Origin of the sequence: Streptomyces sp. 8N114, assembly GCF_052245835.1 — a bacterium.
GTDB lineage: Bacteria > Actinomycetota > Actinomycetes > Streptomycetales > Streptomycetaceae > Streptomyces.
The window spans coordinates 113,404-165,191 of record NZ_JBQQBT010000015.1 but is presented as its reverse complement, the minus strand read 5'-3'; the positions used below and the strand labels follow the sequence as shown (position 1 = coordinate 165,191).

Here is a 51,788-nt window from a genome sequence, read left to right as displayed (position 1 = left end):
GCCGGAGTCCCCCAGCCTCCGGCCGGGAGGTGCCCCCACAGTCACAACGCCACCCGCAGTCCGCGGACGACGGGCAGGGGCACCCCCTCCCCGGCGCTAGAGGCCCAGATTCGCCTGCGTCAGCCGCGCGACGGCGTCCTTGTCGCCGTCCAGCTCCACATCCGCCTGCTCCTGCCGGCCGAAGGCGAACAGCAGCAGCTCCGAGGGGGCCCCGACGGCGGTGACGACAGGCGTGCCGCGGTTGGCGACGGCCGTCTGCCCGTTGGGCCGCCGCAGCACCAGGCCGACCGGCGACTTGCGGCCGTACATCCGGGCCGCGGTCTCCAGACGCCGCCACAGCGCGTCCTCGAAGACGGGGTCCAGCTCGCGCGGGGTCCAGTCGGGCTGCGCGCGGCGCACGTCCTCGGCGTGGACGAAGAACTCGACCGTGTTGGCCGCCTCGTCCACCTGTTTGAGCGCGAAGGGCGACATCCGCGGCGGTCCGGAACGGATGAGCTGGATGAGCTCTTCATACGGCTTGGCCGCGAACTCGCCCTGCACCCGCTCCAGCCGGGACGCCAGCTGCTTGATCAGCAGGCCGCCCGCCGCGTCGCTGCGGCGCTCCCGTACGACGAGGTGCGCGGCCAGGTCCCGGGCCTTCCACCCCTCGCACAGGGTGGGGGCCTCGGGGCCGTGCGTCTCCAAGAGATCGGCGAGCAACAGGCGTTCACGCTTCGCATGGGTCGACATGTCCGCAAGCGTACGGCGGGCACCACAAGAGCGGGGAGCTGTGGGTGCCCAGGCATGAGCGCGCCGTGCCCGGCGGGCCCGTACAGGCGTGCGGCGTCGCAGGGAGAGGCGCGACGGTGCGGGACAATGGAGCCATGTCCCAGGAGACCACTCTCGACCCTGCCGTCGCCGCCCGGCTCAAGCGCAATGCGGACGGGCTGGTGCCCGCCGTCGCCCAGCAGTACGACACCGGGGAGGTGCTGATGCTGGGGTGGATGGACGACGAGGCGCTGCGCCGCACGCTCACCTCCGGGCGGGCCACCTACTGGAGCCGGAGCCGCGGCGAGTACTGGGTCAAGGGCGACACCTCGGGGCATGTGCAGTTGGTCAAGTCCGTGGCGCTCGACTGCGACGCGGACACGGTGCTGGTGAAGGTCGACCAGATCGGCGCCGCCTGTCACACGGGCAGGCGGACCTGCTTCGACGCCGACGTGCTGCTGCCGGCGGACCAGTAGGGTGAGGGGCCATGACGGCGCCTGACCTCGCAACCTTCCGCACGCTCGCCAAGGACCGGCGGGTCATCCCGGTGACCCGCCGCCTGCTGGCGGACGGCGACACCCCCATCGCCCTGTACCGCAAGCTCGCCGCGGAACGCCCCGGCACCTTTCTGCTGGAGTCCGCGGAGAACGGCCGTACCTGGTCGCGGTACTCCTTCATCGGCGTACGCAGCGACGCCGCGCTGACCGTGCGCGACGGCCAGGCTCACTGGCAGGGCACCCCGCCCGTCGGCGTACCCACGGAAGGCGATCCGCTCGCCGCGCTCCGCGAGACGGTCGAAGCCCTGCATACCCCGCGCGACCTGCACCAGGGCAGCGATCTGCCGCCGTTCACCGGCGGCATGGTCGGCTACCTCGGGTACGACATCGTCCAGCGGCTGGAGAAGGTCGGCCACCACCCGGACACGGTGGACGACCTCGGGCTGCCGGAGCTGACGATGCTGCTCACCTCCGACCTCGCCGTCCTCGACCACCGCGACGGCACCGTGCTGCTCATCGCCAACGCGATCAACCACAACGACCTGGACACCGGCGTCGACGAGGCGCACGCCGACGCCGTACGGCGGCTGGACGCGATGGCCGCCGACCTCGCGCGCCCCGCGCCCGTCGAGCCGGTGGCGCTGCCGCCGTCCGAACTGCCCGTGTTCGAGGCCAGGTCGGGCGGCGCCACGTACCAGGACTGGGTCGAGGACATCAAGGAGCGGATCCGCGGCGGTGAGGCGTTCCAGGTGGTGCCCTCGCAGCGGTTCGAGGCCCGCTGCGAAGCGAGCGCGCTGGACGTCTACCGGGTGCTGCGGGCCACCAATCCCAGCCCGTACATGTATCTGCTGCGCTTCGAGGGCTTCGACATCGTCGGCTCCAGCCCCGAGGCGCTGGTCAAGGTGGAGGACGGCCGCGCGATGATGCACCCCATCGCCGGTACCCGGCCGCGCGGCGCCACTCCGGGCGAGGACACCGCGCTGGCGGAGGAGCTGCTGGCCGACCCCAAGGAGCGGGCCGAGCATCTGATGCTGGTGGACCTGGGCCGCAACGACCTGGGACGGGTCTGCGAGCCGGGCAGCGTCGAGGTCGTCGACTTCATGTCGATCGAGCGCTACAGCCATGTGATGCACATCGTCTCGACCGTCACGGGCCAACTGGCCGAGGGGCGTACGGCGTTCGACGCGCTCACCGCCTGTTTCCCGGCCGGCACCCTCTCCGGAGCGCCCAAGCCGCGCGCACTCCAGATCATCGAGGAGCTCGAGCCCACCAAGCGCGGGGTCTACGGCGGCTGTGTCGGATATCTCGACTTCGCGGGCGACTCCGACACCGCCATCGCGATCCGCACCGCGCTGCTGCGCGACGGGACCGCGTACGTCCAGGCCGGTGCCGGTGTCGTCGCCGACTCCGACCCGGCGGCCGAGGACACCGAGTGCGCCAACAAGGCCGCTGCGGTGCTGAGGGCGGTCCGTACCGCCGAACGGCTCGGGGGTAGCGTGGAGGGGTGACTTCTTCAGCCCCCGCTCGCACCTTGCTGGCGGTCGCACTGCTGAGCGGCGCCGTGGGTGCCGCCCTCGCGCTGGTCTCCGCAGGGCAGACGTGGAGCGAGTCCACGGCGAAGTTCGCCTCCGGCGAGGTGCCGGTCAGCGCCGAGGGCAGCGATGTCACCGGCCTGCCCAGCGCACTGGCGCTGGTCGGCCTCGCCGCACTCGTCGCCGTCTTCGCCGTACGCCGCACTGGACGCCGTGTCGTCGCGGGGCTGCTCACCCTGTGCGGCGCCGCCGTGCTGGCCTCCGCGCTGCTCGGGGCCGACGATACGGAGGCGCTTGCCGCTGAGGCTGCCAAGACCAGTGGCCTGTCGGGCAGTGGGCTCGGCGATGTCGTCACCGTCACCGCCTGGCCGTACGTCTCGGCAGCGGGCGGTGCGCTGCTCCTGGTCGCGGGGCTGTTGGCGCTCCGCTATGGGAGTGGGTGGCCGTCGATGTCCGGCAGCGCGCGTTATGAGCGCGCTCCGTTGCGGCAGCGGGCCGCGCAGCGCGCTGCGCGCGGGCCTCAGCGGGTTGATCCTGATCGCCCCGAGGATTTGTGGAAGGCCCTGGATCGGGGGGAGGACCCCACTCACGGCGCCGCCTGAGGCGTCTGCCGGTTTTCCGGGAAGGGGGTGCCCCTGGCTGTTGTCAGCGGGCTGCGGGTGCGTTGTGGTTGCTCGCGCAGTTCCCCGCGCCCCTTCGGGGCGCCACCCCCGCGGTGGCGGGTGGGGGCGGACGAGAGACAATGGGCGGCGAACGGGCCGGGTGGCCCCACCTCATGTTGTGACTCAAGGAGCATTCATGGCGCACAGCCACGGACACACCCCGGCCGCCTGGACCGGCTCGATCATCGCCTTCGTCGGTTTCTGCGTCGCCTCCGCCTTCACGGTGCTGGCGCAGCCCGTCGGCGTGATCGGAGGGCTGGTGGTCATCGGCGCCGGCGCTGTGATCGGCGGCATCATGCGGGCGGCGGGGCTCGGCCAGTCGAAGTCCAAGGGGATGACGGCCGAGCAGGCGCGGGCCCACAAGCTGGCGCACGAGCAGGGGCACCAGCAGAGCCGCGCCGAGGCGCACTCCTGAACCGACGGCAGAACGCCGCGACGGTGCGGCACCGCCTCCTCGGCGCGGTGCCGCGGCTGGCCGCGCCCCTCGGCACCCTCGCCGTGGCGGGCGCGGCTTTCGGCTATGTGGCCGCCGTCGACCCCAATCAGCCGGGCCACTATCCGGCCTGCCCCTTTCTTGCGGTCACCGGGCTGTACTGCCCCGGCTGTGGCGGGCTGCGCAGCGCGCACGCCGTCGCCCACGGGGACCTGGTCACGGCGCTGGGCGCCAACGCGCTCGCCGTTCTGCTCTTCGCCGGCTTCGTGCTGGGCTGGCTCCACTGGAGCGCCCGCGCGGTACGGGCCCGCGCGTACTCCTTCCCGGTACGCCTGCGGGCCTGGCACGGGTGGGCCGCAGGGGCGCTGCTGGTGCTTTTCACGGTTGTCCGGAATACGCCCCTCGGCAGCGGGCTGACTCCCTGACCGGCCCCGACCGAACGGCCACCGGGGCGGTGATTTGTCCGCTATATGGGACCGTGTTCAACCGGATGCGGGACCTCCGCGCTGCGGCGGATACCATCACAGTGCCCCACCCCAGCCAGCAAGGAGGCCGCTCGGTGAGTGTGCTCGACGAGATCATCGAAGGCGTGCGTGAGGACCTCGCCGAGCGGCAGGCGCGCGTCAGCCTCGAGGAGCTCAAGGAGCGCGCGGCCCAGGCGCCCCAGGTCAAGGACGGGCTCGCGGCGCTCAAGGGCGACAGCACGGCCGGAGTGCGGGTGATCTGCGAGGTCAAGCGCTCCAGCCCGTCCAAGGGCGCGCTGGCGGCCATCGCCGATCCGGCCGGGCTCGCCGCCGACTACGAGGCGGGCGGCGCTGCCGTGATCTCCGTCCTCACCGAACGCCGCCGCTTCGGCGGCTCGCTGGCCGACCTCGAAGCCGTACGCGCCCGCGTCGACATCCCCGTCCTGCGCAAGGACTTCATCTTCTCCTCCTACCAGCTGTGGGAGGCCCGTGCGCACGGCGCCGACCTCGTGCTGCTGATCGTCGCCGCGCTGGAGCAGGAGGCGCTCGTCTCCCTGATCGAGCGCGCCGAGTCCATCGGACTCACCCCGCTGGTCGAGGTGCACGACGAGGAGGAGGCCGAGCGGGCGCTGGAGGCCGGGGCGAAGATCGTCGGCGTCAACGCGCGGAACCTGAAGACCCTCGAGGTGGACCGGAGCAACTTCACCCGGATCGCCCCCGAGATCCCCGACCACGTCGTCAAGATCGCCGAGTCCGGCGTCCGGGGCCCGCACGATCTGATCGCGTACGCGAACGAGGGGGCCGACGCCGTCCTGGTGGGGGAGTCGCTGGTCACCGGCAAGGACCCGAAGACCGCGGTCTCCGACCTCGTCGCCGCGGGCGCCCACCCGGCGCTGCGGCACGGCGGGAGGGGCTGACGCCCCATGGCCGCCGTCGTCTCCCTGTGCTCCCTCGCGCTGGCGCGCGGGTGCCGGCCGCGCGGGTGCCGGGCGCCTGCGCGGCGCGTGCGGGGACGGTCGGTCCGGTATCACATCGGGTGCGAGCCGGGTGTGATCCGCGGCCGTCGATGGCGCTGACCTTCCCCTTCGCTGCCGTTCCCGGCTGAGGGCGCACCCTTTCCGAGGGAGCGTCCCTCACCAGGGCGGGCGGCGAGCCGGGGACAGTGCCATCACGTCAGCCCACTCGCAAGGAGCACCGTCGGTATGTCGTCCGACTACTTCATTCCTGACCCGGAGGGTCAAATCCCCAGCGCTGCCGGATATTTCGGCGCGTTCGGCGGCAAGTTCATCCCCGAGGCGCTGGTCGCCGCGGTCGACGAGGTGGCCGCCGAGTACGAGAAGGCGAAGGCCGACCCCGCCTTCGCCGCCGAGCTCGACGAGCTGCTCGTCAACTACACCGGCCGGCCCAGCGCCCTCACCGAGGTGACGCGGTTCGCCGAGCACGCGGGCGGCGCCCGCGTCTTCCTCAAGCGCGAGGACCTCAACCACACCGGCTCGCACAAGATCAACAACGTACTGGGCCAGGCCCTGCTCACCAAGCGCATGGGCAAGCCCCGCGTCATCGCCGAGACCGGCGCGGGCCAGCACGGCGTGGCCACCGCCACCGCGTGCGCCCTCTTCGGGCTCGAGTGCACCATCTACATGGGCGAGCTCGACACCGAGCGGCAGGCGCTGAACGTCGCCCGCATGCGGATGCTCGGCGCCGAGGTCGTCCCCGTCGCCTCGGGCAGCCGCACGCTCAAGGACGCCATCAACGAGGCGTTCCGCGACTGGGTCGCCAATGTCGAGACCACCCACTACCTGTTCGGCACGGTCGCCGGGCCGCATCCCTTCCCGCAGATCGTCCGCGACTTCCACCGCGTGATCGGCGTCGAGGCGCGGCGGCAGATCCTGCAGCGCACCGGGCGGCTGCCGGACGCCGTCGCCGCCTGCGTGGGCGGCGGCTCCAACGCGATCGGGCTCTTCCATGCCTTCCTGCCGGACACCGGCGTGCGGCTGGTCGGCTTCGAGGCGGCCGGGCACGGCGTGGAGTCCGGCGAGCACGCCGCCACGCTGACCGCGGGCGAGCCGGGCATCCTGCACGGCTCGCGCAGTTACGTCCTGCAGGACGACGAGGGCCAGATCACCGAGCCGTACTCGATCTCGGCCGGGCTGGACTACCCGGGAATCGGCCCCGAGCACGCCTTCCTCAAGGACAGCGGACGCGGCGAGTACCGCCCTGTCACCGACGACCAGGCGATGCGGGCGCTGCGGCTGCTCTCCCGGACCGAGGGCATCATCCCGGCCATCGAGAGCGCGCACGCGCTGGCGGGCGCCCTCGACCTGGGCAAGGAGCTGGGCGACGAGGGCATCGTGCTGGTGAACCTCTCGGGCCGCGGCGACAAGGACATGGACACGGCCGCGCGGTACTTCGGCCTGCTGGACGGAGACGAGAAGGCCGAGGGGGAGCACGCATGAGCGGCAACGGCGGAAACATCGCACTGCTTCAGGAGACCCTGGCGCGGGCCAAGGCCGAGAACCGGGCCGCGCTGGTCGGCTACCTCCCGGCCGGGTTCCCCACCGTCGAGGGCGGCATCGCCGCCTGCACGGCGCTGCTGGAGAGCGGCTGCGACGTGGTCGAGGTCGGGCTCCCGCACAGCGACCCCGTGATGGACGGGCCGATCATCCAGACGGCCGACACCATCGCGCTGGAGGGCGGGGTGCGGATCGCGGACGTACTGCGTACGGTCCGCGAGGCGCACGCCGCCACCGGAAAGCCGGTACTGGTCATGACGTACTGGAACCCCGTCGACCGGTACGGCGCCGAACGCTTCGCCGAGGAGCTGGCGGCGGCCGGCGGCGCCGGGTGCATCCTGCCCGACCTGCCGGTCGAGGAGTCGGACGGCTGGCGGAAGGCGGCCGAGCAGGCGGGGCTCGGCACGGTCTTCGTCGTCGCGCCCAGCAGCCAGGACGCACGGCTCGCCCGGATCACCGCAGCGGGTAGCGGCTTCGTGTACGCCGCCTCGCTGATGGGGGTCACCGGGACGCGGGAGTCGGTGGGCAACGAGGCCCGGGAACTGGTGGGCCGGGTGCGGTCCACCACCTCGCTGCCCGTGTGCGTCGGGCTCGGGGTGTCCAACCCCGCGCAGGCCGCGGAGGTCGCCGCCTTCGCGGACGGGGTGATCGTCGGCTCGGCGTTCGTCAAGCGGCTGCTCGACGCCGACAGCCTCGAGGCGGGCCTCGACGACGTACGGGAGCTCGCCACGGCGCTCGCGGAGGGCGTCCGCCGGTAGCGGTAACGGCCCCCCGGCGACGTTCGGGGGGCCATCCCTTTTGGGGGAAAAAGGGTGCTGTGAGCTCATCGAGACGGAGCCCTCTCGTTGGGTCGGACGTGATGAGCCAGAACAGCAAGGACGACGGCAAGCGCTCTGCCCGCGAGCGCCTGCGGGCCGAGCGGGAGCGGGACAAGGCGGCCGAGCGCAGGCGGCGCTCGCTCAAGGTGGGCGCGCTGGTCGTCGGCGTACTCGCCGCGGCCACCGGCATCGGTGCCACCGTGGCCAGCCAGGGCGGCGACGAGGAGGGCAGCCAGTCGGCGAAGCCGGTCACGGTGGGGCAGCGCAGCGCCCCGGCCAAGCTCACGGTCTACGAGGACTTCCGCTGCCCGGCGTGCGGCCAGTTCGAGAACGCATTCCGGAGCACGATCAAGAGCCTGCAGCGGGCGGGCAAGCTCAAGGCCGAGTACCACCTGGTGACACTCATCGACTCGAACATGGGCGGCCGGGGCTCCCACGAGGCGGCCAACGCGGCGGCGTGCGCCAGGGACAAGGGGAAGTTCGCCCAGTACCACGATGTGCTGTACCGCAACCAGCCCGGCGAGGAGGAGGACGCGTTCGCCAGTACCGGGCGGCTGATCGAACTGGCCGGGAAGGTGGACGGGTTGGCCGATCACGGGTTCAAGCAGTGCGTGACCAGCGGTCGGCACGACGACTGGGTGAAGCGCTCCGACGCGGAGTTTCGTAAGTCCGGGCATCAGGGGACGCCGACCGTTCTGCTGAACGGCAAGGACGTCTTCAGTGACCAGGCGAACCCGTTGACCCCGGCGCGGCTGCGGAAGTTGGTTGCGGCGAAGAGTTAGGGCTTGCCCGCGGATCTTGCGGCGCCCCTCCGTTGTTCCGGGTAAGGGGTGCCCCTTTCCGAAGCGCGCGGGCTGCCGGTGCGTCGTGGCTGGGCGCGCAGTTCCCCGCGCCCCTTCGGGGCGCGGCGTTATCCAGCCGTTGTGCGGGGTGATTGTCCGGCGTGGCGCCGGGCACGGTAGCGTCGGGTTCGCCATGGAGACCCTTGCCTTTATCCCCAGTCCATCGGCCGGTGAGATTCACCTCGGGCCGCTCCCGCTGCGCGGTTACGCGCTCTGCATCATCCTCGGCGTCTTCGCCGCGGTCTGGCTCGGCGGGCGCCGGTGGGTCGCGCGGGGCGGGCGGCCGGGTACGGTCGCCGACATCGCCGTGTGGGCCGTACCGTTCGGCCTCGTCGGCGGCCGGCTGTACCACGTCATCACCGACTATCAGCTCTACTTCGGCGAGGGCCGTAACCCCGTCGACGCCCTCCGTATCTGGGACGGCGGGCTGGGCATCTGGGGCGCCATCGCACTCGGTGCCCTCGGTGCCTGGATCGGCTGCCGCCGCCGTGGCATCGCGCTGCCCGCCTACGCGGACGCCGTGGCGCCGGGCATCGTGCTGGCGCAGGCGCTGGGCCGGTGGGGCAACTGGTTCAACCAGGAGCTGTACGGGCGGCCCACCGATCTGCCGTGGGCCCTCAAGATCGACCCGGAGCACCGGCCGGTCGACACCCCTGATCTGGCGACGTACCACCCGACCTTCCTGTACGAGTCGCTGTGGTGCATCGGTGTCGCGCTGCTGGTCATCTGGGCGGACCGGCGGTTCCGGCTCGGGCACGGACGGGCGTTCGCGGTCTATGTGGCCGGGTACACGGCGGGGCGCTTCTGGACCGAGTACCTGCGGGTGGACGACGCGCACCATGTGCTCGGCATGCGGCTGAACAACTGGACGGCGCTTCTCGTTTTCCTGGCAGCGGTGGTCTATTTCGTCCTCTCCGCGAAGAAGCGGCCCGGCCGCGAGGAGGTTGTCGAGCCGGACGTTGACGGTGCGGATTCCGCGTCCGCGGGGCCCTCATCGAAGGAGCCCGAGTCGTCCTCGGAGTCCGCGTCGTCTTCGGAGTCCGCCTCCCCCTAGTCTGCGTACCCGGCATGGGGGCTGCGCTTGCCGGCCCTGCTCCCCCAAGCTCTTCGAGCAGGGGGTACCCCCAGGGCGCAGACCTCCCAAGCGCAGCACAGCGCAGGGGAGACGCGCCCCGTCAGGGGCGCGGGGAACTGCGCGACAAGCCACGACGCGCCCGCAGGCTGCGGGTGACAGTCAGGGGCACCCCCTCGTCAGAACGCGAGCAGCCTGTCCGAATTGCATGGTTATGTATGCAATTCTCGGTGCGTGCTGTGGTTGATCGTCGCCCACTTCGCGGCAGCGTGCTGCGCCGGGCCACTGGTGCGGTGGCTCGGTCCGCGTGCGTTTGTGCTGCTCGCGGCGGTGCCGGCCGGCGCCGCCGGCTGGGTGGCGGCACACTACGCCCAGGTCGCGGACGGCGAAGCGCTCACCGAGCACACCGCCTGGATTCCTGCGCTCGGCGTCGGCATCGCGCTGCGATGTGACGCGCTCGCGCTGGTGATGGTGCTGATCGCCGGCGGTATCGGCGCACTGGTGATGATCTACTGCGCGGCCTACTTCGACCGTGACGCACCACGGCTGGGCGCTTTCGCCGGATCGCTGACCGCGTTCGCCGGGGCCATGCTCGGCCTGGTCCTGGCCGACGATCTGATCGTGCTGTACGTGCTGTGGGAACTGACCACGGTCTTCTCGTTCCTGCTCATCGGGCACAGCTCCGAACACCGGACCAACCGGCGGGCCGCGCTTCAGGCGCTGCTGGTCACCACGCTCGGCGGGCTGGTGATGCTCGTCGGCTTCCTGATGCTGGCGCAGGCCGCCCGCACCTTCCGGATCTCGCAGCTGCTCGCCGACCCGCCCGGCGGGGGAGCGCTGGTGTCGGGCGGCGTGGTGCTGGTGCTGGTCGGGGCGCTGTCCAAGTCCGCCGTATGGCCGTTCAGCTTCTGGCTGCCCGGGGCGATGGCCGCCGCGACCCCGGTCTCCGCGTATCTGCACGCCGCCGCCATGGTCAAGGCGGGGGTCTATCTGATCGCGCGGCTCGCGCCCGGCTTCGCCGACGTGGTGCCCTGGCAGGCGCTGGTCCTCGTGCTGGGCAGCGTGACGATGCTGCTGGGCGGCTGGCGGGCGCTGCGCGAGACGGACCTGAAGCTGCTGCTGGCCTTCGGTACGGTCAGCCAGCTCGGTTTCATCACCGTTCTGGCCGGTGACGGAACCAGGGACACCGCGCTGGCCGGGGCCGATGTGCTCCTGGCGCACGCGCTGTTCAAGGCGCCGCTCTTCCTCGTCGTCGGCGCCATCGACCGGCTGACCGGGACCCGCGACCTCGAACGGCTCTCCGGCGTCGGCCGGGCGCTGCCCGCACTGTGCGGTGTCGCCGTACTCGCCGGGCTGTCGATGGTGGGGTTGCCCCCACTGCTCGGGTTCGCCGGCAAGGAGGCGGCCGTCGCGGCGCTGCTGGGCGCCGGGACGGCGGAGGCGTGGACGCTGGCGGCCGTCGTCGCGGGGTCGGCACTCACCACGGCGTACACCCTGCGCTTCCTGTGGGGGGCCTTCGCCGCCAAAGGCGGCGCCCCGCCGCTGAACCCGGTGACCTGTCCGGAAGGTGCTCGGACCGGGGCGCTGCTGCTGGGACCGCCCCTGCTGTGTGCGCTGGCCGGGCTCGCGCTGGGCCCCGGCGTGGTGTGGCTGGACCCGCTGCTGGCCCGGTACGCCGACGCGTTCCCCACCCGGGGCGCCCCCTACCACCTGGCGTTGTGGCACGGCTGGGGTGTGGCGCTGGGGCTCGCGGCCCTCTCCTGGGTGCTGGGTGTCGCGCTCTTCCTCGCCGGACGGCCGCTCGCCGCGCTGGGCGAGCGGCTCTCGCAGTTCGACGGCGACCAGGTGTTCGCCCGCTCGCTGTGGGCGCTGGAGCGGCTTTCGCTCCAGGTCACCGGCGCCGTGCAGCGCGGCTCGCTGCCCGTATACCTGGGCACGGCCCTCGTCGTGCTGTTCGGCTTCCAGACAGCGCAGCTGGTGGCCGGTCACCCCTGGCCGGAGCTGGGCCCGGCACGCTGGTACGACTCGGTCCCACAGCTCGTCGTCGCGGCCGGGGTGGCGGGGGTCGGCGTGCTGTGTGTGGTGACACAGCAGCGGCTGAAGGCGGCCGTCCTCGCGGGTGTCACCGGATACGGCGCCGGGCTCCTCTACGTACTGCACGGCGCACCCGATCTGGCGCTGACGCAGTTCGCGGTGGAGACCGTCTCGCTGACCGTCTTCGTCCTCGTACTGCGCAGGCTCCCGGCGCGCTTTCCGGACGGCAGCCGGATGTGGCGGACGCGGCGGAGCGTGCAGCTCGTCTTCTCGGTCGCCGCCGGGGCGCTGATCGCCGGGCTCCTGTACGTCTCCCTCGCCGCCCGCACCGCCCCTCCATCCGGGCCCGAGCTGCTCTCCGCGACGGAACACGAAGGCGTCCGGAACGTGGTGGCCACCACCCTCGTGGACCTGCGCGCCTGGGACACCATGGGCGAGTCCGCGGTGCTCGCCGTTGCCGCTGTCGGCGTCACCAGCCTCGTCTATCTGCGCCGCCGGACCCGGGTGCCGGTCGCCCAGCCGGTACCGCGGGCGGAGGACCCCGGAGGCCCGCCCCCGACGGCGCCCGTCGCGGGGCCCGGGACACCGTCCGCCACCGCGCCGGGCTCGGCGAGCGTCGCCCTCGACCGCCCGGCCGAGCCCGCCGAAACCGGGGCGCACCGCCTTCCCGCGGGACGCAGGCATGCCTGGAAGCTGCCGGTCCGCCCGCCGCCGAGCGGCTCCGCTGTAGCGCCGCGCCGCACCTGGCTGGCCGCCAGCTCCACGCTCGCCCCCGAGGGGCGCTCGGTGATGTTCGAGGTGATGGCCCGGCTGGTCTTCCACCCGATCGTGGTGCTCTCCCTCTATCTGCTCTTCTCCGCCGAGAACCAGCCCGGCGGTGGGTTCACCGCGGGCCTGGTCGCCGGACTCGCGCTGGCCGTGCGCTATCTGGCGGGCGGTCGGCTGGAGCTGGCGGCGGCAGCGCCCGTGGACGCCGGCTTCCTGCTCGGCCTGGGCCTGCTGATCATCACCGGCACCGGACTCGGCGGGCTCTGGCTGGGCGGCAGTGTCCTGGCCGCCGGCAAGGTCACCGGCGACTTCTGGCTCGTCGGGCCGTTCCACGCGGCCAGCCCCGTGCTCTTCGACACCGGCGTCTATCTGCTCGTACTCGGCGTCGTCCTCGATGTGCTGCGCAGCCTCGGCTCGGAGATCGACCGGCGCCTGGAGCGCGAGCGTGCCCGCAGCGCGGATGCCTCAGGCGGTACGGGAGAGGGGGCCGCGTGACGGGAACCGTTGCCCTGGTGGCCTGCGGCGGAGTGCTGTTCGCCGCCGGTACGGCACTGCTGCTGGCCCGTCCGCTGACCCGCATCCTGCTGGGCGCCGTCCTGATCGGCAACGGCGTCAACATCCTGGTGCTCGCCACCTCCGGACCCGACGGCAACGCCGCGCTGCTCTACCCGGGCTCGGCGCGGAAGACGATGGCCGACCCGCTGCCGCAGGTGTTCATCCTCACCGCCATCGTCATCACCCTCGCGCTGACCGCGTTCCTGGCGACCATGGCCTACCGCTCCTGGCAGCACTCCGGCAACGACGACGTACCCGACGACATCGAGGACATCCGCGTCGTCCGCCGCGCCACCTACGCCGAGGAGCGCGAGCGGCTGCGCGCCGCCTACCGCAAGCGGCGTCTGGAGTACCGGGCCCTGGCACGCGACGAGGAGGAGCGTGAGGCCCGGGAGCTCACCGCCTACGAGCGGCTGGGCACGGCCCGCCACCGGTACCGCGAGCTGCGTCGGCGCGCTCGCGCCGACGCGCGGGCCTTCCGCGCCCGCCAGGCGCGCGCTGAGGAGAGCGCGGAGGAGATCGTAGGGGAGGACGACCCATGGCAGACCATCCTGGGCGCGGACCGATGAGGTGGGGAGGGCGGCGATGAGTGGGGCCTCGATGCTGGTGCCGTTGCCGGTGATCCTCCCCCTGTGTGCCGCGGGGTTGAAGCTGGCGATCGGCGCCAGACTCGAACGCGTGCAGCGCTTCATCAGTGCTGCCGTGCTGCTGGCCGTGCTCGTCGTCTCGCTGCTGCTGCTGATCGCAGCGGATCGGCACGGGCCGCAGGTGATGGATGCCGGGGGGTGGGCGCCTCCGGTGGGAATCGTGCTGGTCGCCGACAGACTCTCGGCGCTGATGCTGGTGATCTCCTCGTCCGTGACGCTGTGCGTGCTCGTCTACTCGGTGGGCCAGGGCATGGCGGACAACGACGAGACCACCCCGATGTCCGTCTTCCATCCCTCCTATCTGGTGCTGGTCGCCGGGGTCTCGGACACCTTCCTGGCGGGGGACCTGTTCAACCTCTACGTCGGCTTCGAGCTGATGCTGACGGCCAGCTATGTGCTGATGACCATCGGCGGCACCCTGGCGCGGATCCGGGCGGGAGCCACCTACGCGGTCGTCTCACTGCTGTCGTCCATGCTGTTCCTGGCCGCCGTCGCCATGGTGTACGCCGCGGCCGGCACCGTCACCATGGCTCAACTGCCCGCCCGGCTCGACGCGTTGCCGACCAGGGTCGCGATGGTCATCCAGATCGCGTTGCTCGGCGTCTTCGCCATCAAGGCGGCCGTCTTCCCGCTCGCCGCCTGGCTGCCCGACTCCTATCCCACGGCTCCGGCGCCGGTGACGGCCGTCTTCGCGGGGCTGCTGACCAAGGTCGGCATCTACGCCATGCTCCGTACGCAGACGCTGCTCTTCCCCGGGCCACGGATCGGCACCGTCCTGATGGTCCTGGCGCTGCTGTCGCTTCTCGTCGGCATCCTCGGTGCCGTCTCGCAGACCGACCTGAAGCGGCTGCTCTCCTTCACCCTCGTCAGTCACATGGGGTACATGATCTTCGGGATCGGACTGGGCAGCCCCGGCGGCATCTCCGGCGCGGTGTTCTACGTCGCCCACCACATCACCGTGCAGACGACCCTCTTCCTCGTCGCCGGGCTGATCGAGCGCCGCAGCGGGACGACCGACCTCCAGAGCCTCGGGGGCCTGGCGCGTCTCTCCCCGCTGCTGGCCGTGCTGTTCTTCGTCCCCGCCTTGAACCTCGCCGGCATCCCTCCGCTCTCCGGCTTCCTCGGCAAGCTCGGGCTGCTGCGGGCCGGGGTGGACGACGGCGGGGTACTCGCCTACGTACTGGTGGCGGGCGGCACGGTCACCAGCCTCCTCACCCTGTACGCGCTGTCCAAGGCGTGGAACGTGGCCTTCTGGCGCGCTCCCACGCCCGAGATGTGCGCGACGGGGACGGTGCTGGAATCGACGGAGGAGGAAGAGGAACCCTCCGGTGCCGCCCGGGCGACGCCGCCCGGCGGTGTCGGCGACTGGCCCGGGGGACTCAGAGTGCTGGTGCCACGGCGGGTGACGGCCACCTTCGGCGGCCAGGAGATCACCACCAGCAGCTCGCTCCCCGTCAGCATGGCCGGCGCCACCGCGGCCCTCGTGGTGTTCGGGCTGGCCTTCACCGTGCTCGCGGGCCCGCTGTTCGGACTGACCGACCGCGCGGCCGACGAACTGCTGGCGCGCAGCCCCTATGTGGAGGCGGTGCTGAAGAGATGACGGCCCCTCAACGGCTCCCCGGGACCAGCCGGTTGCGCGCCACCCAGTGGCCCATGGTGCTCGGCCTCACCCTGCTGTGGCTGCTGCTGTGGGGAACCCCCACTCCGGCCAACGTCGTGACCGGGGTACTGGTCGCGCTGCTGGTGGTGCTCGTCTTCCCGCTGCCGCCCATCGAGAAGCAGGCCCGCCTGCATCCGCTCGGCGTCCTGCGGTTCGTCGTGCGGTTCGCGCTGGACATGGTCGTCTCCAGCTGGCGGATCAACCGCTTCATCCTCGCGCCCACCCGCCCGCGCTGTGCCGTGCTCGCGGTGAAGATGCGCTGCCCCGGCGACCTGATGCTGACCGCCACCGCCGTTGCGGTCACCGCCGTGCCCGGCAGCACCGTCCTGGAGGTCGACCGCCGCTCGGGCACCCTCTATCTGCATGTGCTCGGCGGCGAACGGGAGGAGGAGCAGGCGCGCGCCCGGCGGGACGCGCTGCGCCTGGAGACCCGCGTCGTGGAGGCTTTCGGCACCGCCGCCGACGTCACGGCGATCCGTGCCTCCGAGGCGGCCGAGGAGGTGTTCGGGCGGTGGCGGTGACAGCGGCTCCCGGCTCGGCGGCCTTCGAGGTGACCTCGTCGGTGATCGCGGGGCTGCTGCTGGCCGCCGGGCTGATGGTCACCCTGCGGCTGGTGCGCGGGCCCTCGACGCTGGACCGCGCTGTCGCCCTCGACGCGCTGGTCGCCGTGGTGATGGCCGGTATCGGACTCCAGTCCGCGATCGCGGGAAACTCCTTCTACCTGCCCGTTCTCCTCGTCCTCTCCTTCCTCGGATTCACCGGCTCGGTCGGCGTCGCGCGCTTCATGGCGCTGCGCGACGAGGCCGGGACCGAGGACGTGGACGAGAGTGAGGGCACCGGCGAGGAACGGATCGGCGAGGAACGGATCGGCGAGGAGGACGAGGCCCCATGAGCTGGATCGTCGTGGCCGATGCGGCGGGCGCCTTGTGCATGCTGGCGGGCGCCGTGTTGTGTCTGCTGGCCGGGATCGGGCTGCTGCGGCTGCCGGACGTGCTGACCCGGATGCACGCCGCGACCAAGCCGCAGTCGTTCGGTCTGCTGCTCGTGCTGATCGGCGCCGGGCTGTGGCTGCGCAGCCCCATCGACCTGTGCACCCTGCTGCTGGTGGGCCTCTTCCAGCTGCTGACCGCACCGGTGGCCGCGCACATGGTGGGCCGCGCCGCCTACCGGACCGGCCGGCTGGACCGCGAGGACCTGGTCCATGACGAGCTGGAGGCGGCGATGCGTACGGCCACCGCCCGAGATCAGCAGGGCCCGGAGGAAAACCCCAGGTCAGGGGGGTAAGTTCGGCCTTCCTTGCTGGCAGCGGAAGGGACTTGGTGCCTACGATTCGAACAGCGGGTGCACACCTGCGCCTGCTGTTCGAAGTGAAGGAGCCGTACGGGCCATGTCCCAAGCCGGAGTCACCGACCCGACCCATGTCGCGCACCGCGACAACCACACCCACCGCGACGTCAACGGCGGCTGGCTGCGGCCCGCCGTCTTCGGTGCGATGGACGGGCTGGTCTCCAACCTCGGTCTGATGACCGGCGTGGCGGGCAGCGCCGCCTCCTCCCAGACCATCGTCATCGCCGGTCTCGCCGGGCTCGCGGCCGGCGCCTTCTCGATGGCCGCCGGTGAGTACACCTCCGTCGCCTCGCAGCGCGAACTCGTCCAGGCCGAGCTGGAGATCGAACGCCGCGAGCTGCGGCGCAGCCCGCGCGAGGAGGTCAGGGAACTGGCCGCCCTGTACGAGTCGCGCGGCGTCGACCCCGGCCTGGCCATGAAGGTCGCGCGGCAGCTGCACCGCGACCCGGAGCAGGCGCTGGAGATACACGCCAGGGAAGAGCTGGGCGTCGACCCCACCGACCTGCCCTCACCGACCGTCGCGGCCGTCTCCTCGTTCCTGTCCTTCGCGCTGGGCGCCGTACTGCCCGTGCTGCCGTACCTCTTCGGCACCACCGCGCTGTGGCCCGCCGTGCTGCTCGCGCTGCTGGGGCTGTTCGTCTGCGGGGCTGTCGTCGCGCGGGTGACGGCCCGGACGTGGTGGTTCAGCGGAGCGCGCCAGCTGGCTCTCGGCGCGGCGGCTGCGGCGGTCACCTACGGGCTGGGCGCCCTGTTCGGGGTCGCGGTCGGATAGCGGAGCCGCGGTCGCATTGCGGGACCGCGGTCGGATAGCGGACGGATCAGCGGCGGCGGGCCAGCTCCAGCGTGCGGCGGGCCCCCGCGACGACGGCCGCGTCGACGAAGCGGCCGTCCGCCAGCGCTAGCGCCCCCGCGTCGGTGCCGACGGCCGTCACGATCTCCTCCGCCGTCGCGATCTCCTCCGCACTGGGCCGGTACGCTGCCTCGATCACCGGGAGCTGCCGCGGATGGATGGCCGTCCGCCCGAGGAACCCGCGCGCCCGCCCCTCCGCGCAGTCCAGGGCCAGCCCCTCGACGTCCCGTACGTCGGGATACACCGACTGGGGCGGGGGTGCCAGCCCGGCGGCCCGCGCCGCGACCACCGCACGCCCCCGCGCGTACTCCAGACCGCCGCCGGCACCGGACGGCAATCCCAGGTCGGCGCGCAGGTCCGCCTCTCCCAGGGCGATGCCGCGTACGGCGTGATGTCCGGTCGCGATCTCGAAGGCGTGCTCGATCCCGAGCGCGGACTCCAACAGGGCGTACAGCGGCGGCACATCGTTCCCCCGCGGTACCCAGCCGGCGGCGCGCCGCAGCTCGCCCACACCCGGCACCTTCGGCAGCCGCAGCCCGGCGAGCCCCGGCAGCGGCGCGAGGGTACGGACGTCGTCCTCGGCGAGCGGACCGTCCAGGGCGTTGACCCGTACATGGACGGGCACCGGGCCGGGCGCGCCGTCGGACAGCAGCTCGGCCGTGGCGGCGCGGGCGTACGCCTTACGCTCGGGCGCGACGGCGTCCTCCAGGTCGACCAGCACCACATCGGTGCCCGAGTGCAGTGCCTTGGCGACCACATCGGGCCGGTCCCCGGGGGCGTAGAGCCAGGTCAGGCAGGGTTCGGCGGTGGCAGGGCCGGTTGTGTGCGGGGCCGGTGCCGCCGTTGAGGACCTCACCGCACCACACCTCCCTCCCGCAGCTTGCCGATCTGCTCTTCCGTCAGACCGAGGCCCGAGAGCACCTCGTCGGTGTCGGCGCCGTGCCGGCGGCCTGCCCAGCGGATGGAACCGGGGGTCTCGGAGAGCCGGAAGAGGACGTTCTGCATCTTCACCGTGCCGAGTTCGTCGTCCTCCACTTCGGTGATCGAACCGAGGGCGCGGTACTGCTCGTCGGCCAGCACGTCGCGGACGTCGTAGACCGGCGCGATGGCGGCCTGAGCCTCCTCGAAGGCGCGGAGCACCTCGTCGTGGTCGTGGCGGGATATCCAGCCGCCGACCGCCTCGTCCAGCTCCGCCGCGTGCGCGGCGCGGCCCGCGCCGGTCGCGAACCACGGCTCGGCCAGGAACTCGGGGTGCCCCACCAGCCGCAGTACGCGCTCGGCTATGGACTGCGCGGACGTGGAGACGGCCACCCAACGGCCGTCCGCCGTGCGGTAGGTGTTGCGGGGCGCGTTGTTGGCGGACCGGTTGCCGGTGCGCGGCTGGACGTAGCCGAGCTGGTCGTACCAGATGGGCTGCGGGCCCAGTACGGTCAGCATCGGCTCGATGATCGCCATGTCCACCACCTGGCCCCGCCCGGTGCCCTCGCGCCCGGCCAGTGCGGTCATGACGGCGTACGCCGTGGACAGCGCGGCGATCGAGTCCGCGAGGCCGAACGGCGGCAGGGTCGGGGGCCCGTCCGGTTCGCCGGTGAGCGCCGCGAAACCGCTCATCGCCTCGGCGAGAGTGCCGAACCCGGGGCGGCGCGCATACGGGCCGAGCTGGCCGAAGCCGGTCACCCGGGCCAGGACCAGCCGCGGGTTGGCCTCGGACAGCTCCTCCCAGCCCAGCCCCCACCGCTCCAGGGTGCCGGGGCGGAAGTTCTCCACGACGACATCGGCTCCCGCGGCGAGCTTCAGCAGGACGTCGCGGCCGTCGGGGGAGGAGAGGTCCAGGGTGATGGTCTTCTTGTTGCGGCCCAGCAGCTTCCACCACAGGCCGACCCCGTCCTTGCCGGGGCCGTGCCCCCTGGACGGGTCGGGCTTGCGCGGGTGTTCGACCTTGATGACCTCGGCGCCGAAGTCACCGAGCATGGTGGCCGCCAGCGGCCCCGCGAAGAGAGTGGCCAGGTCGAGGACGCGGAGATCTTTGAGAGGGGGTTCACTCATGGTGCGGGGCCTCCTGCGACGTCGAAGGATGGGGGCTGTCTGCCGCCAGGCGCGGCGGGGAGGGCCGATCCGGCCCGCGCGCTGCGACGGTGCTCAGCGCGAACGTCCGTGCCGCGAGCGCGTCGAAACCCGTACCGTTCAGGGCGCCCACGCTCGTCGCCAGCCGGTTCTTGAGCGGAGCCGTCCAGCGGGCGGGGAGAGCGGCGGGGGAGCCCGCCAGCAAGCCGGTGAGGGAACCGGCCGTCGCCCCGTTCGAGTCGGTGTCCCAGCCGCCCGACACCACCCGGCGGACGGCGCCGTCGAAGTCGCCGCGCGCATGGGTCAGGGCCGCGGCCACCAGCGCCGCGTTGGGCAGTACATGGACCCAGTGGTGGCTGCCGTACGCCGTGTGCAGCCTGTCGACCACGGGCTCGAATCCCGCCACGCTGCCGTCCCGGGCCGCACGCACTGCGGCGATGCCGGTGCGGACGGCAGCCGCGTACCGGGAAGCGGGCGGTACGACGGACAGCCCCGCCGCCAGGCATGCGTCCACATCGGCGTCCGCGCCCCCGCCCGCCGCACGGGCCAGTGCTGCCGCGACGAACATCGCGCCGTAGACGCCGTTCGCCGTATGGGTGAGCACCGCGTCCCGCCACGCGGCCTCGGCCGCGGCCGCCGGGTCGCCCGGGTGGGTCCAGCCGAAGATGTCGGCGCGGATCTGGGCGCCGATCCACTCGCGGAACGGGTTCCGGTACGTCCCCGTACGCGGCGGCTCCACTCCGGCCAGCAGGTTCCGGTAGGCCACGCGCTCCGCGGTGAACGTACGGCCGGCCGGCAGCTCGTCCAGCCACAGCCGTGCCACGTCGGCGGTGCCGAACCCGTGGCCGTACCGCTCCAGCAGCAGGATGCCGAGCAGCGGGTAGTTGAGGTCGTCGTCCTCGGGTGCCCCGTCGATGTTCTCGGCGAGCGAGTTCGCCGCGGAGCGGCGGTTCCAGGGGTGTGCGGCGGCGGTCTCCGGATCGAGGCCGCGTGCGGTGAACCAGGCGGTCAGCGGCCAGTTGCCGGTGGCACGGGCCAGCGCCCGGATGCCCTCCAGCGGCAGCTTCTCCACGGGCCTGCCCAGCACGCACCCGGCGGCCCGGCCCGACCAGGCGGCGTGCAGCCGCTCTTCGAGCCCGGGCCCCACCGGGTGGCGGGCGGTGGGCCAGTCCGGGCAGCAGGCGCGGATCGCCTCCAGACCGGTCGGCTCGTCCCCGGCCGAAGGCGCCGCCAGCTGGGCCAGTTCGTCCAGCAACTCCTCGGCGAGCGACCGCAGTCGGGGGTCGGCCGGGCCGCCCGAAGCACCGGCCCGCTCCGGCGCCGGCCGGCCCCCGGCGGCCAGCCATCGCCGCTCGATCGCCGAGGCGTCCCGCCCGTCCTCGGCAGCCTGCCGCAGCTCGTGCCCGACCAGGTCCTCGGGCTGCACCCAGGTGAGACGCAGGGCACTGGGAGGGCCGTCGCTCATCGCCGCCCTCCCAGCGCCTCGAAGGCCGCCTCGTGGGCTCGCCTGCGTGCCACGTCGCGGGCGAAGACCTCGCGGGCGACCGCGGCCAGCGACACCGCGGGGGCGTGCAGGTCCAGCTTGCTGGCGGCGGCGACCTGCCGGCTCCACTCGGCCGGGACGGCGGCCTCGCCGTGCAGGGCACCGGCGAGGGCTCCGCTCATGGAGGCGATGGAGTCGCAGTCCCGCCCGTAGTTGACGGAGCCGAGGACGGTGGCGCGGTAGTCGCCGCCACCGACCAGCAGCATGCCGAGGGCTATCGGCAGCTCCTCGATGGCGTGCAGCCGGGAGGGCCGGCGGGCACCCAGCGACGGGTTGCGGTAGTCGGGGCCCACGGTGTCGAAGGGCGCGACGGCCTCCCGCAGCGGGGCCAGCGCGGCCTCCCAGTCGTCGTACCGCGCGGCCGTCTCACAGACTTCCGTCATGGCGGCGCGGGTTCCGTCCTTGGCGAGCCGCAGCGCCTCCTCGACGACCGACCCGGGCGTGGCGCCCGGCCGGTGCGCCGCGGCCACGGAGGCGGCGAACACCCCGGCCGCCTCCCGCCCGTACGAGGACTGGTGGGCGCCCGCCACATCCAGCGCCTCCGCGTAGGCGGCGTCCGGGTTGCCCGCGTTGACGACTCCGACCGGCGCCATGTACATCGCGGCCCCGCAGTTGACGATGTTGCCGGTCCCCGCCTCGCGCGGGTCCACATGCCCGTAGTGCAGCCGGGCCACCAGCCACTTCTCGGCGAGGAAGATCCGCTGCAACAGCAGGGCCTCCGCCTCCAGTTCGGGGACCCAGCGGGGGGTGCCGATGAGGTCGGGCACCAGATGGTCGGCGACCGCGTACGCGTCCAGATGGTCGCGTACCGTCTCGTAGACGCGGATCAGGGCGTGTGTCATGAGGGTGTCGTCGGTGACGTGCCCGTCGCCCTTGTGGTACGGCGCGATGGGCCGGGCCGTGCGCCACCGGTCCTTGTGGAACGGTTCGACGATGCCCCTCACCCGGCCGCCGTGCCGCTCGGCGATGGCTTCCGGGGTCCAGCCTTCGACCGGGCCGCCCAGCGCGTCGCCGACAGCGGCGCCGACCAGGCAGCCTATGGTGCGGTCCTCCAGCGAGGGGAGCGCACGGTCGGGTGCGGGGGAGGAACTCATGATTCCGGGGGTCCTTCCGGGGCGAGGGTCTTGGCGGCGGTCGGTGGTGCGTCGGCCGGGAGCGTGAGCAGATGGTGCGCGGCCAGCCGCCGCGCGGTCTCCACCAGATCGGTGCCGGCGAACTGCGGCAGCGCGCAGCCGGACAGCTCCCGGCAGCTCTCCCGCCAGGAGGCGGGCACCGCTCCGGAGCCGCCGAGGGCGCCGGCCAGCGCCCCGGTCAGCGCGGGTGCCGAGTCGGCCACCCGGGACAGACAGGCGGCGGCGGGTACGGCGGCGCTCAGCGAGCCCTGTGCGGCGGTCGCCACGGCGAGCGCGACGGGCATGGTCTCGGCGGCGGCGATGCCGTAGCTGTAGACGTGGTCGACGATCTCGTGCTCCAGCACGGGGACGAGCGCGAACGCACTGCCGGGCCCCGAGGCGCTGTCCCGCAGCGCCCCGCGCGCCAGCCGTACGGCGTGCAGTGTGTTGCGGCGGATCTCGGTGCCCTCGGGGAGCTGGCCGAGCGCTGCCTCCACACAGGTACCGGTGTCGCCGCCCGCCAGCGCGACCGCGACGGCCGCGGCCATCGCACGCGCGCCGTGCACCCCGTCGTCGTCCTGCGAGTAGCGGGCGTCGAACTCCGCGAGCGCCGCGGCGGAGACGGGATCGCCGGGGTGTACGACGGCCAGTACGGCGGCGCGTACGCAGGCGGCGTCGTCGAAGTAGTGCGGGTTGTCGTGCCCGGTTGCCGGCGGCCTCAGCCCCGCGGCGAGGTTGCCCAGGCCCGCGCGTACGGAGATCCGGGCGCGCAGCGGGATCTGCGCCGACTCGATCTCCTCGGCCTGCTCGGCGGCTGCCGCGACCTCGTCGGCCAGCGCGTTCCAGGCCAGGGTCAGCGCCGCGCGAACCCGCTGGTCGGGGGCGAGGTCGCTGTGGCCTGCGGCGTCGGCCGACAGGATGGCGTGCGCGGTGAAGGCCGCCCATTCCGCGTCGTCGGACGGGCCCAGCCGCAGCGGTTCGGGCGGCTGGTTGAGCGCGATGGGCACCGGCAGCGTCGTGGTGGCGTTCTGCTCGGCGAACGTGTCGAGTTCGCGGGTCAGTCTGCGTGTCCAGTCCGGCAGCCGGGCTGCGCGGTGCCGCCCGGAGGGCCAGCCCGCCGCGTCCCCGGCGGCCAGCCCCAGCAGCAGCCCCTCGATACGCGCGGCCCCGTCGCCGCCCGGCGAGGGAGTGGGACATGGCACGGCGGTGACGCAGTTCATGAGGCGTCCCGCGCGTCGTGGCATGCGGCATCCCGTGCACCATGGGCGGGCGCCAGGAGCTCGCGGCCCGGTGCTGGTGCCGGTGTCTGTGCCGGTGCTTCGCGGCGCGGTGCGGGTGCTTCGCGGCGCGGTGCGGGTGCTTCGCGGCGGAGGGGCGAAGGTTCGCGGCGCGGTGCCGACGGTTCGGGGCGGGGGGCCGATTCACGGCGGGATGCCGGTGGTTCGGGGCGCGGTGCCGAGGGTTCACGGTGCGGCGCCGGTGCGCCGTGGCGGGGTGCCTGGGAGCCGTGGGCCGGCGCCAGCCGGTCGGCGATGTCGCGGACATGCCGTCCGGCCATGGCGGGCAGACAGCTGCCGCGGGCCGGCCGGATCGCGGCGGCCCACTGGGCCGGAATGGCCAACTCGCCGCGGAGCGCGCCCGCCAGCGCCCCGGCGACGGCGGCCGTGGTGTCGGCGTCGCGGCCCATGTTGACGGCGGTGAGCACCGAGCCGGTGAAGTCGCCGCGCGCGGCGGTGAACGCGCCGAACGCCAGCCCGATGGCCTCCGGTGCCAGGTCCGTCCACGGATAGCCGCCGATGACGACGGACGAGCGCACGGCCCGCTCGACGCTCAGCCGGCTGGCGTTCGGCCGCAGCGGGGCACGCCGCGCCGCTGAGACGGCGCGCTGGAGGGACCGGGAGGTCCAGGCGTCCTCGGGGATGACCGACAGCGCGGCCTGGACGACGGCGCCCGGGTTGTCGCTCACCATGGCGGCGGCCACCCCGGCCGCGACGGCGCGCCCGCCGTAGATGCCCTCGCCCTCGTGGCTGACGGTGCCGTCGATGGAGACCAGCCGCGCAGCCTCGGCCGGCCGGCCCGCGGCGAAGACACCGAACGGCGCGGCACGCATGGCCAGCCCGTCGCTCCAGGCGTGCCGGTGCTGTGCGGAGATGGGCGCCGCCAGGCCCCGGCGCAGATTCTCCAGCGTGCCGCGCTCGCTGAAGCCCGCGCCGCGGAAGGAGCCTGTCCCGTCCCCTTCCAGATCGGCGATCCAGCGGTGCCAGGCGGCTTCCACATGCGTGACCGAGAGGGCCGAGCCGTGCTCGGCCAGTAACAGCCCGGAGAAGATGGCGTACTCGGTGTCGTCCGTACCCGCCGGGTCGTCACAGACGAACCCCTCGATCCGGCCCCAGCGTTCGCGGATCTGCGAGGGCTTCATGTTCTCGGCCGGTGCCCCGAGGGCGTCACCGACGGCGAGCCCGACCATGGCGCCGCGGGCACGGTCGGCGGGAGAGGGGGCGAGGGCGGCGGGAGCGGCGAGTGCGGGTGCGGGGTGTACGGGTGCGGGGTGCGAAGCGTGTGCGGGCGGTGGTGCGGTCGGTGCTGCGGCCGAGTGCTCGGCGCTCATGCGCTGCTCTTTCTGTGCGTTCCGTGCGTGCCCTAGCGCTGGTAGCGGTTGAGTATGAGGTTGCCGTCGCCGACGAGTGAGTCGCGCAGCGTCCCCAGGTCGGTGTCGCCGTTGTAGTAGCGCTGGAAGGCGGGGGTGGCGACCTTGTCCGACCACTCCGCGTAACCCCGTACGCCGAGCGTCGGTGACGGCAGCAGGGTGCGGGCTGTCTGCGCGCCCGTCCGCCAGCCGTCCTTCCGCCGGTTGACGGCGGTGTCCTTCAGCGCCTCGGTGGCGGTGGGCAGCAGCCAGTCGCCCTTGGCGAGCTCGGCCTGGTGCTCGGGCGTGGTCATATACGCGACGAAGTCGGCGGCGGCCTGCTTGTGCCCGCTCTCCTGTGCCACCGAGAGGGTCTGCGGGACGACGCCTTGGGCGTTCTCGCCGGGGCGTTCACCCCGGGGCAGCGGCAGTACGGTCCACTCGAACCCCTTCGGGGCCTGCTGCTGCACCTGCTGCCGGTAGGAGAAGTTGAGCGGGGCCATCGCGTAGCGGCCCGCGAAGAAGCCGGGCAGCGCGTCGGAGCCGCCCATGCCGAGCCCGCTCCTGGGTGCCGTCCGGTCCTCGTCGACCTGCCGGTGGATCAGCCGGCTGATTGCCGAGTCCCGTGCGTCGAAGCGGACGGCGTTCTTGGTGCCGTCGTCCGTCCGCTTCTTGATGAAGACCTTCCCGCCGGTGGACAGCGCCAGGTTGACCGTCTGTTTGACCGGCTCCTTCATCGTCCACACGGTGCCGTACCGCTCGGGCTTGCCGTTGTGGTCCTTGTCGCGGGTCAGCTTCTTCGACACGCGCTCGAACTCGCGCCATGTCCACGGCTTCTCCGCCGTGGGGATCCGCACCCCGGACCGCTCCAGCAGCTTCCGGTTGGCGATGATCACCCGGGGCTCCTGGAGGAACGGCACCCCGTAGACACGGCCGCCGTTCATCGTCACGGAGCCCCAGCTCTGCCGCGGGATCGCGGAGCGGGTGGACTTCCGCAAATACGGGCGCAGATCGGCGAGGTAGCCGCCGTAGGCGAAGTCGGTCAGATCGCTGGCGTCGTCATGGATGATGTCGGGCGCCTCGCCGCCCTCGAAGGAGGTCAACAACTGGTCGTGGACGCTCTCCCAGGCGCCCTGCACATAGCGGACCTTGACCTTCTTGTGCGTCCTGTTCCACTGCGCGACCAGCTTCTTGTTGGCCGTGATCGACTCCTTCTGCCAGGCCAGGCTGTAGTAGTCGAGGGTGACGGTGCCGTCCCCGCCCCCCTCGCCGTCGCCCCCGCCCCCGCAGGAGGCGAGCAGCGTGCAGGCCAGCAGGGTCGCGGCGGCCCGTCGGCCCAGGAGTGTGACGCTGCGCATCAGCCCTTCACCGCCCCTGCCAGCATCCCGGCGGCGAGCCGCCGCTGGAGCAGCGCGAAGAACAGCAGGCTCGGGACGGTCGCCAGCACCGAGGCGGCGGCCAGCGGGCCCAGGTCGGCGACGCCCTCGGCGCCGAGGAAGCGGGTCAGGATGACGGACATCGTCTGGTTCTCCGGCGACTTGAGCAGCACGAGGGCGAAGAAGAACTCGTTCCAGGCGGTCACGAAAGAGAACATCAACGTCGCCACCAGTCCCGGCGCCAGCAGCGGCAGCACCACACTGCGCAGAATGCGCAGCCGGCTCGCCCCGTCCACCGCGGCGGCCTCCTCCAGCGAGACGGGCACCGCACGCACATAGCTCTGCAGCATCCACAGCGAGAACGGCAGGTTCCAGACGACGTACACGACGATCAGCCCGCCCACCGAGTCGATCAGCTGGAGGTTCTTCAGGACGAGGAACAGCGGGATGATCACCAGCACGAACGGGAACATCTGGCTGACCAGCACCCAGCCGTTCGCGGCACCGCTCACCTTGGAGCGGTGGCGGGCCAGCACATAGGCGGCGGGCACCGCGATCGCGACGGAGACGAGGGTCGCGCCGCCCGCCACGATCAGGCTGTTGAGCGCCGAGCGGGCCAGCGGCTGCGCCTCGAAGGCGGAGCTGAAGTTCTCCAGTGTGGGGTGCTGCGGAATCCACGTCGGGTCGATCTTCCCCAGCTCCGCCGGCGACTTGAACGACGTGGACAGCAGCCACACCAGCGGAAAGGCGAGGAAGACCAGATAGCCCAGCAGCCCCGCGTACTGTCCCGTACGGCCCGCGATCCGCCGCGCCCGGCGCCGGGCCGACGGGGTGGAAGCAGGGGGGACGGTGGTGGCCGGCGCGCTCATGCTGGGCCCTCCTCGGAGTCTTTCAGGCGCTTGCGCAGGAACACCGTGAGGAACACGGCGACGACGGCCATCATCACGACGCCCATCGCGGCGGCGTAGCCGAACTGGCCGTAGGTGAAAGCCTCTTCGTACGCGAACAGCATCGGCAGCCGCGTCTGCCCGCCGGGGCCGCCCTGGGTGAGCACATAGACCAGGCCGAAGGAATTGAAGTTCCAGATGAAGTTGAGCGCGGTGATGGCGAGGGCCACCGGCTTGAGCGCGGGCCAGGTCACCGTGGCGAACCGCCGCCACACTCCGCAGCCGTCCAGCTGCGCTGCCTCGGTCAGTTCGCGGGGTACGTTCTGCAGCCCGGCCAGCAGCACCACGGTGGTCTGCGGCATACCGGCCCAGACGCCGACGAGGATGACGGCGGGAAGCGCGAGCGAGAGGTTCGTCAGCCAGTCGATGTTGCCGGAGCCCTCCCCGAGCAACCCCAGCTGCCGCAGCGTCTTGTTGAGGATGCCCGCGTCCTGGTGGTAGACGAGCCGCCACATGACGCCGACGACGACCTCCGGCATGGCCCAGGGCACCAGCGCGAGGGTGCGGGCCAGCCAGCGGAACCGCAGGTTCTGGTCGAGCAGCAGCGCGAGCCCCAGCGCCAGCAGCAGTTGCAGCGCGGTCACCGAGACGGCCCACACCAGGCCGATCCGGAACGACTCCCAGAACAGCGAGTCCAGCCGCAGGTCGGCGAAGTTGTCGACGCCGATGAAGTCGGTCCGCACGGTGCGGCCCGCTTGCGCATCGGTGAACGCGAGCGAGACGGCGTACAACAGCGGGCCCACGCTGAGCACCAGGATCGGAATCAGCGCGGGCAACAACAGGAACCAGGCGCCATGGTCGAGCCCCAGCATCCGCTTGCGGGCCGCCGGGGTGCGGGGCGGCTCCCGCCGAGGGGGTGCCCCTTCCCGACGTCTGCGGGCTGCGGGCACGTCGTGGCTTGTCGCACAGTTCCCCGCGCCCCTTACGGGGCGCGTCTCCTCTGCGCTGCGAAGCTTGGGCAGTCTGCGCCAGGGGCGCAGGGTGGGCAAGCGCAGCCCCCCATGCCGGGCGCCGCTCACGAGGCGGAGCCTCTCCGTGGGGCGGACGAGGCCCGGATGACGAGCCGCGGCGCAGTGGTGATTCGGCGCGCCGCCGTAGCGTCCTGGGCGAGCCGTTCCAGCAGCATCCGGGCCGCCGTCCTGCCACGTTCCTCCGACCCCAGGTCGACGCTGGTGAGCGGAGGCCACCCCGCGCGGGCGAGCTCGCTGTCGTCCATGCCGACGAGGGCCAGATCCTCCGGTATCCGCAGGCCGCGCTCATGCGCGGCCTGCCCCGCACCGAGCGCGAGTTGGTCGTTGGCGCAGAAGACGGCGTCCGGGGCCGCGCCGGAGTCGAGCAGGTCGAGCAGTGCCCTGCGGCCGGCCGCCAGCCCGAAGGAGGTGGCGCGCTCCAGTGCGGGCTCCGGCACGATGCCGTGATCCGCGAGCGCCTTGAGGTATCCCTGGCGGCGGTTGTGTCCCGGCACCGTGTCCAGCGGCCCGTTGAGGAAGGCGATGCGCTGCCTGCCCGTCTCCGCGAGGTGGGTGACGGCCAGCCGGGCGCCGGTGACGGAGTCGGCCGCCACGGCGTCCACGGGTACGTCGCCGGGCAGCGATCCGATGACGACGACCGGGCCCGCCGCGGCCTTCAGCACTTCGATGTGCTCGGGTGTGATGCGGATGGGGCAGAGGATCAGCCCGTCGCTGGTGCGGTCACCGAGGCTGCGGACGACGGCCAGTTCCTCCTCCAGCACGGCATCCGTGGAGTGCAGCAGCAGCCGGTAGCCCGCCGCCCGGGCAACGGCCTGGATCTGGCGGACCATCGCGACGTAGACGGGGTTGCCGATGTCCTGCATGGCGAACGTCAGCTGCTTGGTGCGACCGCCCTTGAGGGACTGGGCCACGGCGTTGGGCACATAGCCGAGCTCCGCCGCCGCGCGCTCGACCCGCCGTACGGTTTCCGGCCGCGCGCCCATCCCGTTGAGGACCCGGGAGACCGAGGCAATCGAGACGCCCGCCCGTTCCGCGATCGACACGATGGTCGGTGGTCCGTCCTCAGGTATCACTGCTCGCCCCTTCGCGATGGTGGGCCCACAGTCGGCCGTAAACCTTTACAGCGACTGAAAACGTTTACAGATAGTGCGGCCGACTTACCGGCGCGTCAAGGGTCCGTGCACCGCGGATAGTTGAGCGAACGATTGCGGGCAGCAACATGGCGGACAAAGCGCAACGCCGATCGTCGAGAACGGCCTCCCGCTGATCGTGAACTTGCTTAGGCTGTGCACAAAGTGACATCTGCGAACACCAAGTGCCGCAGCCCACAGGGGAGTACCGACCGTGACCAGTCAGCCCCAGCCCTACGAGCCCGCAGCCGCGCACGGCCCACCAGCCTTGGGCACCCCTCCCCCGGGGAGCCGGGGGTGCCCGGCCCACGCGGGCGGCGGCAGCGCCCCAGGGCCGGTACCGCTCATGGGCCCCCGCTTCCACACCGACCTGGAGGCGGTCTACCGGGACATGCGCCGCGACCACGGCCCCGTCGTCCCGGTGACCCTCCCCGGCGACGTGCCCGCCTGGCTCGTCATCGGCTACCGCGAGCTCTACCAGGTCACCACCGACCCGGTGCTCTTCCCCCGCGACCAGAGCCTGTGGAACCAGTGGGCCACCATCCCGGAGGACTGGCCGCTGCGCCCGATGATCGGCGTCCAGCAGCCCTCGGTCTACTTCACCGTCGGCGAGGAGCACCGCCGCCATCTGGCCATGGTCCAGCCCGCGCTGGAGAGCGTCGATCCCATCGAACTGCGCCGCACCGCCGAGGAGATAGCGGACCGCCTCATCGACGGCTTCTGTGGCGCGGGCGAGTCCGAGATCGTCTCCGCGTACGCCAAACCGCTGCCGATCCTCACCCTCGCCCGCATCCTGGGCTTCCCGGACTCCGACGGGCCCGAACTGATCCGCTTCCTGACGGACATGTGTGACGGCGGCCCCGACGCGCTGGCCGGGTTCGAGCAGGCGCTGGCTCTCATGCAGCAGCTGATCACCCGGAAACGCGCCACCCCTGGCGCCGATGTGCTCTCCGCGATGCTGGCCCACCCCGACGAGTTCACCGACGAGGCATACGCCCTCAACCTCATGGCCATCACCTCCGCCGGGTTCCTCCCGACGGCCGACTGGATCGGCAACTCGGTGCGGCTGATGCTCACCGACGACCGCTTCGCCGCCTCGCTGACCGGCGGCCGGCACAGCATCCCCGAGGCCATGAACGAGGTGCTGTGGGAGGACACCCCCACCCAGATACTCGCCGGGCGCTGGGCCGCGCGCGACACCCGGCTGGGCGGTCACACCATCGCCCGGGGAGACATGCTGCTGCTCGGCCTCGCCGGAGCCAACGGCGACCCGGCGGCACACACGCAGCACAGCGCGGACGGCCTGCGCAACAGCAACTTCGCCCACTTCGCCTTCAGCCACGGCGAGTACCAGTGCCCCTTCCCGGCGCAGGAGATCGCCGAGGTCATCGCCAGAACAGGCATCGAGGTGCTGCTGGACCGGCTGCCCGACCTGGAACTGGCCGTCGCGCCCAGCACCCTGGCCCGCCGCCCCTCGCCCTTCCTGCGCGGTATGACGGTGCTCCCCGTCCGGTTCGCCACCACACCCCCGTACGGAGGCCGCTGATGAACGGCAACGGACAGTCCGCGGTGAGCGCGGCCCGCCCCGGCGGCGAGGCGGCAGCGCCGGTCTCCGGCAGGTGTCCCGCGGACGGGGGAGCAGCGCCCGGATCCGCCGGCTGCCCGATCGTCACCGACCCGCTCAGCATCGACCCGCTCGTCGGCCGCCTCGCCGAGGAGACCGAGGCGCTGCGCACCGCCGGGCCGCTCGCCCGGATCGATCTGATGGGCGCCGAGGCGTGGACGGTCACCACCCACGCCGAAGCGCGCACGCTGCTCACCGACACCCGGCTGGTCAAGGACATCACCCGCTGGAACCTGTGGCGCAGCGGTGAGGTCGACGAGAGCTGGCCGCTGATCGGCATGATCGACGCGGGCCGCTCCATGTTCACCGTCGACGGAGCCGAGCACCGGCGGCTGCGGGCCAAGACGGCGCAGGCCCTCACCCCGCGCCGGCTGGAGGCGATCCGGCCCGTCGTCGAACGGATCACCGGCCGGCTGCTGGACGCGATGGCGGCACGGGCAGCGGAAGCCCCCGACGCACCCCTCGATCTGAAGTCTGCCTTCGCGCAGCCGCTGCCGATGTCGGTGGTCTGCTCCCTGATGGGCGTCGAACCCGAGCTGGAGCCGCGGCTGCACCGGCTGTACGAGGCGTTCTTCTCGATGCTGACGCCGCAGGACGAGCGGCTCGCCGTCATCAAGGAGCTGGACGATCTCTACGCAGAGATGGTCCGGGACAAGACCGCCTCCCCCGGCGACGATCTGACCAGCGCCCTCATCCTCGCCGACGAGGGCGGCGAGCCGCTGACCGCGGAGGAGGTGCGCGGCAATCTGGAGGCCATGGTCGCCGCCGGGCACGAGACCACCGTGACCCTGATCCTGTGCGCGGTCCGTGCGCTGCTCACCCATCCGGACCAGCTGCGCCTCGTGCTCGACGGCCAGGTCGGCTGGGAGGCGGTCATCGAGGAGACGCTGCGCTGGGAGTCGCCCTCCACCCACTTGCTGATGCGGTTCGCGACCTCGGACATCGAGGTCGGTGACGTCGTGGTGCGCGAGGGGGAGGGGGTGGTCATGTCCTACCGCGCCATCGGACGGGACCGCGCCCAGCACGGGGAGGATGCCGACTCCTTCGATGTGCGCAGGGCCGCGCCCGTCCGGCACCTGGCCTTCGGGCACGGGCCGCACATCTGCCCCGGCGCCGCGCTGTCCCGGCTGGAGGCGTCGGTCGCGCTGCCTGCCCTGTTCGGGCGGTTTCCCGCGCTCTCGCTGGCCGTGCCGGTCACGCAGATCCGCAACCGGCCGGTGCTGACGCAGAACGAGCTGGAGTCGTTGCCGGTGCGCCTCCGCGTACGCTGACAGGGAGCTCCGGCCCGGCCCCTTCCCCGTACGGAGCGGCGCGGAGGAGGGGCCGCGGACTGCTCGCGTGGTGGCCGTCACAGCGCCGGTGGGCCGGGGCGTGCAGGATCCTTGTGTTACCCGGCGGTTTCAGCTTGTGTGGCGCTGGGCAGTAGTCCGTAACGCCGCCGGCAACGACGCCTGCGTGCGAGAGAAAGCCGCTCGTTCACCCGGGGCCACCCACCCCGAACCCTCTGTGCAGGTCCCTCCAGGCCCCATAAGGGCCACTCCGCGTCGGCGCGCTTACACAGCTGCGCCCGCGTTCGTATGGTGAGATGCGTCTTCCACTTTCCGGGAAGTCGGCCACCATGTAACCTGCACGAAAATTTCTGCACCACTTTCTGCATCATGAGGGCCAACGTCGTCCCTCGGTACGTACCACTGCCACGAGACGACGGGAGAGCCGATGCGTGCTGCGCCGACAGCGGATTGGGCCGCCCACCACCCTGCCAAGCAGGGGATGTACGACCCCCGGTACGAGCACGACGCCTGCGGTGTCGGCTTCGTGGCGACCCTGACCGGTGAGCCCAGCCACGAGCTGGTCGAACAGGCACTGACCGTGCTCCGCAATCTCGAGCACCGGGGCGCCACCGGGTCGGACCCGGACACCGGTGACGGCGCCGGCATCCTGCTGCAGGTCCCCGACGCCTTCCTCCGGGAGAGCGTCCCGTTCGCGCTGCCCGAGCAGGGCTCCTACGCGGTGGGCATCGCCTTCCTGCCCCGCGAGGAGGAGACCTCCCAGGACGCTTCGGCCACCTCGGCGGCCGTCTCGCACATCGAGACGCTGGCGTCCGAGGAGGGGCTGACGGTGCTCGGCTGGCGCGAGGTGCCCGTCGCGCCCGAGCTGCTGGGCCCCGGCGCCCGCGCCACCATGCCCACCTTCCGGCAGCTGTTCGTCGCCGACCAGGAGGGCCAGCGCAGCGACATCGCTCTCGACCGGCTCGCGTTCGTGCTGCGCAAGCGCGCCGAGCGCGAGGCGGGCGTGTACTTCCCGTCGCTCTCGGCCCGCACCCTGGTCTACAAGGGCATGCTGACCACCGGACAGCTGGAGCCGTTCTTCCCGGACCTGTCGGACCGCCGCTTCGCCACCGCCATCGCGCTGGTGCACTCGCGCTTCTCCACCAACACCTTCCCGAGCTGGCCGCTGGCCCACCCGTACCGGTTCGTCGCGCACAACGGCGAGATCAACACCGTGCAGGGCAACCGCAACTGGATGCGGGCCCGCGAGTCGCAGCTCAGCTCTGAACTGTTCGGCTCTGCCGACCATAAGCACAGCGGGGACCACCAGACGCTGGAGCGGATCTTCCCCGTCAACACCCCGGGCGCCTCCGACTCCGCCACCTTCGACGAGGTGCTGGAGCTGCTGCACCTGGGTGGTCGTTCGCTGCCGCACTCGGTGCTGATGATGGTGCCCGAGGCGTGGGAGAGCGCCGAGTCGCAGGACTCGATGGACCCCGCGCGGCGCGCCTTCTACCAGTACCACTCCACGATGATGGAGCCCTGGGACGGCCCCGCCTGTGTCACCTTCACCGACGGCACCCAGGTCGGCGCCGTTCTCGACCGCAACGGACTGCGTCCGGGCCGGTACTGGGTCACCGACGACGGGCTCGTCGTCCTCGCCTCCGAGGTCGGCGTGCTCGACATCGACCCGGGCAAGGTCGTGCGCAAGGGCCGTCTCCAGCCCGGCCGGATGTTCCTGGTGGACACCGCCGAGAAGCGGATCATCGAGGACGACGAGATCAAGGCGCAGCTGGCGTCCGAGCACCCGTACCAGGAATGGCTGGACGGCGGGCTCATCGAGCTGGCCGATCTGCCCGAGCGCGAGCACATCGTGCACACCCACGCCTCGGTCACCCGCCGTCAGCAGACCTTCGGCTACACCGAGGAGGAGCTGCGCGTCCTGCTCGCCCCGATGGCCCGCAGCGGCGCCGAGCCGATCGGCTCCATGGGCACCGACTCGCCCATCGCGGCGCTCTCCGAGCGGCCCCGGCTGATCTTCGACTACTTCACCCAGCTGTTCGCGCAGGTCACCAACCCGCCGCTGGACGCGATCCGCGAGGAGCTGGTCACCTCGCTGTACTCGTCGCTGGGCCCGCAGGGCAACCTGCTGGACCCGACGGCCGCCTCCTGCCGCAGTGTGACGCTGCCGTTCCCCGTCATCGACAACGACGAGCTGGCCAAGCTCATCCACATCAACGCCGACGGCGATCTGCCGGGCTTCAAGTCCGCCACGCTCTCCGGGCTCTACCGCGTCGCCGAAGGAGGGGACGGCCTCGCGGCCCGTATCGAGCAGATCTGTGCGGAGGCCGACGCGGCGATCGAGTCGGGAGCCCGGCTCATCGTGCTGTCCGACCGGCACTCGGACGCCGAGCATGCACCGATCCCGTCACTGCTGCTCACCTCCGCCGTGCACCACCACCTCATCCGCACCAAGCAGCGCACCCAGGTCGGGCTGCTGGTCGAGGCCGGTGACGTACGCGAGGTCCACCATGTCGCGCTGCTCATCGGCTACGGCGCCGCCGCGGTCAACCCGTATCTGGCCATGGAGTCCGTCGAGGACCTGGTGCGCGCGGGGACATTCCTGCCGGGTGCGGAGGAGCTGCCGCCCGAGCAAGCCATCCGCAACCTGATCTACGCGCTGGGCAAGGGCGTGCTGAAGGTGATGTCCAAGATGGGCATCTCCACCGTCGCCTCCTACCGTGGCGCGCAGGTCTTCGAGGCCGTCGGCCTGGACGAGTCGTTCGTCGACACCTACTTCCACGGCACCACCACCAAGATCGGCGGCGCCGGTATCGACGTCATCGCCAAGGAGGTGGCGGCCCGGCACGCCAAGGCGTACCCGTCCTCGGGGATCGCGCCCGCGCACCGGCTGCTGGACATCGGCGGCGAGTACCAGTGGCGTCGCGAGGGCGAGCCGCATCTGTTCGACCCGGAGACGGTCTTCCGCCTCCAGCACTCCACCCGGCAGCGCCGCTACGACATCTTCAAGCAGTACACCCGGCGGGTGGACGAGCAGTCCGAGCGGCTGATGACGCTGCGCGGCCTGTTCAACGTCAAGAGCGACCGGCCCTCGATCCCCGTAGAGGAGGTCGAGCCCGCCAGCGAGATCGTCAAGCGGTTCTCCACCGGCGCCATGTCCTACGGCTCCATCTCGCAGGAGGCGCACGAGACGCTGGCGATCGCCATGAACCAGCTCGGCGGCAAGTCCAACACCGGTGAGGGCGGCGAGGACCCCGAGCGGCTCTACGACCCGGCCCGGCGCTCCGCGATCAAGCAGGTCGCCTCCGGCCGGTTCGGCGTCACCTCCGAATACCTCGTCAACGCCGACGACATCCAGATCAAGATGGCCCAGGGCGCCAAGCCCGGCGAGGGCGGCCAGCTGCCGGGGCACAAGGTCTACCCGTGGGTTGCCAAGACCCGGCACTCCACGCCCGGCGTCGGCCTCATCTCGCCGCCGCCGCACCACGACATCTACTCCATCGAGGACCTCGCCCAGCTCATCCACGACCTGAAGAACGCCAACCCGGCAGCCCGCGTCCATGTGAAGCTGGTGTCCGAGGTCGGCGTCGGCACGGTCGCGGCGGGCGTCTCCAAGGCCCACGCCGATGTCGTGCTCATCTCGGGCCACGACGGCGGCACCGGCGCATCGCCGCTCACCTCCCTCAAGCACGCGGGCGGCCCCTGGGAGCTGGGCCTGGCCGAGACGCAGCAGACGCTGCTGCTCAACGGGCTGCGCGACCGGATCGTCGTGCAGACCGACGGCCAGCTCAAGACCGGCCGCGACGTGATCATCGCCGCGCTGCTGGGCGCCGAGGAGTTCGGCTTCGCCACCGCGCCGCTGGTGGTCTCCGGCTGCGTCATGATGCGCGTCTGCCATCTGGACACCTGCCCGGTCGGCATCGCCACCCAGAACCCGGTGCTGCGCGAGCGCTACAGCGGCAAGGCCGAATACGTCGTCAACTTCTTCGAGTTCATCGCCGAAGAGGTCCGCGAACTCCTGGCCGAGCTGGGCTTCCGCACCCTGGACGAGGCCATCGGGCACGCCGAACTGCTCGACACCTCGCGCGCCGTCGACCACTGGAAGGCCAAGGGCTTCGACCTGGCGCCGCTGCTGCACGTCCCCGAACTCCCCGAGGGCGCCGTGCTGCACCAGGCCGTCGCCCAGGACCACGGCCTGGAGAAGGCGCTCGACAACCAGCTCGTCAAGCTGGCGGCCGACGCGCTGCACGCCGACACCGCCGAGCAGGCGGAGCCGGTCCGCGCCCAGGTCGCGATCCGCAACGTCAACCGGACCGTCGGCACGATGCTCGGACACGAGGTCACCAAGAAGTTCGGCGGCGCCGGACTGCCCGACGACACCATCGACATCACCTTCACCGGCTCCGCCGGCCAGTCGTTCGGCGCCTTCGTCCCGCACGGCATCACGCTGCGGCTGGAGGGCGACGCCAACGACTACGTCGGCAAGGGCCTCTCCGGCGGCCGAGTGATCGTCCGCCCCGACCGGGGCGCCGACCACCTCGCCGAGTACTCCACCATCGCGGGCAACACCCTCGCCTACGGCGCCACCGGCGGCGAGATCTTCCTGCGCGGCCGGGTCGGCGAACGCTTCTGCGTCCGCAACTCCGGTGCCCTGGTCGTCTCCGAAGGCGTGGGCGACCACGGCTGCGAGTACATGACCGGCGGCGCGGCCGTCGTCCTGGGCAGCACCGGCCGTAACTTCGGCGCCGGAATGTCCGGCGGTACGGCGTACGTCATCGACCTGGACCTGGCGAACGTCAACGCCGGACTGCGCGGCGCCGTCGAGGAGCTGACCGACGACGACAAGGCGTGGCTGCACGAAGTCGTGCGCCGCCACCAGGAGGAGACCGGCTCGACCGTGGCCGCGAAGCTCCTCGCCGACTGGGACGGACCGGACGGAGCGCTCAGCCGCTTCAGCAAGGTCCTGCCCGCCACGTACAAGGCTGTGCTCGCCGCCAAGGACGCCGCCGAGCGAGCGGGGCTCAGTGAGTCCGAGACCCACGAGAAGATGATGGAGGCGGCGACCAATGGCTGACCCCAAGGGCTTCCTGAACACCGACCGCGAGGTCGCCGAGACCCGCCCTGTCGAAGAGCGGGTCAAGGACTGGAACGAGGTCTACGTACCCGGCTCCCTGCTGCCCATCATCAGCAAGCAGGCCGGGCGCTGCATGGACTGCGGCATCCCCTTCTGCCACAACGGCTGTCCGCTGGGGAACCTCATCCCCGAGTGGAACGACTACGCCTACCGCGGCGACTGGGACGCCGCGAGCGAGCGGCTGCACGCCACGAACAACTTCCCCGAGTTCACCGGGCGGCTGTGCCCGGCGCCGTGCGAGTCGGCGTGCGTGCTGGGCATCAACCAGCCGCCCGTCACCATCAAGAACGTCGAGGTCTCCATCATCGACAAGGCGTGGGAGACCGGCGGCGTCACCCCGCAGCCCCCGGAGCGGCTGAGCGGCAAGACCGTCGCCGTCATCGGCTCTGGCCCCTCGGGGCTGGCCGCGGCCCAGCAGCTCACCCGCGCCGGCCACACGGTCGCCGTCTACGAGCGCGCGGACCGCATCGGAGGTCTCCTCCGTTACGGCATCCCCGAGTTCAAGATGGAGAAGCGGCACATCAACCGCCGTATCGAGCAGATGCGCGCGGAGGGCACCAAGTTCCGCACCGGCGTGGAGATCGGCCGCGACATCGACGCGCGGAAGCTGCGCAAGCGGTACGACGCGGTCGTCATCGCGGCGGGCGCCACCACGGCGCGTGACCTGCCGGTTCCCGGCCGCGAGCTGAACGGCATCCACCAGGCGATGGAGTACCTGCCGCTGGCCAACAAGGTGCAGGAGGGCGACTTCGTGACGCCCCCCATCACCGCCGAGGGCAAGCACGTGGTCGTCATCGGCGGCGGCGACACCGGCGCCGACTGCGTCGGCACCGCACACCGGCAGGGCGCGGCCTCCGTCACCCAGCTGGAGATCATGCCCAAGCCGGGCGAGGAGCGGGACCCGGGCCGCCAGCCGTGGCCGACCTTCCCCATGCTCTACAAGGTGACGTCTGCGCACGAGGAGGGCGGCGAGCGCGTCTACTCCGTCAACACCACCCACTTCGAGGGCGACGAGGACGGCAACGTCCAGTGGCTCCACCTGGTCGAGGTCGAGATGGTGGACGGCAAGCTGGAGCCCAAGTCCGGCACGGAGCGGAAGATTCCCGCCCAATTGGTCACCCTCGCCATGGGCTTCACCGGCGTCGACCGGGAGAACGGCCTGGTCGAGCAGTTCGGCGTCGAGCTCGACGCACGGGGCAACATCGCGCGGGACGGCGACTACGCCACCAACGTCCCCGGCGTCTACGTCGCCGGTGACGCGGGCCGCGGCCAGTCGTTGATCGTCTGGGCCATCGCCGAGGGCCGCTCCGCCGCGAAGGCGGTCGACCGCTACCTCACCGGCGAAACCAGCACCCTGCACGCGCCGATCCGCCCCACGGACCGGTCCTTGGCGGTGTAACCCTCTCCTTGGAGCTTCCGTACAACGGCGTACGGACGACGCGGCGCCTGCCAGTCCCCGACCGGGTTGTGGCAGGCGCCGCGCTGTGTTTCCGCTTCTCGTTTCCGCTTCTCGTGTTTCCGTCCGGCGATGGGTCAGTCACGCACGATGGACTGGATCTCCTTCACGGTGACGTCCTTTGTGGTGCTGAAGGTGCCGGCGGGCAGGTCGCCACCGGTGCCGTCGGAACCCTTCCAGGTGATGTTCCAGGTGAGGGTCGCCTTCAGCGGGTAGGAGCCGTTCTTGCCGCTCGCCCGCAGATACCTGATCCCGCAGGGCGGGGTCTGGTCCTTCTTCCCGGCCGAGTACTCCTCACCGAGCTGGCCGTTCTTGACCACGCACTTTCCGGAGCCGGGGTACATCTTCGCGTCGCCGGTTCCCGGTTCGAGGGTGAGCGAGGTGGGCTTGGCGGTGGTGGTCGCCGAGAGGTGGGTGCCGTCTTCCAGATCGAGAGAGGCAGTCACGTCCACCGGCTTGAACTTCCCCTTGTCCAGCCACACCCACGTGTCGAGATTGACCGTCTGCTTGTTCTCCGGGTTCAGCGATATCTCGGTCCCCGGAATAGGCAGTTCCTCGTATGCGTACTGCGCGAGGATCTCCGGACTGACCGCGAGCGGCATGCTCTTCGGGGGCTTGCCCTTGGGCACCCAGATGGCGTGCTCGCTGCACTCGTCCGCCTTCGGGTCGTCCGCCTTGTTGGGATTCCGCACCCCCTCCCAGAACATGCCCTTGCCCTGTTTGTCGATGTTGTAGTCGTCGTACTTGTCGGTCTGGTAGTAGTTCTCGTAGATGTTGGAGGCCTGACCGCGGAGGGCGTCCGAGAGGTCTATCGGGTCGACGCCTCCGGACAGCGGCCCGTCGTTCTCCTTCTTCTCCTTCTTCCGCTTCTTGGGCTTCAGGCTCTCGATTTTCTCTTTGAGCTGCTTGGGAGTGGTCTTCGGCTCGTACCAGCAGGCCGGGGGCTCCCAGTTGGGGTCCTTGGGATTCAACTTGACGGTGTTCTTCCCTCCACCGCCTCCGCCGGTTATCTGCACGTGGGAGACGCCGGCCTCCAGCTTCCCATTACTGGCGTTACCAGTGAGCGACCCTTTCCCCGACCCCTTTCCCCCGGTTTCGGTGGCGTATGCGCCCCCGGAAACGGTGAGTAGAAGCACTGTCGCCAGGCCTGCCACTGAACCTTTGCGTGTCAACTCATGCATTTTTTGGCCCCCGCTGTCTCAGAACCGGATGTCGCTTGCCAGACGCCGTCTTTGTTGCGCTCCATCTGCAGTGTGGAAAGGATGTAGTTCTGGTCGCCCCCGTTGTTGGGCTCCAGTTTCCCCGTTTTGACGATCTTGTTCTTCGACTTGCTTTCGTCAGTGCAGAAGGTCAGGCTGGCGGCTTTGTCTCCATCCAGCTTGACGGTCTGGTTGTAGTAGCGCGTGACGCCGGCCCAACTCTTCCCGTGCTTGGTGAAGCTAAGGATGTACTCGTTTGCGGAGATGGCGGCCTTTCCCTTGGCGTAGACCGTCACCCCATCAAGGTCTTTCCCGGTGGTGATGACCCGGTCGATCGCGTTGATGCGGCGTTGGTTGTCCGCCAGGACCTCGTCCTTCTTCGGGTCACCCGTCTCGGCGTCCTCGAAGACGTTCTTGGCGTCCTTCGCCAGCTTGATCTCGTCAGGCGCTTGGCGCCCGGACCCACCCGAACTCTTCGTGGGCGAGGGAGACTTGGACTCCGTCTTGCCCTCCCCCTTGGCGCCGTCGATCTTGTCGTCGGACCCGCCGTCGCTCCCGCACGCGCCCAGGAAGAGGGACGCGGCGAGGGCTGCTGCGGTCCACATCGCTGTGCTGGCCTGCTTTTTCATGCGCAAGTTGTCTCAGCTCTCTCTCCGTGGGCGACGGCGGTGCGAATCACCCGCAGTTCGGTCGCTCAAAAGTTACAGCAGGGGCGTGTGGGCCAACAGTCGTTAGTCCAGTTCGCCCACATGAGTCAATCGGTGATCATTCAACTGCCGTTGGACGTCCTGAAGGAGAACACGCAGAAGCTCGGCGAGCTGGTTCTGCTGCTCGGGGTCGAGGCCCGTCAGGAGCTCGGCCTCGCGGGTGAGGACCTGGTCGACGGTGGACTCGACCAGCTGGTGCCCGGCGGGGGTCAGTTCGACCAGGACGGACCGGCGGCGGCCTCCTCCGGAGCGGCGGGTGACCAGGCCCTCGCGTTCGGCGCGGGCCACCCGCTGGGAGATGGCGCCCGCGGTGATCATGGAGCGGGCGGAAAGTTCGCGTGTGGTGAGCGTGTACGGCTCACCCGTGCGCCGCAGCACGCTGAGCAGATCCAGCGTGGCGGCGTCCACGCCCGCGCGGGCGAGCACCCGGCGGCGGTCGTCGCCGAGCAGCTTCGCCAGCCGCCAGAGCGGGGTGACGATGCCGATCGAGGAGACGGGCGTGCCGGGGCGCTCGCGCTGCCATGCGGCGGCGATGTCCGCCACGGGGTAGTCGGCCGTGCCGTCCGACGCCGTGCCGTCCGACGGGGAGTGATCGCTTGCCATGGCCCCTCCATGCGATGTTATGTTCAGGTCTAAATTCAGGTCTTAACAGAGCGTGGAGGACACTGTATGGCACGCGGCATCCTGGTCACCGGCGGTGCGACGGGCATCGGGCTGGCTGTGGCGCGGCATTTCGCGGAGCAGGGGGAGACGGTCGTCATCACGGGGCGCCGGAAGGAGGTACTGGAGGCGGCTGCCGAGGAGATCGGCGCGCGAGCCGTGGTCTGCGATCACACCGACTCGGAAGCGGTGGAGCGGCTGCTGCCCCAGCTGCCCGAGCGGCTCGACGTCCTGGTCAACAACGCCGGCGGCAACACCGATTTCGACGCCTCGGAGGACCCCGGACTCAGCCCGCTGGCGGCGTTCGCGCGGAGGTTCCGCGCCAACCTGGACGCCAACCTGCTCAGCGCGGCGCTGACGACCAAGGCGGTCGAGGACCGGCTCGCGGAGGGCGGCGCCGTCATCAGCATCGGCTCCATCGCGGCCGACAAGGGCTCCGGAGCCTACGGGGCGGCCAAGGCGGGCGTCGCCTCCTGGAACCTGGGCCTGGCACAGGAGCTGGGGCGGCGCGGCATCACCGCGAACGTCGTCTCGCCCGGCTACATCGCCGACACCGAGTTCTTCCGCGACCACCTCACGCCCGAGCGGCGTGACCATCTCATCGCCTCCACCGCGCTGGGCCGCCCTGGCGTTCCGGAGGACATCGCCGGAGCCGTCGCCTTCCTGGCCTCGCCCGCGGCACGCGACATCACGGCGCAGGTGCTCAACGTCAACGGCGGGGAGCACGGCACCCGTTGACCGACGCCGCGCAGTGAAGCGTTGCTTATGGGCAGGCTTCACGGCAATTAAATGGTGCGCGGGCCCGCTCGGCCGCACACTCCGGCCATGCCGATCTCCGCAGGGCCCTTGGGCCGTATCGCAGCAGCCATGGTCACCCCGTTCGATGCCGCCGGGGAGCTCGATATCGAGGGCGCCCGGCGCCTCGCCGTGCACCTGGTGGACGAGGGAGGGTGCGAAGCCCTTGTGCTCAGCGGGACGACGGGGGAGGCGCCGACCACCTCGGACGCTGAGAAGACCGCGCTGGTGCGCGCGGTGGTGGCGGAGGTGGGGGACCGGGCAAGCGTCGTGGCGGGTGTCGGTTCCAGCGACACCCGCCATAGCGTCGCGCTGGCCCGGGACGCCGAAGCGGCAGGCGCACACGGGCTGCTGGTGGTGACGCCGTACTACTCGCGCCCCACCCAGGAGGCCGTTGCGCACCATCTGCGTACGGTGGCCGACGCCACCCGGCTGCCGGTGCTGCTCTACGACATCCCCGGCCGCACCGGAACCGCGCTGACCACCGGCACGCTGCTGCGGCTGGCGGAACATCCGCGGATCGAGGGCGTCAAGGACTGTGCGTACGACCTGCTCAAGTCCTCCCGGGTGATGGCCGGGACCGGGCTGGCGTACTACGCGGGCTGCGACGAGTTCGCGCTCCCGCTGCGCGCGATCGGCGGTGCGGGGTGCATCAGCACCGTCGCCAATGTCGCGGCGCCGCTGGTGCGCGGGGTGCTCGACGCGTACGACGCGGGGGAGCACGCCCTGGCGGCGCGTCGCCATCTCGCGCTCGCCCCGCTGACCGAGGCGGTGATGACCGGCCAGCCCGGCACCGTCGCGGCGAAGGCCCTGCTCAACGCGCGCGGTCTGCCGGCGGGGCCGGTACGCGGTCCGCTCCTGGACGCGGACGCGGCGCTGACGGCGCGCCTGCTGGAGCTCCTCGAACAGGCCGAGGCGGAGCCGGTGGCCGCAACCAGGGACGGGGCTGGGACGAGGGTCTAGGGTCGGTTCCTGTGATACCTCCTGTTGCAGAAGTGGCCGAAGCTCAGCGGGTACTCCGTGGCCTGCTCGCCGACGTGGACGACGCGCAGGTCCGGGCGCCCTCCGCGCTGCCCGGCTGGTCCCGGGGACACGTCCTGGCCCATCTGACCGACAACGCCCGGATGTTCGCCCGCCTCGCCGAGCACGCGCTGCGCGGGGAGCGGGTGCCCCCGTACGACGGAGGTCAGGCGGAGCGCGACGCGATCATCGAGGACACCGCCGGGCGTACGGCGGTCGAGCACCGGGCGGCGCTGGCCGGGCACACCCGGTCGCTGATGGACGTATGGTCCCGGGCCACCGCCGAGGACTGGCGGCGTCCGGTCTCCTTCCGGGACGCGGACATCGCCGCGACGGTGTTCGCCCGCTGGCGCGAGGTGTGGATCCATCTGGTCGATCTGGACCTCGAGGTCGGCCCGGCGGCCTGGCCGGAGGGGCTGGCGAGCCATGCGGTGGACTTCCTGCTGAGCAGGCTGCCGCCCGGAACCTGTCTGGTTGCCACGGACCTCGACCGGCGCTGGCACGCGGGAGAAGGAAACCCCGCACCGGGCCCCGAAGTGCGGGGCGGTGTGCGGGACCTGGCGGCATGGCTGGCCGGGCGCGTACCGGACACGCCGCCCCGCTCCCGGGACGGCCTCCCCGAACTGGGCCCCTGGCCGCCGCATCCGCCTCAGCCCGCCCTCAGCCCGACGGACCGGAAAGCATGAGCCTCGGCCCGGAAGCGTGAACTCACGCAACAGCGCGTGAGTTTCCCGAGATCTCCTGCTCGGCGAATGGGTGGAAGCTGCGTGGCGGGGCGCCCGGTGAGGCGCTGGACGGTGTCTGTGGTGCGGTCCTCGGCGCCCTCGGCGATGTCCCGGTCCAGCCCTCGCCGGATGCCGTCAGGATGGTCCCGTCCGCCCGCACGGTCCGGCGCGGCGTCAGGGTCTCAGCAGGCCACGGGTGATCGCGGCCTCCCGTACCTCCTCGTACAGCGCCTTCAGGGTCGGGCTGACGCCCACCCGGGGGAGTTGGAGGTGGTCCAGGGCCGCGGCGTCGGCGCCCACGTCGGACCAGCCCTGGCCGGTGAGCAGCCGCATCAGCGCCGGGTTGAGGCGGTCCACGCCGCGCACCAGCCGGGCCTCCGGGGTGGCGCCCTCCTCGTACTCGTGCCACAGCGCGAGCAGTTCCGGGCCGAGCGGCGGTGGCAGCGCGCCGAACCGTTCGCGCGCCACCGCCTCCTCCGTACGGACCTTCTCCGCGGCGGCGTCCTCATCTGCCGTGTGCCAGGCCGACGGATCACCCGCGTCGATCTCCACCACGTCGTGCATCAGACAGAGCTTCACCATCCGGCCCAGGTCGAGCCGCACCCCGCTCTCCCGCTCGAACTCCGTGTGCAGTACCCAGCACACCACTGCCAGATGCCAGGAGTGCTCGGCCACCGATTCGGGCCGTGTGGGGGTGGCCCGGTTGTGCCGTTCCACCTCCCGCAGGCGGGCGGTGTAGGTGATGAAGTCGAACAGGGCGCGGGTGTCCGGAATGGGTGCAGTCATGGCGGGCCGCACTGTAGCCGGTCTCGCGGCCACCGTGCTCGTCGGTAAATGCGTGGACCCTCGCGGCGGGGCGCGGTTAAGGTGCGGGCATGTCCAGCCCTGAGGCTTCCAGACTCTAGCCACCGGCCGTCCGGTGGCTGTTTCGCGCTGTCCGCACTCTTGGCCGCGTTCTTTTCCGCGGTCTTCTGCCGCCTGCGCCGGGTGCCATCGGATCGCCGTGCCACGGGCTGTTCCGCGGTAGTGCTGCCGCGTGCCCGGCTGGACGAATTTTCTTCCTGACGCATGCCCCTCACTTCTAGTGGGCTCCTTCAGGCATGCCTTTCTGCCGGACGCTGCTCGCACCTGCCGCTGTCCTTTTCACTGCTGATTCCGATCCGAGTAGGGATTGCGGAGTTTTCCATGCCATTTGTGCTGTACGTTCTCGCGCTGGCGGTGTTCGCGCAGGGGACGTCGGAGTTCATGCTGTCCGGGCTCGTCCCGGACCTCGCCGCGGGGCTGGGGGTGTCCGTCTCGGCGGCCGGGTTGCTGACCTCGGCCTTCGCCGTCGGGATGATCGTGGGGGCGCCATTGATGGCGGTGTTGAGCCGTCGCTGGGACAGACGGCGGGCGCTGCTCGGGTTCCTGTGCGCGTTTCTGCTGGTGCATGTGGTGGGCGCGGTGACGACGAGCTTCGCGGTACTGGTCGCCACCCGCGTGGTGGGCGCGCTGGCCAATGCCGGGTTCCTCGCCGTCGCGCTGACCGCCGCTGCCGGAATGGTGCCGCCCGACGCCAAGGGGCGGGCCACCTCCGTGCTGTTGAGCGGGGTCACCCTCGCGTGTGTCGCCGGAGTGCCCGCGGGAGCTCTGCTGGGGCAGATGTGGGGGTGGCGCTCGGCGTTCTGGGCCGTCGCGCTGATCTCGGCACCGGCGGTGTTCGCCCTCGTACGGTCGCTGCCGGGTGCCGGCGCGGAGCCGACGGATGCGGAGTCGGCCGACGCGGAGCCGATGGATGCGGAGCCGACTGATGCGGAGCCGATGGATGCGGAACCCCTCGGTGTCCGCCGCGAGTTGCGGGCGCTGCGCGGGCCGCGGCTGCTGGTGACGCTGCTGCTGGGCGCCTTGGTCAACGGCGCCACGTTCTGTACGTTCACCTACCTCGCCCCGCTGGCCACCGACGTCGCGGGGTTCGGTGACGGCTGGGTGCCGGGGCTGCTGGCGCTGTTCGGACTCGGCTCCTTCCTCGGCGTCACCGCGGCGGGCCGGATGGCGGACACCCGTCCGCTGCGGCTGCTGACCGTGGGAGGGAGCGCACTGCTCGCCGGCTGGCTGCTGTTCGCACTGACGGCGGGCAACCCGGCCGCGGCCGTCGTCCTCGTACTCCTCCAGGGGACTCTGTCCTTCGCCGTCGGCTCGACACTGATTTCGCAGTCCCTGTACGCGGCGACCGAGGCGCCGACCCTGGCGGGCGGCTTCGCCACGGCGGCGCTCAACGTCGGTGCCGCGCTGGGGCCGTGGGCCGGTGGCGTCGCGCTCAGCGCGGGGTTCGGCTACCGCGCCCCCCTGTGGGTGAGCGCCCTGCTGGTGGCGCTCGCCCTGGCGGTCGGCGGGACGGCACAGGCCGTGGCGGTCCGGCGCGCCACCCGCCGCGGGGGCACGGACTCCGCGGTCACGGCTGGAACAACTCCCGCCAGCGGTGCGCCACGGACGCGTCTCCCAAGAGGGTGAGGTCCGTCAGCGGGAGCCGGTTCCACAGCGCGAGGTACAGGTCCCTGGCCGTGCCCTCGTACACACAGTCCGGCGCGGCGGTCGGCTCGGTGCCGCGTTCAGCGCGCGCCGGGTCGCCCAGGAACACGGTCCAGGCCGCGACGGGCGCGTCCGTGGCCCGTACGTGCACCGTGCGGGGCTCGGCGGCGAAGCCCTCCGGGGTGCCGCGGCGCGGATAGAAGCCGCACAGCAGCTCGTCGATCCCGTCGGCGGCGAACGCGTCGGTCACCGGGGAGAGCGGGGCGCCGAGCGCGGACTCGGCGTCCACCCGGTGCACCGCCGTCTCGTGCGCCTGCCGCCGCGCCCAGAAGGCGAGCGGGGAGGGTGCGGCCAGGAACGTCCAGCAGGACAGGTCGTCCGGCGCCGACTTCAGCGCCTCGACCAGCAGCCCGTGCCCCTCCCGCAGCCACGGCGCGAGTTCCTTGTCGGGCAACTCGGCAACCCCGGGTGGCTCGGTGGGCCGGACCGGCTCCGTGCGGCCCTCCCGTATGAAGCCCGTAGCCCAGCGGTGCACCGTACCGAGATGGGTGGCCAGGTCGCGTACGGTCCAGTCGGGGCAGGCGGGGACGGGCGCCGCGGGGTCGGCATGTTCGACGGCGTCTGCGAAGAGGCTGCCTTCACGGCGCAGGGCGTCGATGCACTCGGAGATCTCCATGGGAGGGAGCCTGCCCCGTCGGCGCCCCGACGGCGACCGAATTCCGCTGCGGGCGATTCCGCGGCGCCGCCCTTGCTTGCCCGGCGGTTTTTCGCGTGCCCGGCACGGGGGGCGCTTGCCAGCCCTGCTCCCCCAAGCTCTTCGAGCAGGGGAACCCCCTGGGGGCACCTCCCGGCCGGAGGCTGGGGGACCAGACCTCCCAAGCACAGCGGGGGAGCGCCCCGTAAGGGGCGCGGGGAACTGCGCGACCAGCCACAACGCACCCGCAGCCTGTGGAATCGAGCAAGGGGCAATCTCTGACCAACGGAACGACGAGAGGGGGCCCTGCCAGGGCCGGGGAGGGCTGCCCGCGGGGAAGTGGGGAGGGCGGGCCGTGATGGGATCGGCAGCATGGAAGAGCGGCGGCGGATGCTCCTGGTGGCCTACGACGATGCGCAGATCCTCGACATCGCCTCGCCCAGCGGCGCGCTCGATCTGGCCAACCGGCACGGTGCCGCACCGCCGTACACCGTCGAGCTGGGCACCGTGGGCCGGTCCGCAGCGCGCAGTTCGGCCGGGATCCTGCTCGGCGCCGGCTGCGACCTGGAGACGGTCACCGGGCGGCTGGACACGCTGGTCGTCGTGGGCGGGGCCGGATACGCGGACGCGGCGGCGGACGCGCGGCTGCTGGCACAGGTGCGCCGACTGGCCCGGCAGAGCCGGCGCGTCGCCTCGGTCTGCACCGGCACCTACGTACTGGCCGCGGCCGGACTGCTCAACAACCGCCGGGTGACCACCCACTGGCGGTACGGCGAGCAGCTGGCCGCGCAGCACCCCGGAGTGGCCGTGGACGTGGGCCCGCTGTACATCCGGGACGGCAACATCTACACCTCCGCCGGTGTGACCAGCGCCCTCGATCTGACGCTGTCGCTGATCGAGGACGACCACGGGCCGACGTTGGCCCGTGCGGTGGCCCGGGAACTCGTCTCCTACCTCCACCGGCCCGCCGACCAGGCGCAGATCAGCATGTTCCTCGCCGCCCCGCCGCCGGGTGACCGGCTGGTCCGGGACCTGACCGGCTACATGGCCGGGCACCTGGCCGAGGACCTCAGCCCTCGTGCGCTGGCGGCCCGCGCCGGGGTGAGCACCCGGCATCTGACCCGGCTGTTCAGCACCCACCTGGGCACCACGCCGAGCCGCGCCGTACGGGTGGCCCGGACCGAGGCGGCAGCGCATCTGGTGCGGTCCAGCGCGCTGCCGCTGGCCGCTATCGCCCGCCGCTGCGGGTTCCGTTCGCCGCAGACGCTGCGGCAGGCGTTCCTGGACCACTACGGCGTCGGCGGGGACAGGATTCGCAGGATGCCGGACATGCCGCGGCCCCGCGTGGCGGCGGATGCGCAGAATCCCGAGCCATGACACCTTCCACCCCTTCGATGCCGTCCCCCTCTTCTCCCTCTCCCGCTCCCGCACCCTCCTCCGGCCCGGCCTCGGCGACGCGCCGCTCGGTGTTGCACGGCACGGTGGCGGTCACCGCGCTGGCCGCCGTCGGCGCCGCACAGGCGAGCACCGCGCATGCGAGTACAGCGCATGCGAGTACCGCGCACGCCGCACAGCCTCGCCGCCGCGAACTCCACATCGGCATCCTGCTGTACGACGGCTACAGCCTGCTGGACCCCACCGGGCCGGCCGAGGTGCTGTCCCGGCTGCCCGGCGCGGCGGTGACGATGGTGGCGGAGCGGCGTGGACCGGTCCGTACCGACACCGGTGATGTGGCCGTCATGGCGGACCGGTCGCTCGACGAGGTCGACCGGCTGGATGTGCTGCTGGTCCCGGGCGGGGGAAATCGCGGCACGATCGCCGCGATGAAGAATCCGCGGATCCTGGAATGGGTCCGCCGTATCCACCGGCACACCCGCTGGACGACCTCCGTCTGCACCGGAGCACTGATCCTGGCCTCGGCAGGGCTCCTCGACGGGCGGCGCGCTACCACCTATTGGGCCTCCGCCGACTATCTGGAGTCCACCTTCGACGTGACCTACGTACCGGAGCGCTACGTCCGATCCGGGAAGATCGTCACCGCCGCCGGGGTCTCGGCCGGTGTGGACATGGCCCTCCACCTCGCGTCGCTGATCGCGGGCGAGCGCACCGCGAAGGCGGTCCAGCTCGCCGTGGAGTACGATCCCCGGCCCCCGTTCGATGCGGGGAACGCCGCGGAAGCTTCCCCCGAACTGAAGGAGCTCGCCCTGCGGTTGTTGGAGGAGTCCGCAGGGTAGGGGCGGCCGACCGACCGACGGCAGCGCCCAATAGTGTGACGGGATTCCGGATCGATCACACCTTGGGGGACACATGCCGACCGACAGCGTCCAGGAAACCGCGCGGCAGCCCGGAGAGCTCGTGCTCGCTAGCCGGTCCCCCCGGTTCGCGGCCCGCCTGGTGGACCTGATCATCTGGGCCGTCGCCAGCACTCCGGTTCTTGCATTCGTGACGGCGAACACGGAAGAGGGAAACGCCCGTGCCATCGCCTCCGTCTGCGGCAGTGCGCTGATGTGGACGCTGCTGAATCCGTTGCCCCTCTCCCGGTTCGGCGTCACCCTGGGCAAGCGGCTGGTCGGAGTGCAGATCGTACGGATGCGAACGGGCACGCACCCGGGGTTCTTCCAGGCGCTGTGGCGGGAGCTGTTCTACCTGCTCATGTCGGTGATCCCGTTCGTCGGCCTGCTCAACGTGGCCTCCTGCCTGTGGGACAAGCCGTATCAGCAGTGCTGGCACGACAACGCGGCCGGAACGCTCGCCGTGGACCGGAAGGCTCTGGCGGCACGTCGCGCCGCCGCGAGAACTCCGGCGGGTGCGTAGTTCCCGCGCCCCTTCGGGGCGCGGGAACTCGGCCTACAGAACGAAGCCGTGCGGGAACGGGTCCCCGGGGTCCAGCAGATAGGTGGCCATGCCGGTGATCCACGCGCGCCCGGAGAACTCGGGCACCACCGCCGGCAGCCCGCCCACCTCGGTGGTCTCCAGCAGCTGCCCGGTGAACCGGGTGCCGATGAACGACTCGTTCACGAACTCCGTACGCAGCGGCAGTTCACCCCGCGCGTGCAGCTGCGCCATCCGCGCGCAGGTGCCGGTACCGCAAGGGGAGCGGTCGAACCAGCCGGGGTGGATCGCCATGGCGTGCCGCGAGTGCCGCCCGTCCGAGCCCGGCGCCACGAACTGCACATGCTTGCAGCCGCCGATCGCGGGGTCGGCGGGGTGCGCCGGCCGGTTCTGGTCGTTGACGGCATCCATGATCGCGAGGCCCGCGGCGAGGATGTCGTCCTTGCGGGCCCGGTCGAACGGCATCCCCAGCTGGTCGAGTTCGACGACGGCGTAGAAGTTGCCGCCGTACGCCATGTCGTAGCCAACCTCGCCCAGGCTGGGGACCTGGACGGTGGCGTTGAGCTCCAGCGCGAACGCGTCCACGTTCCGCAGGGTGACCTTTTCGGCCACCCCGTCCCGCACGGTGACCCGGGCCTCCACCAGCCCGGCCGGGGTGTCCAGCCGCACCGTGGTCTCCGGCTCGGTCACCTCGACCATGCCCGTCTCCACCAGTACGGTCGCCACCCCGACGGTGCCGTGCCCGCACATCGGCAGGAAGCCGCTGACCTCGACATAGACCACACCCCAGTCGGCATCCGGGCGGATCGGCGGCTGGAGCAGCGCCCCGCTCATCGCGGGGTGCCCGCGCGGCTCGTTCACCAGGAACCGGCGCAGCTCGTCCAGGTGCTCGACGGCGTAGCGGCGGCGCTCGGCCATCGTGGCACCCGGGATCGGCGGCACGCCGCCGGTGACGACCCGGGTCGGCATGCCTTCGGTGTGCGAATCGACGGCGCTGAGCGAACGGACCGACCGCATCAGGCAGCCCTCCGCTCTTCGAGCGCGGAGACCGCCCGCGCCATGTCGGCCTCGACCTGCTCCCGCATCGCCGGGGTCAGCGGGCCGCGCGGCGGACGGCACGGGCCGCCGAACCGGCCGACCTGTTCCATCCCAAGCTTGATCGCCTGGACGAACTCGGTGCGCGAGTCCCAGCGGAAGGCGGCCACCAGCGGCTCGTACAGCGCCCGCGCCTCCTCCAGCTTCCCGGCCGTTGCCAGCTCGAACAGCAGCGCCGACTCGGCGGGAAAAACGTTGGGGAACCCGGCGAACCAGCCGCTCGCCCCCATCAGCAGGCTCTCCAGCACCAGGTCATCGGCGCCGCTGATGACCTCCAGACCGGTTCCGGCGGTCCGCTCCTTGATCTCCAGTACCCGGCGTACGTCGCCGGAGAACTCCTTGATCGCCACGACGTTGTCGATCTGCGCGATCTCCGCCACCAGGTCCGGCGTCAGATCGACCTTGGTGTCGATGGGGTTGTTGTAGACCATCACCGGGAGACCGGCCGAGGCCACTGCCGCGAAATGTGCCAGTATTTCGTCCCGGTTGGCGCGGTACATGGTCGGTGGCAGACACAGCACTCCGTCCGCGCCGTCCTCGGCGGCCACCTCGGCCCAGTGCCGCGCCTGGTGCGAGCCGACGCCATGCACACCGACGACGACGCTCCCCGCGTCGCCCACCGCCTCGATCGCCGTACGCGCCACGGTGCGGCGCTCCTCGTCCGTCAGCGACGAGTACTCGCCCAGCGAGCCGTTGGGCCCCACGCCGTCGCAGCCGCTCTCCACCAGCCAGCGGCAGTGCTCGGCGTAGCGGTCGTAGTCCACGGCCAGGCCCGCGGGTGCTGCGGCGTCCTCGTAGTACGGCAGCGCTGTTGCTACGACCACGCCGCCGAGGCCGTGG

General features: G+C 71.7%; 47 protein-coding genes and 1 pseudogene (1 of these 48 running past the window's edge). 29 read left to right on the top strand and 19 right to left on the bottom strand.

Annotated features, from left to right (window positions below; all coding sequences use genetic code 11):
- Positions 1–96 precede the first annotated feature (96 nt).
- A complete protein-coding gene (locus ACTWQF_RS26335; protein WP_443282169.1) occupies positions 97–729 on the bottom strand; it encodes a TIGR03085 family metal-binding protein in 633 nt (210 codons plus the stop codon).
- Positions 730–863: 134 nt separating this feature from the next.
- Between ACTWQF_RS26335 and hisI the strand changes: the two genes are divergently transcribed.
- The 18 genes from hisI to ACTWQF_RS26245 all read left to right on the top strand — a co-directional run bounded on the left by hisI (position 864) and on the right by ACTWQF_RS26245 (position 17,363).
- Positions 864–1,223 (top strand): phosphoribosyl-AMP cyclohydrolase, encoded by a 360-nt coding sequence (gene hisI / locus ACTWQF_RS26330; RefSeq protein WP_443282168.1) that lies wholly within the window; start codon positions 864–866, stop codon positions 1,221–1,223.
- Positions 1,224–1,234: 11 nt separating this feature from the next.
- Entirely contained in the window at positions 1,235–2,752 is a 1,518-nt protein-coding gene (locus ACTWQF_RS26325; protein WP_443282167.1) for an anthranilate synthase component I, read from the top strand.
- Positions 2,749–3,378, top strand: coding sequence for a TIGR02234 family membrane protein (locus ACTWQF_RS26320; RefSeq protein ID WP_443282166.1), 630 nt, complete (start codon positions 2,749–2,751; stop codon positions 3,376–3,378). The genes ACTWQF_RS26325 and ACTWQF_RS26320 overlap by 4 nt, the downstream gene beginning before the upstream one ends.
- Before the next feature lie 196 nt (positions 3,379–3,574).
- Positions 3,575–3,853, top strand: coding sequence for an HGxxPAAW family protein (locus ACTWQF_RS26315; protein WP_443282165.1), 279 nt, complete (start codon positions 3,575–3,577; stop codon positions 3,851–3,853).
- A 23-nt stretch (positions 3,854–3,876) separates the two neighbouring features.
- Entirely contained in the window at positions 3,877–4,296 is a 420-nt protein-coding gene (locus ACTWQF_RS26310) for a DUF2752 domain-containing protein (RefSeq protein WP_443282164.1), read from the top strand.
- Between the two features lie 134 nt (positions 4,297–4,430).
- On the top strand, positions 4,431–5,252 hold the full coding sequence (gene trpC, locus ACTWQF_RS26305) for an indole-3-glycerol phosphate synthase TrpC (protein WP_443282163.1): 822 nt from the start codon (positions 4,431–4,433) through the stop codon (positions 5,250–5,252).
- A 6-nt stretch (positions 5,253–5,258) separates the two neighbouring features.
- Positions 5,259–5,411, top strand: a complete 153-nt coding sequence (trpM, locus tag ACTWQF_RS26300) for a tryptophan biosynthesis modulator TrpM (protein ID WP_368860579.1) — start codon at positions 5,259–5,261, stop codon at positions 5,409–5,411.
- Positions 5,412–5,537: 126 nt separating this feature from the next.
- Positions 5,538–6,791, top strand: coding sequence for a tryptophan synthase subunit beta (gene trpB / locus ACTWQF_RS26295; RefSeq protein ID WP_443282162.1), 1,254 nt, complete (start codon positions 5,538–5,540; stop codon positions 6,789–6,791).
- Positions 6,788–7,606, top strand: a complete 819-nt coding sequence (gene trpA, locus ACTWQF_RS26290; RefSeq protein ID WP_443282161.1) for a tryptophan synthase subunit alpha — start codon at positions 6,788–6,790, stop codon at positions 7,604–7,606. The genes trpB and trpA overlap by 4 nt, the downstream gene beginning before the upstream one ends.
- Positions 7,607–7,707: 101 nt before the next feature.
- Positions 7,708–8,448 carry a DsbA family protein gene (locus ACTWQF_RS26285; protein WP_443282160.1) on the top strand — a complete coding sequence of 247 codons (741 nt, stop codon included), beginning with the start codon at positions 7,708–7,710 and terminating at the stop codon, positions 8,446–8,448.
- 193 nt (positions 8,449–8,641) lie between these two features.
- On the top strand, positions 8,642–9,562 hold the full coding sequence (lgt, locus tag ACTWQF_RS26280) for a prolipoprotein diacylglyceryl transferase (protein ID WP_443282159.1): 921 nt from the start codon (positions 8,642–8,644) through the stop codon (positions 9,560–9,562).
- A 252-nt stretch (positions 9,563–9,814) separates the two neighbouring features.
- Positions 9,815–12,877: a Na+/H+ antiporter subunit A gene (locus ACTWQF_RS26275; protein WP_443282158.1), complete on the top strand. Its 3,063-nt coding sequence runs from the start codon at positions 9,815–9,817 to the stop codon at positions 12,875–12,877.
- Positions 12,874–13,506, top strand: coding sequence for a Na(+)/H(+) antiporter subunit C (locus tag ACTWQF_RS26270; RefSeq protein WP_443282157.1), 633 nt, complete (start codon positions 12,874–12,876; stop codon positions 13,504–13,506). Before ACTWQF_RS26275 ends, ACTWQF_RS26270 begins: the two co-directional genes overlap by 4 nt.
- Before the next feature lie 16 nt (positions 13,507–13,522).
- Positions 13,523–15,184 carry a Na+/H+ antiporter subunit D gene (locus ACTWQF_RS26265; RefSeq protein ID WP_443282156.1) on the top strand — a complete coding sequence of 554 codons (1,662 nt, stop codon included), beginning with the start codon at positions 13,523–13,525 and terminating at the stop codon, positions 15,182–15,184.
- Complete coding sequence (locus tag ACTWQF_RS26260; RefSeq protein ID WP_443282155.1) at positions 15,181–15,765, top strand: Na+/H+ antiporter subunit E; 585 nt, start codon at positions 15,181–15,183, stop codon at positions 15,763–15,765. Before ACTWQF_RS26265 ends, ACTWQF_RS26260 begins: the two co-directional genes overlap by 4 nt.
- Entirely contained in the window at positions 15,756–16,136 is a 381-nt protein-coding gene (locus ACTWQF_RS26255) for a monovalent cation/H+ antiporter complex subunit F (protein WP_443282154.1), read from the top strand. The genes ACTWQF_RS26260 and ACTWQF_RS26255 overlap by 10 nt, the downstream gene beginning before the upstream one ends.
- Positions 16,133–16,528, top strand: a complete 396-nt coding sequence (gene mnhG, locus ACTWQF_RS26250) for a monovalent cation/H(+) antiporter subunit G (RefSeq protein WP_443282153.1) — start codon at positions 16,133–16,135, stop codon at positions 16,526–16,528. Before ACTWQF_RS26255 ends, mnhG begins: the two co-directional genes overlap by 4 nt.
- Before the next feature lie 103 nt (positions 16,529–16,631).
- A complete protein-coding gene (locus tag ACTWQF_RS26245) occupies positions 16,632–17,363 on the top strand; it encodes a VIT1/CCC1 transporter family protein (RefSeq protein WP_443282152.1) in 732 nt (243 codons plus the stop codon).
- 46 nt (positions 17,364–17,409) lie between these two features.
- On the opposite strand, the gene ACTWQF_RS26240 is transcribed toward ACTWQF_RS26245, so the two are convergent.
- The 10 genes from ACTWQF_RS26240 to ACTWQF_RS26195 all read right to left on the bottom strand — a co-directional run bounded on the left by ACTWQF_RS26240 (position 17,410) and on the right by ACTWQF_RS26195 (position 29,153).
- Entirely contained in the window at positions 17,410–18,297 is an 888-nt protein-coding gene (locus tag ACTWQF_RS26240; protein WP_443282151.1) for an HpcH/HpaI aldolase/citrate lyase family protein, read from the bottom strand.
- The gene (locus ACTWQF_RS26235) at positions 18,294–19,487 is read right to left on the bottom strand and encodes a CaiB/BaiF CoA transferase family protein (protein WP_443282150.1); all 1,194 of its coding nucleotides are present in this window, start codon (positions 19,485–19,487) and stop codon (positions 18,294–18,296) included. The genes ACTWQF_RS26240 and ACTWQF_RS26235 overlap by 4 nt, the downstream gene beginning before the upstream one ends.
- Positions 19,480–20,970, bottom strand: coding sequence for an ADP-ribosylglycohydrolase family protein (locus ACTWQF_RS26230; RefSeq protein WP_443282149.1), 1,491 nt, complete (start codon positions 20,968–20,970; stop codon positions 19,480–19,482). The genes ACTWQF_RS26235 and ACTWQF_RS26230 overlap by 8 nt, the downstream gene beginning before the upstream one ends.
- Positions 20,967–22,142 carry an ADP-ribosylglycohydrolase family protein gene (locus ACTWQF_RS26225; RefSeq protein WP_443282148.1) on the bottom strand — a complete coding sequence of 392 codons (1,176 nt, stop codon included), beginning with the start codon at positions 22,140–22,142 and terminating at the stop codon, positions 20,967–20,969. The genes ACTWQF_RS26230 and ACTWQF_RS26225 overlap by 4 nt, the downstream gene beginning before the upstream one ends.
- A complete protein-coding gene (locus tag ACTWQF_RS26220) occupies positions 22,139–23,380 on the bottom strand; it encodes an ADP-ribosylglycohydrolase family protein (RefSeq protein WP_443282181.1) in 1,242 nt (413 codons plus the stop codon). Before ACTWQF_RS26220 ends, ACTWQF_RS26225 begins: the two co-directional genes overlap by 4 nt.
- A complete protein-coding gene (locus ACTWQF_RS26215) occupies positions 23,377–24,627 on the bottom strand; it encodes an ADP-ribosylglycohydrolase family protein (RefSeq protein WP_443282180.1) in 1,251 nt (416 codons plus the stop codon). The genes ACTWQF_RS26220 and ACTWQF_RS26215 overlap by 4 nt, the downstream gene beginning before the upstream one ends.
- A 173-nt stretch (positions 24,628–24,800) precedes the next feature.
- A complete protein-coding gene (locus ACTWQF_RS26210) occupies positions 24,801–26,144 on the bottom strand; it encodes an ABC transporter substrate-binding protein (protein WP_443282147.1) in 1,344 nt (447 codons plus the stop codon).
- Entirely contained in the window at positions 26,144–27,031 is an 888-nt protein-coding gene (locus tag ACTWQF_RS26205; RefSeq protein ID WP_443282146.1) for a carbohydrate ABC transporter permease, read from the bottom strand. The genes ACTWQF_RS26210 and ACTWQF_RS26205 overlap by 1 nt, the downstream gene beginning before the upstream one ends.
- Positions 27,028–27,921 (bottom strand): carbohydrate ABC transporter permease, encoded by an 894-nt coding sequence (locus ACTWQF_RS26200; protein ID WP_443282179.1) that lies wholly within the window; start codon positions 27,919–27,921, stop codon positions 27,028–27,030. Before ACTWQF_RS26200 ends, ACTWQF_RS26205 begins: the two co-directional genes overlap by 4 nt.
- 203 nt (positions 27,922–28,124) lie before the next feature.
- Positions 28,125–29,153 carry a LacI family DNA-binding transcriptional regulator gene (locus ACTWQF_RS26195; RefSeq protein ID WP_443282145.1) on the bottom strand — a complete coding sequence of 343 codons (1,029 nt, stop codon included), beginning with the start codon at positions 29,151–29,153 and terminating at the stop codon, positions 28,125–28,127.
- Between the two features lie 403 nt (positions 29,154–29,556).
- Here ACTWQF_RS26195 and ACTWQF_RS26190 point away from each other — a divergent pair, with 403 nt between their 5' ends.
- The 4 genes from ACTWQF_RS26190 to ACTWQF_RS26175 all read left to right on the top strand — a co-directional run bounded on the left by ACTWQF_RS26190 (position 29,557) and on the right by ACTWQF_RS26175 (position 38,656).
- On the top strand, positions 29,557–30,756 hold the full coding sequence (locus ACTWQF_RS26190) for a cytochrome P450 (RefSeq protein ID WP_443282178.1): 1,200 nt from the start codon (positions 29,557–29,559) through the stop codon (positions 30,754–30,756).
- A complete protein-coding gene (locus ACTWQF_RS26185; protein WP_443282144.1) occupies positions 30,756–32,105 on the top strand; it encodes a cytochrome P450 family protein in 1,350 nt (449 codons plus the stop codon). Before ACTWQF_RS26190 ends, ACTWQF_RS26185 begins: the two co-directional genes overlap by 1 nt.
- A 445-nt stretch (positions 32,106–32,550) precedes the next feature.
- Positions 32,551–37,197, top strand: a complete 4,647-nt coding sequence (gene gltB / locus ACTWQF_RS26180; RefSeq protein WP_443282143.1) for a glutamate synthase large subunit — start codon at positions 32,551–32,553, stop codon at positions 37,195–37,197.
- Positions 37,190–38,656: a glutamate synthase subunit beta gene (locus ACTWQF_RS26175; protein WP_443282142.1), complete on the top strand. Its 1,467-nt coding sequence runs from the start codon at positions 37,190–37,192 to the stop codon at positions 38,654–38,656. The genes gltB and ACTWQF_RS26175 overlap by 8 nt, the downstream gene beginning before the upstream one ends.
- Positions 38,657–38,790: 134 nt before the next feature.
- Here the strand turns inward: ACTWQF_RS26175 and ACTWQF_RS26170 are convergent, their stop codons facing one another.
- The 3 genes from ACTWQF_RS26170 to ACTWQF_RS26160 all read right to left on the bottom strand — a co-directional run bounded on the left by ACTWQF_RS26170 (position 38,791) and on the right by ACTWQF_RS26160 (position 41,222).
- The gene (locus ACTWQF_RS26170) at positions 38,791–39,729 is read right to left on the bottom strand and encodes a hypothetical protein (protein ID WP_443282141.1); all 939 of its coding nucleotides are present in this window, start codon (positions 39,727–39,729) and stop codon (positions 38,791–38,793) included.
- 152 nt (positions 39,730–39,881) lie between these two features.
- Positions 39,882–40,541, bottom strand: coding sequence for a hypothetical protein (locus ACTWQF_RS26165; RefSeq protein ID WP_443282140.1), 660 nt, complete (start codon positions 40,539–40,541; stop codon positions 39,882–39,884).
- Positions 40,542–40,643: 102 nt separating this feature from the next.
- Complete coding sequence (locus tag ACTWQF_RS26160) at positions 40,644–41,222, bottom strand: MarR family winged helix-turn-helix transcriptional regulator (RefSeq protein WP_443282139.1); 579 nt, start codon at positions 41,220–41,222, stop codon at positions 40,644–40,646.
- Positions 41,223–41,288: 66 nt separating this feature from the next.
- Here ACTWQF_RS26160 and ACTWQF_RS26155 point away from each other — a divergent pair, with 66 nt between their 5' ends.
- The 3 genes from ACTWQF_RS26155 to ACTWQF_RS26145 all read left to right on the top strand — a co-directional run bounded on the left by ACTWQF_RS26155 (position 41,289) and on the right by ACTWQF_RS26145 (position 43,780).
- On the top strand, positions 41,289–42,017 hold the full coding sequence (locus ACTWQF_RS26155; protein ID WP_443282138.1) for an SDR family NAD(P)-dependent oxidoreductase: 729 nt from the start codon (positions 41,289–41,291) through the stop codon (positions 42,015–42,017).
- Positions 42,018–42,104: 87 nt separating this feature from the next.
- Complete coding sequence (gene dapA / locus ACTWQF_RS26150; protein ID WP_443282137.1) at positions 42,105–43,037, top strand: 4-hydroxy-tetrahydrodipicolinate synthase; 933 nt, start codon at positions 42,105–42,107, stop codon at positions 43,035–43,037.
- Positions 43,038–43,069: 32 nt separating this feature from the next.
- Entirely contained in the window at positions 43,070–43,780 is a 711-nt protein-coding gene (locus ACTWQF_RS26145; RefSeq protein ID WP_443282136.1) for a maleylpyruvate isomerase family mycothiol-dependent enzyme, read from the top strand.
- A 22-nt stretch (positions 43,781–43,802) separates the two neighbouring features.
- Here the strand turns inward: ACTWQF_RS26145 and ACTWQF_RS26140 are convergent.
- A pseudogene (locus ACTWQF_RS26140) lies at positions 43,803–43,941 on the bottom strand (ergot alkaloid biosynthesis protein); the annotation flags it as partial.
- A gap of 52 nt (positions 43,942–43,993) precedes the next feature.
- The gene (locus ACTWQF_RS26135; protein ID WP_443282135.1) at positions 43,994–44,605 is read right to left on the bottom strand and encodes an HD domain-containing protein; all 612 of its coding nucleotides are present in this window, start codon (positions 44,603–44,605) and stop codon (positions 43,994–43,996) included.
- A gap of 399 nt (positions 44,606–45,004) precedes the next feature.
- Between ACTWQF_RS26135 and ACTWQF_RS26130 the strand changes: the two genes are divergently transcribed.
- The gene (locus ACTWQF_RS26130) at positions 45,005–46,309 is read left to right on the top strand and encodes a Cmx/CmrA family chloramphenicol efflux MFS transporter (RefSeq protein ID WP_443282134.1); all 1,305 of its coding nucleotides are present in this window, start codon (positions 45,005–45,007) and stop codon (positions 46,307–46,309) included.
- Here the strand turns inward: ACTWQF_RS26130 and ACTWQF_RS26125 are convergent.
- On the bottom strand, positions 46,251–47,003 hold the full coding sequence (locus ACTWQF_RS26125; protein WP_443282133.1) for a maleylpyruvate isomerase family mycothiol-dependent enzyme: 753 nt from the start codon (positions 47,001–47,003) through the stop codon (positions 46,251–46,253). The genes ACTWQF_RS26130 and ACTWQF_RS26125 overlap by 59 nt on opposite strands.
- Before the next feature lie 408 nt (positions 47,004–47,411).
- Here ACTWQF_RS26125 and ACTWQF_RS26120 point away from each other — a divergent pair, with 408 nt between their 5' ends.
- The 3 genes from ACTWQF_RS26120 (at position 47,412) to ACTWQF_RS26110 (ending at position 49,835) form a co-directional block, all read left to right on the top strand.
- Positions 47,412–48,398, top strand: a complete 987-nt coding sequence (locus ACTWQF_RS26120) for a GlxA family transcriptional regulator (protein ID WP_443282177.1) — start codon at positions 47,412–47,414, stop codon at positions 48,396–48,398.
- Between the two features lie 17 nt (positions 48,399–48,415).
- A complete protein-coding gene (locus ACTWQF_RS26115; RefSeq protein WP_443282176.1) occupies positions 48,416–49,255 on the top strand; it encodes a DJ-1/PfpI family protein in 840 nt (279 codons plus the stop codon).
- 73 nt (positions 49,256–49,328) lie between these two features.
- Positions 49,329–49,835 (top strand): RDD family protein, encoded by a 507-nt coding sequence (locus ACTWQF_RS26110; protein ID WP_443282132.1) that lies wholly within the window; start codon positions 49,329–49,331, stop codon positions 49,833–49,835.
- A 33-nt stretch (positions 49,836–49,868) separates the two neighbouring features.
- Here the strand turns inward: ACTWQF_RS26110 and ACTWQF_RS26105 are convergent, their stop codons facing one another.
- Both ACTWQF_RS26105 and ACTWQF_RS26100 read right to left on the bottom strand, forming a co-directional pair.
- Entirely contained in the window at positions 49,869–50,870 is a 1,002-nt protein-coding gene (locus tag ACTWQF_RS26105) for a proline racemase family protein (protein WP_443282131.1), read from the bottom strand.
- Positions 50,870–51,788, bottom strand: partial view of a dihydrodipicolinate synthase family protein gene (locus ACTWQF_RS26100; RefSeq protein WP_443282130.1) — the 3' portion only. Its footprint extends 38 nt past the window's final position; the window shows 919 of its 957 coding nt (coding positions 39–957); its start codon lies beyond the right edge, outside the window; its stop codon occupies positions 50,870–50,872. Before ACTWQF_RS26100 ends, ACTWQF_RS26105 begins: the two co-directional genes overlap by 1 nt.

What these genes read in the sequence shown, in the direction of transcription:
- ACTWQF_RS26335 (WP_443282169.1), bottom strand. Translation starts at nt 729, where the DNA reads ATGTCGACCCATGCGAAGCGTGAACGCCTGTTGCTCGCCGATCTCTTG.
- hisI (WP_443282168.1), top strand. Translation starts at nt 864, where the DNA reads ATGTCCCAGGAGACCACTCTCGACCCTGCCGTCGCCGCCCGGCTCAAG.
- ACTWQF_RS26325 (WP_443282167.1), top strand. Translation starts at nt 1,235, where the DNA reads ATGACGGCGCCTGACCTCGCAACCTTCCGCACGCTCGCCAAGGACCGG.
- ACTWQF_RS26315 (WP_443282165.1), top strand. Translation starts at nt 3,575, where the DNA reads ATGGCGCACAGCCACGGACACACCCCGGCCGCCTGGACCGGCTCGATC.
- trpM (WP_368860579.1), top strand. Translation starts at nt 5,259, where the DNA reads ATGGCCGCCGTCGTCTCCCTGTGCTCCCTCGCGCTGGCGCGCGGGTGC.
- trpB (WP_443282162.1), top strand. Translation starts at nt 5,538, where the DNA reads ATGTCGTCCGACTACTTCATTCCTGACCCGGAGGGTCAAATCCCCAGC.
- trpA (WP_443282161.1), top strand. Translation starts at nt 6,788, where the DNA reads ATGAGCGGCAACGGCGGAAACATCGCACTGCTTCAGGAGACCCTGGCG.
- ACTWQF_RS26285 (WP_443282160.1), top strand. Translation starts at nt 7,708, where the DNA reads ATGAGCCAGAACAGCAAGGACGACGGCAAGCGCTCTGCCCGCGAGCGC.
- lgt (WP_443282159.1), top strand. Translation starts at nt 8,642, where the DNA reads ATGGAGACCCTTGCCTTTATCCCCAGTCCATCGGCCGGTGAGATTCAC.
- ACTWQF_RS26265 (WP_443282156.1), top strand. Translation starts at nt 13,523, where the DNA reads ATGAGTGGGGCCTCGATGCTGGTGCCGTTGCCGGTGATCCTCCCCCTG.
- ACTWQF_RS26260 (WP_443282155.1), top strand. Translation starts at nt 15,181, where the DNA reads ATGACGGCCCCTCAACGGCTCCCCGGGACCAGCCGGTTGCGCGCCACC.
- mnhG (WP_443282153.1), top strand. Translation starts at nt 16,133, where the DNA reads ATGAGCTGGATCGTCGTGGCCGATGCGGCGGGCGCCTTGTGCATGCTG.
- ACTWQF_RS26245 (WP_443282152.1), top strand. Translation starts at nt 16,632, where the DNA reads ATGTCCCAAGCCGGAGTCACCGACCCGACCCATGTCGCGCACCGCGAC.
- ACTWQF_RS26235 (WP_443282150.1), bottom strand. Translation starts at nt 19,487, where the DNA reads ATGAGTGAACCCCCTCTCAAAGATCTCCGCGTCCTCGACCTGGCCACT.
- ACTWQF_RS26230 (WP_443282149.1), bottom strand. Translation starts at nt 20,970, where the DNA reads ATGAGCGACGGCCCTCCCAGTGCCCTGCGTCTCACCTGGGTGCAGCCC.
- ACTWQF_RS26225 (WP_443282148.1), bottom strand. Translation starts at nt 22,142, where the DNA reads ATGAGTTCCTCCCCCGCACCCGACCGTGCGCTCCCCTCGCTGGAGGAC.
- ACTWQF_RS26220 (WP_443282181.1), bottom strand. Translation starts at nt 23,380, where the DNA reads ATGAACTGCGTCACCGCCGTGCCATGTCCCACTCCCTCGCCGGGCGGC.
- ACTWQF_RS26215 (WP_443282180.1), bottom strand. Translation starts at nt 24,627, where the DNA reads ATGGTCGGGCTCGCCGTCGGTGACGCCCTCGGGGCACCGGCCGAGAAC.
- ACTWQF_RS26210 (WP_443282147.1), bottom strand. Translation starts at nt 26,144, where the DNA reads ATGCGCAGCGTCACACTCCTGGGCCGACGGGCCGCCGCGACCCTGCTG.
- ACTWQF_RS26205 (WP_443282146.1), bottom strand. Translation starts at nt 27,031, where the DNA reads ATGAGCGCGCCGGCCACCACCGTCCCCCCTGCTTCCACCCCGTCGGCC.
- ACTWQF_RS26200 (WP_443282179.1), bottom strand. Translation starts at nt 27,921, where the DNA reads ATGCTGGGGCTCGACCATGGCGCCTGGTTCCTGTTGTTGCCCGCGCTG.
- ACTWQF_RS26190 (WP_443282178.1), top strand. Translation starts at nt 29,557, where the DNA reads ATGGGCCCCCGCTTCCACACCGACCTGGAGGCGGTCTACCGGGACATG.
- ACTWQF_RS26185 (WP_443282144.1), top strand. Translation starts at nt 30,756, where the DNA reads ATGAACGGCAACGGACAGTCCGCGGTGAGCGCGGCCCGCCCCGGCGGC.
- gltB (WP_443282143.1), top strand. Translation starts at nt 32,551, where the DNA reads ATGCGTGCTGCGCCGACAGCGGATTGGGCCGCCCACCACCCTGCCAAG.
- ACTWQF_RS26175 (WP_443282142.1), top strand. Translation starts at nt 37,190, where the DNA reads ATGGCTGACCCCAAGGGCTTCCTGAACACCGACCGCGAGGTCGCCGAG.
- ACTWQF_RS26165 (WP_443282140.1), bottom strand. Translation starts at nt 40,541, where the DNA reads ATGAAAAAGCAGGCCAGCACAGCGATGTGGACCGCAGCAGCCCTCGCC.
- ACTWQF_RS26160 (WP_443282139.1), bottom strand. Translation starts at nt 41,222, where the DNA reads ATGGCAAGCGATCACTCCCCGTCGGACGGCACGGCGTCGGACGGCACG.
- ACTWQF_RS26155 (WP_443282138.1), top strand. Translation starts at nt 41,289, where the DNA reads ATGGCACGCGGCATCCTGGTCACCGGCGGTGCGACGGGCATCGGGCTG.
- dapA (WP_443282137.1), top strand. Translation starts at nt 42,105, where the DNA reads ATGCCGATCTCCGCAGGGCCCTTGGGCCGTATCGCAGCAGCCATGGTC.
- ACTWQF_RS26135 (WP_443282135.1), bottom strand. Translation starts at nt 44,605, where the DNA reads ATGACTGCACCCATTCCGGACACCCGCGCCCTGTTCGACTTCATCACC.
- ACTWQF_RS26130 (WP_443282134.1), top strand. Translation starts at nt 45,005, where the DNA reads ATGCCATTTGTGCTGTACGTTCTCGCGCTGGCGGTGTTCGCGCAGGGG.
- ACTWQF_RS26125 (WP_443282133.1), bottom strand. Translation starts at nt 47,003, where the DNA reads ATGGAGATCTCCGAGTGCATCGACGCCCTGCGCCGTGAAGGCAGCCTC.
- ACTWQF_RS26120 (WP_443282177.1), top strand. Translation starts at nt 47,412, where the DNA reads ATGCTCCTGGTGGCCTACGACGATGCGCAGATCCTCGACATCGCCTCG.
- ACTWQF_RS26115 (WP_443282176.1), top strand. Translation starts at nt 48,416, where the DNA reads ATGCCGTCCCCCTCTTCTCCCTCTCCCGCTCCCGCACCCTCCTCCGGC.
- ACTWQF_RS26110 (WP_443282132.1), top strand. Translation starts at nt 49,329, where the DNA reads ATGCCGACCGACAGCGTCCAGGAAACCGCGCGGCAGCCCGGAGAGCTC.
- ACTWQF_RS26105 (WP_443282131.1), bottom strand. Translation starts at nt 50,870, where the DNA reads ATGCGGTCGGTCCGTTCGCTCAGCGCCGTCGATTCGCACACCGAAGGC.